The 57,671-nt window shown below is 60.5% G+C and carries 39 protein-coding genes and 2 pseudogenes (1 of these 41 running past the window's edge); 28 read left to right on the forward strand and 13 right to left on the reverse strand.

Going from position 1 to position 57,671, the window contains the following annotated elements:
* Window positions 1-863: 863 nt before the first annotated feature.
* The 13 genes and pseudogenes from dppA (at window position 864) to ABLU73_RS18990 (ending at window position 18,427) form a co-directional block, all read left to right on the forward strand.
* Window positions 864-2,471, forward strand: coding sequence for a dipeptide ABC transporter periplasmic-binding protein DppA (gene dppA, locus ABLU73_RS18930; protein ID WP_017900014.1), 1,608 nt, complete (start codon window positions 864-866; stop codon window positions 2,469-2,471).
* 134 nt (window positions 2,472-2,605) lie between these two features.
* The gene (gene dppB / locus ABLU73_RS18935; protein WP_264923671.1) at window positions 2,606-3,625 is read left to right on the forward strand and encodes a dipeptide ABC transporter permease DppB; all 1,020 of its coding nucleotides are present in this window, start codon (window positions 2,606-2,608) and stop codon (window positions 3,623-3,625) included.
* 9 nt (window positions 3,626-3,634) lie between these two features.
* Complete coding sequence (gene dppC / locus ABLU73_RS18940) at window positions 3,635-4,537, forward strand: dipeptide ABC transporter permease DppC (protein ID WP_004204988.1); 903 nt, start codon at window positions 3,635-3,637, stop codon at window positions 4,535-4,537.
* Window positions 4,538-4,547: 10 nt separating this feature from the next.
* Window positions 4,548-5,531, forward strand: coding sequence for a dipeptide ABC transporter ATP-binding protein (gene dppD / locus ABLU73_RS18945; protein ID WP_348850350.1), 984 nt, complete (start codon window positions 4,548-4,550; stop codon window positions 5,529-5,531).
* The gene (gene dppF / locus ABLU73_RS18950) at window positions 5,528-6,541 is read left to right on the forward strand and encodes a dipeptide ABC transporter ATP-binding subunit DppF (protein ID WP_004204985.1); all 1,014 of its coding nucleotides are present in this window, start codon (window positions 5,528-5,530) and stop codon (window positions 6,539-6,541) included. The genes dppD and dppF overlap by 4 nt, the downstream gene beginning before the upstream one ends.
* 18 nt (window positions 6,542-6,559) lie before the next feature.
* A pseudogene (locus ABLU73_RS18955) lies at window positions 6,560-6,739 on the forward strand (hypothetical protein).
* A 316-nt stretch (window positions 6,740-7,055) separates the two neighbouring features.
* Complete coding sequence (locus ABLU73_RS18960; protein ID WP_264923670.1) at window positions 7,056-7,532, forward strand: cellulose biosynthesis protein BcsO; 477 nt, start codon at window positions 7,056-7,058, stop codon at window positions 7,530-7,532.
* 1 nt (window position 7,533) lies between these two features.
* Window positions 7,534-8,326, forward strand: a pseudogene (locus ABLU73_RS18965) (cellulose synthase operon protein YhjQ/BcsQ).
* A 19-nt stretch (window positions 8,327-8,345) separates the two neighbouring features.
* A complete protein-coding gene (gene bcsA / locus ABLU73_RS18970; RefSeq protein ID WP_004204982.1) occupies window positions 8,346-10,457 on the forward strand; it encodes a UDP-forming cellulose synthase catalytic subunit in 2,112 nt (703 codons plus the stop codon).
* Window positions 10,454-12,889, forward strand: a complete 2,436-nt coding sequence (bcsB, locus tag ABLU73_RS18975; protein ID WP_017900012.1) for a cellulose biosynthesis cyclic di-GMP-binding regulatory protein BcsB — start codon at window positions 10,454-10,456, stop codon at window positions 12,887-12,889. Before bcsA (ABLU73_RS18970) ends, bcsB (ABLU73_RS18975) begins: the two co-directional genes overlap by 4 nt.
* Window positions 12,886-16,938 (forward strand): cellulose synthase subunit BcsC-related outer membrane protein, encoded by a 4,053-nt coding sequence (locus ABLU73_RS18980; RefSeq protein ID WP_348850353.1) that lies wholly within the window; start codon window positions 12,886-12,888, stop codon window positions 16,936-16,938. Before bcsB (ABLU73_RS18975) ends, ABLU73_RS18980 begins: the two co-directional genes overlap by 4 nt.
* Window positions 16,938-17,414, forward strand: coding sequence for a cellulose biosynthesis protein BcsD (gene bcsD / locus ABLU73_RS18985; protein ID WP_004204979.1), 477 nt, complete (start codon window positions 16,938-16,940; stop codon window positions 17,412-17,414). Before ABLU73_RS18980 ends, bcsD begins: the two co-directional genes overlap by 1 nt.
* An 11-nt stretch (window positions 17,415-17,425) precedes the next feature.
* Window positions 17,426-18,427, forward strand: a complete 1,002-nt coding sequence (locus ABLU73_RS18990) for a glycosyl hydrolase family 8 (protein ID WP_004204978.1) — start codon at window positions 17,426-17,428, stop codon at window positions 18,425-18,427.
* A gap of 106 nt (window positions 18,428-18,533) precedes the next feature.
* Here ABLU73_RS18990 and bcsG read toward each other — a convergent pair whose 3' ends face one another.
* Genes bcsG through bcsE form a run of 3 tightly spaced genes read right to left on the reverse strand, consistent with a single transcriptional unit; the run spans window position 18,534 to window position 21,957 of the window.
* Complete coding sequence (gene bcsG, locus ABLU73_RS18995) at window positions 18,534-20,210, reverse strand: cellulose biosynthesis protein BcsG (RefSeq protein ID WP_004204977.1); 1,677 nt, start codon at window positions 20,208-20,210, stop codon at window positions 18,534-18,536.
* Window positions 20,207-20,404 (reverse strand): cellulose biosynthesis protein BcsF, encoded by a 198-nt coding sequence (gene bcsF, locus ABLU73_RS19000; RefSeq protein ID WP_004204976.1) that lies wholly within the window; start codon window positions 20,402-20,404, stop codon window positions 20,207-20,209. The genes bcsG and bcsF overlap by 4 nt, the downstream gene beginning before the upstream one ends.
* Window positions 20,404-21,957 (reverse strand): cellulose biosynthesis protein BcsE, encoded by a 1,554-nt coding sequence (gene bcsE, locus ABLU73_RS19005; protein ID WP_017900009.1) that lies wholly within the window; start codon window positions 21,955-21,957, stop codon window positions 20,404-20,406. The genes bcsF and bcsE overlap by 1 nt, the downstream gene beginning before the upstream one ends.
* 169 nt (window positions 21,958-22,126) lie before the next feature.
* On the opposite strand from bcsE, the gene bcsR reads away from it, so the two are divergent.
* From bcsR to ABLU73_RS19050, 9 genes are all read left to right on the forward strand, one after another.
* The gene (bcsR, locus tag ABLU73_RS19010) at window positions 22,127-22,315 is read left to right on the forward strand and encodes a cellulose biosynthesis protein BcsR (RefSeq protein WP_002921513.1); all 189 of its coding nucleotides are present in this window, start codon (window positions 22,127-22,129) and stop codon (window positions 22,313-22,315) included.
* An 11-nt stretch (window positions 22,316-22,326) separates the two neighbouring features.
* Window positions 22,327-23,058 (forward strand): cellulose biosynthesis protein BcsQ, encoded by a 732-nt coding sequence (gene bcsQ / locus ABLU73_RS19015; protein ID WP_069135579.1) that lies wholly within the window; start codon window positions 22,327-22,329, stop codon window positions 23,056-23,058.
* Window positions 23,055-25,673, forward strand: a complete 2,619-nt coding sequence (bcsA, locus tag ABLU73_RS19020) for a UDP-forming cellulose synthase catalytic subunit (RefSeq protein ID WP_004204973.1) — start codon at window positions 23,055-23,057, stop codon at window positions 25,671-25,673. The genes bcsQ and bcsA (ABLU73_RS19020) overlap by 4 nt, the downstream gene beginning before the upstream one ends.
* 10 nt (window positions 25,674-25,683) lie before the next feature.
* Window positions 25,684-28,029, forward strand: a complete 2,346-nt coding sequence (gene bcsB / locus ABLU73_RS19025) for a cellulose biosynthesis cyclic di-GMP-binding regulatory protein BcsB (RefSeq protein ID WP_032426090.1) — start codon at window positions 25,684-25,686, stop codon at window positions 28,027-28,029.
* A 3-nt stretch (window positions 28,030-28,032) separates the two neighbouring features.
* A complete protein-coding gene (gene bcsZ / locus ABLU73_RS19030) occupies window positions 28,033-29,142 on the forward strand; it encodes a cellulose synthase complex periplasmic endoglucanase BcsZ (protein WP_064178573.1) in 1,110 nt (369 codons plus the stop codon).
* Window positions 29,124-32,603 carry a cellulose synthase complex outer membrane protein BcsC gene (gene bcsC, locus ABLU73_RS19035; RefSeq protein ID WP_348850357.1) on the forward strand — a complete coding sequence of 1,160 codons (3,480 nt, stop codon included), beginning with the start codon at window positions 29,124-29,126 and terminating at the stop codon, window positions 32,601-32,603. The genes bcsZ and bcsC overlap by 19 nt, the downstream gene beginning before the upstream one ends.
* 243 nt (window positions 32,604-32,846) lie before the next feature.
* Window positions 32,847-34,853 carry a biofilm formation regulator HmsP gene (gene hmsP / locus ABLU73_RS19040; protein WP_004204968.1) on the forward strand — a complete coding sequence of 669 codons (2,007 nt, stop codon included), beginning with the start codon at window positions 32,847-32,849 and terminating at the stop codon, window positions 34,851-34,853.
* Window positions 34,854-35,009: 156 nt separating this feature from the next.
* Window positions 35,010-36,296 (forward strand): dicarboxylate/amino acid:cation symporter, encoded by a 1,287-nt coding sequence (locus ABLU73_RS19045; RefSeq protein WP_004204966.1) that lies wholly within the window; start codon window positions 35,010-35,012, stop codon window positions 36,294-36,296.
* A gap of 219 nt (window positions 36,297-36,515) precedes the next feature.
* The gene (locus ABLU73_RS19050; RefSeq protein WP_004204964.1) at window positions 36,516-38,027 is read left to right on the forward strand and encodes a pitrilysin family protein; all 1,512 of its coding nucleotides are present in this window, start codon (window positions 36,516-36,518) and stop codon (window positions 38,025-38,027) included.
* A 54-nt stretch (window positions 38,028-38,081) separates the two neighbouring features.
* Here ABLU73_RS19050 and ABLU73_RS19055 read toward each other — a convergent pair whose 3' ends face one another.
* Window positions 38,082-39,011, reverse strand: a complete 930-nt coding sequence (locus ABLU73_RS19055; RefSeq protein WP_264923668.1) for a sugar kinase — start codon at window positions 39,009-39,011, stop codon at window positions 38,082-38,084.
* 194 nt (window positions 39,012-39,205) lie between these two features.
* Between ABLU73_RS19055 and ABLU73_RS19060 the strand changes: the two genes are divergently transcribed.
* Window positions 39,206-41,257 carry an AsmA family protein gene (locus tag ABLU73_RS19060; protein ID WP_062914622.1) on the forward strand — a complete coding sequence of 684 codons (2,052 nt, stop codon included), beginning with the start codon at window positions 39,206-39,208 and terminating at the stop codon, window positions 41,255-41,257.
* Window positions 41,258-41,294: 37 nt separating this feature from the next.
* Here the strand turns inward: ABLU73_RS19060 and ABLU73_RS19065 are convergent, their stop codons facing one another.
* The 3 genes from ABLU73_RS19065 to ABLU73_RS19075 all read right to left on the reverse strand — a co-directional run bounded on the left by ABLU73_RS19065 (window position 41,295) and on the right by ABLU73_RS19075 (window position 44,927).
* Complete coding sequence (locus ABLU73_RS19065; RefSeq protein WP_017900001.1) at window positions 41,295-42,617, reverse strand: MFS transporter; 1,323 nt, start codon at window positions 42,615-42,617, stop codon at window positions 41,295-41,297.
* A 271-nt stretch (window positions 42,618-42,888) separates the two neighbouring features.
* A complete protein-coding gene (gene yhjD, locus ABLU73_RS19070; RefSeq protein ID WP_264923667.1) occupies window positions 42,889-43,920 on the reverse strand; it encodes an inner membrane protein YhjD in 1,032 nt (343 codons plus the stop codon).
* A 107-nt stretch (window positions 43,921-44,027) separates the two neighbouring features.
* Complete coding sequence (locus ABLU73_RS19075; RefSeq protein ID WP_023319292.1) at window positions 44,028-44,927, reverse strand: LysR family transcriptional regulator; 900 nt, start codon at window positions 44,925-44,927, stop codon at window positions 44,028-44,030.
* 119 nt (window positions 44,928-45,046) lie between these two features.
* On the opposite strand from ABLU73_RS19075, the gene ABLU73_RS19080 reads away from it, so the two are divergent.
* Window positions 45,047-45,805: an SDR family oxidoreductase gene (locus tag ABLU73_RS19080; RefSeq protein ID WP_264923666.1), complete on the forward strand. Its 759-nt coding sequence runs from the start codon at window positions 45,047-45,049 to the stop codon at window positions 45,803-45,805.
* Between the two features lie 34 nt (window positions 45,806-45,839).
* Here the strand turns inward: ABLU73_RS19080 and ABLU73_RS19085 are convergent, their stop codons facing one another.
* The 3 genes from ABLU73_RS19085 to ABLU73_RS19095 form a co-directional block, all read right to left on the reverse strand.
* Entirely contained in the window at window positions 45,840-46,373 is a 534-nt protein-coding gene (locus ABLU73_RS19085) for a GNAT family protein (protein WP_017899999.1), read from the reverse strand.
* A gap of 66 nt (window positions 46,374-46,439) precedes the next feature.
* Entirely contained in the window at window positions 46,440-48,092 is a 1,653-nt protein-coding gene (locus ABLU73_RS19090; RefSeq protein ID WP_017899998.1) for an alpha,alpha-trehalase, read from the reverse strand.
* Window positions 48,093-48,331: 239 nt separating this feature from the next.
* Entirely contained in the window at window positions 48,332-49,480 is a 1,149-nt protein-coding gene (locus ABLU73_RS19095) for an iron-containing alcohol dehydrogenase (protein ID WP_264923665.1), read from the reverse strand.
* 126 nt (window positions 49,481-49,606) lie between these two features.
* Here ABLU73_RS19095 and ABLU73_RS19100 point away from each other — a divergent pair, with 126 nt between their 5' ends.
* Window positions 49,607-50,230 carry a glutathione S-transferase gene (locus ABLU73_RS19100; protein ID WP_023319290.1) on the forward strand — a complete coding sequence of 208 codons (624 nt, stop codon included), beginning with the start codon at window positions 49,607-49,609 and terminating at the stop codon, window positions 50,228-50,230.
* Between the two features lie 53 nt (window positions 50,231-50,283).
* Here the strand turns inward: ABLU73_RS19100 and gorA are convergent, their stop codons facing one another.
* Window positions 50,284-51,636 (reverse strand): glutathione-disulfide reductase, encoded by a 1,353-nt coding sequence (gene gorA / locus ABLU73_RS19105; protein ID WP_004204946.1) that lies wholly within the window; start codon window positions 51,634-51,636, stop codon window positions 50,284-50,286.
* 72 nt (window positions 51,637-51,708) lie between these two features.
* Complete coding sequence (locus ABLU73_RS19110) at window positions 51,709-52,551, reverse strand: 23S rRNA (adenine(2030)-N(6))-methyltransferase RlmJ (RefSeq protein WP_064794986.1); 843 nt, start codon at window positions 52,549-52,551, stop codon at window positions 51,709-51,711.
* Between the two features lie 193 nt (window positions 52,552-52,744).
* Between ABLU73_RS19110 and ABLU73_RS19115 the strand changes: the two genes are divergently transcribed.
* The 3 genes from ABLU73_RS19115 to rsmJ all read left to right on the forward strand — a co-directional run bounded on the left by ABLU73_RS19115 (window position 52,745) and on the right by rsmJ (window position 57,001).
* Complete coding sequence (locus tag ABLU73_RS19115; RefSeq protein ID WP_043522527.1) at window positions 52,745-54,016, forward strand: phosphatase PAP2 family protein; 1,272 nt, start codon at window positions 52,745-52,747, stop codon at window positions 54,014-54,016.
* Between the two features lie 182 nt (window positions 54,017-54,198).
* On the forward strand, window positions 54,199-56,241 hold the full coding sequence (prlC, locus tag ABLU73_RS19120) for an oligopeptidase A (protein WP_004204943.1): 2,043 nt from the start codon (window positions 54,199-54,201) through the stop codon (window positions 56,239-56,241).
* Between the two features lie 7 nt (window positions 56,242-56,248).
* Window positions 56,249-57,001, forward strand: a complete 753-nt coding sequence (gene rsmJ, locus ABLU73_RS19125) for a 16S rRNA (guanine(1516)-N(2))-methyltransferase RsmJ (RefSeq protein ID WP_004204942.1) — start codon at window positions 56,249-56,251, stop codon at window positions 56,999-57,001.
* Between the two features lie 145 nt (window positions 57,002-57,146).
* On the opposite strand, the gene dtpB is transcribed toward rsmJ, so the two are convergent.
* Window positions 57,147-57,671, reverse strand: the 3' portion of a protein-coding gene (gene dtpB / locus ABLU73_RS19130; protein ID WP_004204941.1) for a dipeptide/tripeptide permease DtpB. The gene runs 948 nt beyond the window's last position; only the last 525 of its 1,473 coding nucleotides appear in the window; its start codon lies beyond the right edge, outside the window; the stop codon is at window positions 57,147-57,149.

Raw genomic sequence — 57,671 nt, forward strand, 5'->3', positions numbered from 1 at the left:
CCACAAAGTGGCGAGTCATCCTCTATCACCGACCAAATTCCAAAAGCCTGCTCAACGAGCAGGCTTTTTTGCTTCTGCGGCCAGTGAGGATGAGAACCCCGAAGGTTCGCTTCAGATCCCGTAGGCCCGCGCAAGCGCAGCGCCGCCGGGCACCTTCTGCAGTCTCCCGGCCCAAAACCGCATCAAAATCACAAAAAACATCTTTACCCCCGTTTCCAGCCAGCTGTTCGCTATTTTGTGACATCTTCCATTGCATTTTTTTATCGATGAACAGATCTTTTTTCGCGAAGCTTATGGCTGAATACAGCATTTTCCGCTGTGCGTTTTAACGTTCACGCTATTAATCGCTCACATATTGGTCACATAGCAAGAAATTTTTCTCATTTACTGGCATTGTTTCCCACTGGGTGTCGCAAATTAATAAGGTCTTTATTCTGCATATTCGCCAGTAGCATAAATTTCTCTGCTGAAAATAGCGTCTTGAAGTTTTTTTAATCTTTGCCTGTCGTTTCTCACGCTGGATGTAAAACCCGGCTGGCTGTATTGACGTTTCCCCATTCTGTTGACAGATTGTAGGGCATGAGGGGCATTTCATGGAGAATCCGTACTGCAACTCAGTCGTTTTTGCGAAAGGAATCCCCATCTCTCTCAACGCCTTCGGGCACCACCGACTGGACCGGGTATATTCTAAATAGTTCGAATTGCGGGAAGGCGGCAAGCTTGAGCATCCCCAGAAGCATAGATGGCTATGTGACTGGCTTATTGAGCACAGCCAACGCATCCATCATTCGAATATGACGAATAAAAATAAATAAAGGTCCGGCGGATATATGCAAACAACATCACAGTTTTGGAGCAGAATAATGAGTATTTCCTTGAAGAAATCAGGGATGCTGAAGCTTGGTCTGAGCCTTGTCGCCATGACCGTCGCTGCCAGCGTGCAAGCGAAAACCCTGGTTTATTGTTCAGAAGGCTCGCCGGAAGGCTTTAACCCACAGCTCTTCACCTCTGGCACCACCTATGACGCCAGTTCCGTACCGATCTACAATCGCCTGGTCGAATTCAAAACCGGTACGACGGAAGTTATTCCTGGACTGGCTGAAAAATGGGAAGTCAGCCCGGATGGTAAAACCTATACTTTCCACCTGCGTCAGGGCGTGAAATGGCAGGATAATAAAGACTTTAAGCCAACCCGTGACCTGAACGCCGATGACGTGGTGTTCTCCTTCGATCGTCAGAAGAATACCAATAACCCGTACCATAAAGTTTCTGGCGGCAGCTATGAATACTTTGAAGGGATGGGGTTACCCGACCTGATTAGCGAAGTGAAGAAAGTGGACGATAAAACCGTCCAGTTCGTCCTGACCCGCCCGGAAGCGCCGTTCCTCGCTGACCTGGCCATGGACTTCGCCTCTATTCTCTCTAAAGAGTATGCCGACAACATGCTGAAAGCCGGCACGCCGGAAAAAGTAGACCTCAATCCTATCGGTACCGGTCCATTCCAGCTGCTGCAGTACCAGAAAGATTCCCGCATTCTGTATAAAGCCTTCCCGGGCTATTGGGGCACCAAGCCGAAGATCGATCGTCTGGTCTTCTCCATCACCCCGGATGCCTCCGTGCGCTATGCCAAGCTGCAGAAAAATGAGTGCCAGGTGATGCCGTATCCGAACCCGGCGGATATCGCGCGCATGAAGGAAGATAAGAGCATTACCCTGCTGGAACAGCCGGGCCTGAACGTCGGTTATCTCTCCTTCAACACCGAGAAGAAACCGCTGGACGACGTGAAAGTTCGTCAGGCGCTGACCTACGCGGTTAACAAAGAAGCGATCATCAAAGCCGTTTACCAGGGCGCAGGCCAGGCGGCGAAGAACCTGATCCCGCCGACCATGTGGGGCTATAACGACGACGTTAAAGACTACACCTACGATCCGGAGAAGGCGAAGCAGCTGCTGAAAGAAGCGGGCCTGGAAAAAGGCTTCACTATCGATCTGTGGGCGATGCCGGTACAGCGTCCGTATAACCCGAACGCCCGCCGTATGGCGGAGATGATCCAGGCCGACTGGGCCAAGATTGGCGTCCAGGCCAAAATCGTCACCTACGAGTGGGGCGAGTATCTGAAACGCGCGAAAGCGGGCGAGCACCAGAGCGTCATGATGGGCTGGACCGGCGACAACGGGGATCCGGATAACTTCTTCGCCACCCTGTTCAGCTGCGCCGCGGCGAAAGACGGCTCCAACTACTCGCGCTGGTGCTATAAGCCGTTTGAAGATCTGATTCAGCCGGCCCGCGCCACCGACGACCACAACAAGCGTATTGAACTGTACAAACAGGCTCAGGTAGTGATGCATGACCAGGCTCCGGCGCTGATCATCGCTCACTCCACCGTTTACGAGCCAGTGCGTAAAGAAGTCAAAGGCTATGTGGTGGATCCGCTGGGTAAACACCACTTCGATAACGTCTCTGTCGAATAATAAGCACGATGCCTGACCCCCTCTCCCCGCGTGGGAGAGGTGGGGGGCGTATTCCCGCTATTCCGGGGAATGCTTTTGTGAGCAATACAGACGCCCTGTCGCCAGGCGGGGCGTCACTAGAGAGAATCCGGGTTATGTTGCAGTTTATTCTCCGACGTCTGGGACTTGTCATCCCGACATTTATCGGTATCACCCTTCTCACCTTTGCCTTCGTCCATATGATCCCCGGCGATCCGGTGATGATTATGGCGGGCGAACGTGGTATTTCCCCCGAACGTCACGCGCAGCTGCTGTCCGAAATGGGCCTTGATAAGCCGCTGTGGCAGCAATATGCCCACTATATCTGGGGCGTGCTGCACGGCGATTTAGGCATCTCGCTGAAAAGCCGCATTCCCGTGTGGCAGGAGTTTGTCCCACGCTTTAAAGCCACCCTTGAGCTGGGCGTCTGCGCGATGATCTTCGCCGTCGCCGTCGGCATTCCGGTGGGCGTGCTGGCTGCGGTAAAACGCGGCTCCATCTTTGACCACACCGCGGTGGGCCTGGCGCTGACCGGCTACTCGATGCCTATCTTCTGGTGGGGCATGATGTTGATTATGCTGGTTTCGGTGCAGCTGAACCTGACGCCGGTCTCCGGGCGTATCAGCGATACGGTCTTCCTTGACGATACCTTGCCGCTGACCGGCTTTATGCTGATCGACACCGCCATCTGGGGCGAGCAGGGCGACTTTATTGACGCCTTAATGCATATGATCCTGCCCGCCATCGTGCTGGGCACCATTCCGCTGGCGGTGATCGTGCGTATGACCCGATCGTCGATGCTGGAAGTGCTCGGCGAAGACTACATCCGCACCGCGCGCGCCAAAGGCCTGACCCGGATGCGGGTGATTGTGATCCACGCGCTGCGTAACGCGATGCTGCCGGTGGTCACGGTGATTGGCCTGCAGGTGGGTACGCTGCTGGCGGGCGCCATCCTGACGGAAACCATTTTCTCATGGCCTGGTTTAGGCCGCTGGCTGATCGACGCGCTGCAGCGTCGCGATTATCCGGTGGTGCAGGGCGGGGTGCTGCTGGTGGCGACGATGATTATCCTCGTCAACCTGCTGGTCGACCTGCTGTACGGCGTGGTGAACCCGCGTATCCGGCATAAGAAGTAAGGGGTCATCATGTCACAAGTTACTGAAAATAAAGTTATCACTGCGCCGGTGCCCATGACCCCGCTGCAGGAGTTCTGGCACTATTTCAAACGCAATAAAGGGGCGGTGGTCGGTCTGGTGTACGTGGCGGTGATGATCGTAATCGCCGTGTTCGCCAACTTTCTCGCCCCGTATAACCCGGCGGATCAGTTCCGTGATTCGCTGCTGGCGCCGCCGTTCTGGCAGGAGGGCGGCAGCCTGGCGCATCTGCTCGGCACCGACGACGTGGGCCGCGATATTCTGTCTCGCCTGATGTATGGCGCGCGCCTGTCGCTGCTGGTGGGCTGCCTGGTGGTGGTCCTGTCGCTGATCCTCGGCGTGGTGCTCGGCCTGGTGGCGGGCTATTTCGGCGGAGTGGTGGACTCAATCATCATGCGCGTCGTTGATATTATGCTGGCGCTGCCGAGTCTGCTTCTGGCGCTGGTGCTGGTGGCTATCTTCGGACCCTCCATCGTCAACGCCTCGCTGGCGCTGACCTTCGTGGCGCTCCCGCACTATGTGCGTCTGACGCGCGCGGCGGTGCTGGTGGAGGTCAACCGCGACTACGTGACCGCCTCCCGCGTGGCGGGCGCCGGGGCGATGCGCCAGATGTTCGTCAATATTCTGCCTAACTGTCTCGCGCCGCTGATCGTTCAGGCGTCGCTGGGCTTTTCTAACGCCATTCTCGACATGGCCGCGCTGGGGTTCCTCGGCATGGGCGCGCAGCCGCCGACGCCGGAGTGGGGCACCATGCTCTCCGACGTATTGCAGTTCGCGCAGAGCGCCTGGTGGGTGGTGACCTTCCCGGGCGTGGCGATCCTGCTGACGGTGCTGGCATTTAACCTGATGGGTGACGGTCTGCGTGACGCGCTCGATCCCAAACTGAAGCAGTAAGAGGTTCGAGATGGCGTTATTGAATGTAGATAAATTATCGGTGCATTTCGGCGATGAAAACGCGCCGTTCCGCGCCGTGGACCGCATCAGCTATAGCGTGAAGCAGGGCGAAGTGGTCGGCATCGTCGGGGAGTCTGGATCCGGTAAATCCGTCAGCTCGTTGGCGATTATGGGTCTGATTGATTACCCCGGCCGGGTCATGGCGGACAAACTGGAGTTTAACGGCCGCGACCTGCAGCGCATCTCTGAAAAAGAGCGGCGCCAGCTGGTGGGGGCGGAGGTGGCGATGATCTTCCAGGATCCGATGACCAGCCTCAATCCCTGCTTTACCGTCGGCTTCCAGATTATGGAAGCGATAAAAGTCCATCAGGGCGGCAACAAGCAAACCCGCCGCCAGCGGGCCATCGACCTGCTGAACCAGGTCGGCATTCCCGATCCGACGTCGCGGCTGGACGTCTACCCGCATCAGCTTTCCGGCGGGATGAGCCAGCGCGTCATGATCGCGATGGCGATTGCCTGTCGGCCAAAATTGCTGATTGCCGATGAACCGACCACCGCGCTGGACGTGACCATTCAGGCGCAGATCATCGAGCTGCTGCTGGAACTGCAGCAGCAGGAGAATATGGCGCTAGTGTTGATCACCCACGACCTGGCGCTGGTGGCCGAGGCCGCGCATAAAATTATCGTTATGTATGCCGGTCAGGTGGTGGAGACTGGCGATGCGAAGGATATTTTCCGCGCGCCGCGCCATCCATACACCCAGGCGCTGCTGCGCGCGCTGCCGGAGTTCGCCCAGGATAAAGCGCGTCTGGCGTCGCTGCCGGGCGTAGTGCCGGGGAAATATGACCGTCCCAACGGCTGCCTGCTGAACCCGCGCTGCCCCTATGCTACGGATAAATGCCGTAGCGAAGAGCCGGCGCTCGCGGATCTCAATGGCGGTCGCCAGTCTAAATGTCACTACCCACTCGATGATGCCGGGAGGCCTGGATTATGAGTACGCAAAAGGCCGCCACGCCACAACCGCTGTTGCAGGCCATTGATCTGAAAAAACACTACCCGGTGAAGAAGGGGTTATTCGCCCCGGAACGGCTGGTGAAGGCGCTGGACGGCGTCTCCTTTACTCTTGAGCGCGGTAAAACGCTGGCGGTGGTGGGAGAGTCGGGCTGCGGTAAATCGACCCTCGGTCGTCTGCTGACGATGATTGAAATTCCCACCGGCGGCGAGCTCTATTATCAGGGGCAGGATCTGCTTAAGCACGACCCACAGGCGCAGAAGCTGCGGCGGCAAAAAATCCAGATTGTGTTCCAGAACCCCTACGGTTCTCTGAACCCGCGTAAAAAAGTGGGGCAGATTCTGGAAGAGCCGCTGCTGATTAACAGTAGCCTGAGCAAAGAGCAGCGCCGCGAAAAAGCGCTGGCGATGATGGCGAAAGTGGGCCTGAAAACAGAGCATTACGATCGCTACCCGCATATGTTCTCCGGTGGTCAGCGCCAGCGTATCGCCATTGCCCGCGGTCTGATGCTGGATCCGGACGTGGTGATCGCCGATGAGCCGGTCTCCGCGCTGGACGTTTCGGTACGCGCTCAGGTGCTGAACCTGATGATGGATCTGCAGCAGGATTTAGGTCTGTCCTACGTGTTTATCTCCCACGATCTGTCGGTCGTCGAGCATATCGCTGATGAAGTGATGGTGATGTATCTCGGCCGCTGCGTGGAGAAGGGCACCAAGGACCAGATCTTTAACAATCCGCGTCATCCGTACACCCAGGCGCTGTTGTCGGCGACGCCGCGTCTGAACCCGGACGACCGTCGCGAGCGGATTAAGCTGACCGGCGAGCTGCCGAGCCCGCTGAATCCGCCGCCGGGCTGCGCCTTCAACGCGCGCTGCCGCCGGCGCTTCGGCCCTTGCACCCAGCTTCAGCCGCAGCTGAAGGATTACGGCGGCCAGCTGGTGGCCTGCTTTGCCGTCGACCAGGATGAGAATCCGCAAAAGCCCCACGCCTGACGGCACGCTCCCGGTCCGATAACCGGGGGCTTCTCTCCCGCCGGGGATAAAACCCGGCAATATCGCCTTTTATCGCAGTGAATGCCACGTCCTCGGCGCATTCTTCGTCGATTATCCGAAAAAATAAGACTTTCAGTCCATTTTTATAGAATTAAAGAGAAATTAAAATGGTTCAGGTTTATTCTTTCGCTGATCTGACGCTATGACTCTATCATTACCTAATACATTTATATAAAAACGGACGGGAAGCGCGGTGGAAGCGTGGTTTAAGGATGGACGCATACCTAAAAAATAGGGCTATCCTTCTGAAAAGAAAATGTTAGTGTAGCGATACTTCTGCCGTGGAATCACACCGGAAATCAAATTCTAAACTATTATAACCCTGTCAACCGTATGTATTGGTACGTCTCCAACGGCGCGTTTTCTGCCATACCAGAGACGCAACGATATTTTAAATATACTTAGAAAATAACAACAAACTTAATATGAAATTTTTAAAATCATGAGGTTATCAATGAACCATTATGATGATCTGCAGCGCTTTCAGGAAAAAACGCGGACGCAAAACCTCAAATTTCAGGATCTTTCATCGCAAGCCGCCACGCGCGAGCATGGCGACTGGGCGATCCTCAATCAGCTAAATCCCGGCGCAGAGAAACCCTCTTCCCTGGCGCTGGGAGGCTCGGTTTCCGCGCCCCTGCCGCAGTCAGTGCCTGCGGATCTGTTCCACCAGATAGAAGCGGCCCCGCAGCCGGCCGTGGAGACCGCCACCGCCGCGCCGGAGCCAGTCAGGCAGCAGCCTGCGGTGACCCCTGCGCCTTCAATCCCGGCGCCTGAACCGGCAATGGCGCCGCCGAGAATGGCTCCTCGACCCGCGCCCACCGCCGAGAACTATGCCCACCTGTTCGCGGCGAAAAGCGCAGAGCCGGTGGCGAAAAATAAAGACCAGCCTTTGAAATCACTTCTGGAAAGGATCGCAACATGCCGTTGATTTGCGTCTGTTCACCGAAAGGTGGCGTAGGGAAAACGACCCTGGCGGCCAATTTAGCCTATTCGCTGGCGCGGACCGGCAGCAAAGTGCTGGCGCTGGATTTTGATGTCCAGAACGCGCTGCGTTTGCATTTTGGCGTGCCGCTGAACGATGAGCGCGGCTATGTGGCGAAGGCGCTGGAGCTGCACGACTGGAGCCAGTGCGTGCTGAGCGCCGGCAGCAACATTTTCGTCCTGCCGTATGGCGAAGTGAGCGAAGCGCAGCGTCAGGCGTTTGATGAGCAGCTGACCCACAATGACCATTTTCTCCAGCGCGGACTGTCCGCACTGCTGAATTATCCCGGACTTATCACCATCGCTGATATGCCGCCAGGGCCTTCGCCGGCGCTAAAGGCGCTGACGGGGCTGGCGGACCTGCATCTGATCCCGCTGCTGGCTGATACTGCCTCGATGTCGACCCTGGCGCACGTGGAAAAACAGCGCCTGACCGGCGCGGCGCTGAATCACAAGCATGGGCACTATTTCGTCATTAACCAAAGCGATAGCCGTCGCCAGGTCAGCCGGGACGTCACCAGCCTGATGGAAGAGAAGCTGGGCGAGCGACTGCTTGGCATCGTCCATCGTGATGAAAGCGTGGTGGAGGCCAATGCGTCGCAGAAGTCGATTCTGGACTTTAACGCTTCCTCGGCAGCGGCCTTCGATATTGAAATTATTGCTAAAAAAATATCTTCGCTGTTGGGTATCCATATTGGCGATGGCACGGTGCACAGCCAGCCACGCATGTCAGGGCTTTAACTTATTGCAGGGCTGCTGAATGAAAAAATCTCTTTTTTGGTTGCTGGCGCTGGTGCTGTCACCCGTCGCCGTGCTGGTGGTGATCACGCCGATGGACAGCCAGAAGCAGTATATTTTTGGTCTGCTGAGCATCGGTATTCTCTTTCTGATGGGGTTCAGCAAGCGCCGCAGCGTATCGGTCATTATGGTCGTCACGTCGCTGCTGATGTCTACCCGTTACATGTATTTTCGTCTCACGCAGACCCTGCACTTCAACTCAGCTATTGAAACTATCCTCGGCATGGGGCTCTTTCTGGCGGAAGTCTATATCTGGGTGATGCTGCTGCTTAACTATCTGCAGACCGTGTGGCCGCTGAAGCGCGGTATTGTTCCGCTGCCGGATGATATGAGCAAGTGGCCGACGGTGGATATCTATATTCCGAGCTATAACGAACCGCTTGAGGTGGTGCGTGACACCGTCCTCGCGGCACAATGTATTGATTATCCAAAAGATAAAATGAAAATCTATCTTCTGGATGATGGTAAACGCAGCGAGTTTGCCGTCTTCGCCGCCGACGTCGGGGTGGGCTATATCACCCGCAACGATAACAAACACGCTAAAGCGGGAAACCTCAACCACGCCCTAACCCTGACCCAGGGGGAGCTTATCTGTGTTTTCGACTGCGACCACGTTGCCACGCGCGTGTTTCTGCAGGCCACCGTCGGCGGCTTCCTGAAAGATCCGATGCTGGCTCTGGTGCAGACGCCGCACTACTTCTATTCCCCGGATCCGTTCGAGCGCAACCTCTCCGTCGGGCGCAACATCCCGAACGAAGGGATGCTGTTCTATGGCCCGATTCAGCAGGGCAACGATAACTGGAACGCCACCTTTTTCTGCGGCTCCTGCGCGGTGATCCGTCGCGAGGCGCTGGCGCAGATCGGCGGTTTCGCCGTTGAAACGGTGACCGAAGATGCCCATACGGCGCTCAAGTTCCAGCGCCTTGGTTGGAAGTCGGCCTTTCTCGATATTCCGCTGGCGGCTGGCCTCGCCACCGAACGCCTGGTGGTGCACGTTATCCAGCGTACCCGCTGGGCGCGCGGGATGACGCAGATTTTTCGCGTCGATAACCCGCTGTTTGGCCGCGGGCTGACCTTCCAGCAGCGCTTGTGCTACCTCAGCGCCATGCTCTACTACCAGTTTGCGCTCCCGAGGGTGGTGTTTGTCACCGCCCCGCTGGCTTATCTGCTGTTTAACCTCAATATCATTTACTCGTCAGCGAGCCTGATCGTCTCCTATGCGCTGCCGCACCTGTTTCTCGCCATCTACGTCGGTTCGCGAATGAACGGCCGCTATCGCTACAGCTTCTGGGGGGAAATCTACGACATTGTGCTGGCTTTCCACCTGGTGCTGCCGACCCTGGTGACGATGATTTTCCCCAAACGCGGCAAATTCAACGTCACCGATAAGGGCGGCCTGCTGGACGTCGGCTACTTCGATTTCACCGTGGTGCGTCCGCACCTGGTGGTGGCCTGTCTGTTGGCGCTGGGGGTGATTGTCGGCATCGTCCGGGCGATTGGCCATGACTACTTTGGCTCGGACCCCAACGTTATCGCTCTGAACGTCGGGTGGGGGATCTACAGCCTGATCTTCCTGCTGGCGGCGATTGCCGTGGCGCGTGAAACGCGGCAGGTGCGGAAAACCATTCGTATCGATGTCGATATCCCGGTAGTGATCCATTACGCCAGCGGCATCGTGTCCCGCAGCCACACCGAGGATCTGTCGATGGGCGGTTGCCGCGTAGTGGCGCCGGATAAGCGCCATCTGGAGGATGATATCGAAGAGGTTGAGCTGATCCTGCAGTCCGGGGCTATCTCCATCCCGGCCCAGTTGGTCACCTCTGACGAGCGCTTCCTGCGCCTCAAGTTTGATGAAGATATTCCGCTTTCGCGCCGCCGTGAGCTGGTGCGCGTGGTGCTGGCCCGTGCGGATGCGTGGATTAATCCGCCGCGCCCGCAGGATAACCCGTTCCGCTCCTTCTTCACCATTTTACGCTGCGTGTTCGAACTGTTCTGGCTGACGTGGAAAACCCGTCGCAGCCAGCGCAATCGGGCAACAGTGGCGAAAACGGCGCAGGAGGATGGCACGTTATGAAGCGATTAACGACGCTGGCGCTGCTGGCAGGGATGCTCTCTGCGCCTGCGCTGCACAGTGAAGAACCGGGCTCCGGTGCCGCCGCGCCGCTGAGCTTTCCGCAGCTCAATGGCGCGGCGGACAGCGAGCCAGGCGACGAACCCCCGGCCGCCTCGCCGGAGGAGAGCGCCTCCCCGACAGCCCCCGCCACCGCCGGCGATGCGACGGCGACGGCCCCTGCGCCGGATATGCCGGACTTGCCCCCGCCGGTGAGCGGGTCGGCCGCGCCGGAGGTCATTCCTGTCGCCCCGGTCTGGGGAGGCGATCTGAATCTGGCGCAGATGGGGATGCCGGACGGCATTATTCTCAGCGGCGGTCAGCGGCAGGGGGGCGTCAGCTTTACCCTGCCTTCCGATCAGGTGGTGATCCATTCGCAGCTTAGCCTTGCCGTTCGCGTATCGCCGGAAATGGCGAGTCGCAATGCCACCCTGCAGCTGATGCTCAACGGTCAACCGCTCGGCACCCTGCCGCTGGGGGCCGATGGCGAGGATGTCTCCCATTATCAACTGGATATCCCGCCCGCGCTGATGGTTTCCAGTAATAACCTGAGCGTGAAGATCAACGATGGCGATACCCTGCAGTGCCAGCGTGACATTCATGATTCGTCGCGGGTGACGGTGCTGCCCACGTCGCATTTCAGCTGGGAAAGCCAGCAGTTGAACATCAGCGACGATCTGAGCCACTTCCCGCGTCCATTCTTCGACAGCATGCAGATGACGCCGGCGGACATCGCCGTTTCCTATGGAGCGAAGCCGTCGGCCGACGTCTTCAGCGCCGCGGCGCTGGTCTCTTCCTGGCTGGGTATCCAGGCGGACTATCGCGGCATCGCCTTCAGCGCGCTGCGCGACCGCCTGCCGGAACGCCACGGTATCGTGATTGGCCACCCGGGCGAGCAGGTGGGCGGCATGACGCTGCCGGAAACCGATAAGCCACTGCTGCGCATCATCGCCAACCCCGCCAATCCAGCCTACAAGCTGCTGTTGATTGTCGGCAAAAACGATACCGCGCTGCGCATGGCCGCCTGGCGCCTGACCCGCGGCAACTTCGCGCCGCAAACCGCGACGCTGGATGTTGAACCACAGACCATCCCGGTTGGCAAAGCGTACGATGCGCCGCGCTGGATCCCCACCGATCGTCCAGTCAGACTCAGCGAACTGCTGCGTAAGGATCAAAGCCCGACCGTCAGCGGCGTCTGGCACGAACCTTTACGTATCGCCTTCCGCGCCGCGCCGGACCTCTATCTGTGGGATGGCGAGACGATCCCGCTGCAGGTTGGCTACCGCTTCCCGTCGGAGAGTTGGATCAATGAAGACAAGTCCCTGCTGAGCGTCACGCTCAACGGCACCTTCCTCAACAACCTGCCGATGAACAAGCAGGGGCCGCTGGAGAAAGTCTGGCGCTACCTCGGGGGCGATGCGCGCCAGGAGCGCTTTACCATCCCGCTGGCACCCTACCTGATCTATGGCGATAACCAGCTGTCGATGTACTTCAATGTGGTGCCGAAGGACGATGTTCCGTGCTCGGTTCTGCTGAATAACAATATCAAGAGCCGCATCACTGACGACTCATGGATTGATTTGAGCAAAACGCGACACTTCTCGCTGCTGCCAAACCTCTCCTATTTCGTCGGCGCCTCTTTCCCTTTCTCGCGGCTGGCGGACTATTCGCAAACGACGCTCCTGCTGCCGGCGGAACCGTCTGAGACCCAGGTGGCAACCCTGCTGAATCTGGCGGCGCGCTCCGGGAATGCGACCGGCACCGCGCTGGCGAATAACCGCGTCGTGCTCGGGATGCCCACCGGCGGCGGGGATTTGCAGTCGCTGCGCGAACGTGATGTGCTGGCGGTCACCGCTCTCGATCAGCAGGCCTTCAACCAGAGCCTGCTGGCCGACTCACCCTACCGCCCGGTGGATAATGTGCTGAGCGTCCGCGAGCCCGACCTGTGGCAAAAAGCGCAGCGCCGACTCACCGGCGACTGGACCTCCGCCAGCCTCGATGCCGATCGCTACTTCTCATCCAGCAGCGCCTGGCGCGGGTTTATCAGCTATCGTTCGCCGTGGAACCCCGCCCGCCTGGTGGTGGTGGCGATGGCCAGCAATGATGACCAGCTGGCGCGACTGAAAAACGATCTGGACTCACCGCGCATCAATGCCGGGATCCGTGGCGATACCGCGGTGATCACCAGCGATAACGGGGTGCGTAGTTTCCAGGTGAGTACGCCGTTCCCCAGCGGTCAGATGCCGTGGTACATGATGGCGGTCTGGTATGCCAGCCAGCACTCCGGTTTCCTCGCTCTGCTGGGGCTGATTGCCACCTCGATAATGGGACTGGCGCTGACCGCGATGTTTAAACGTCACGCCCGTAAGCGTCTGGGTTCGGGGGATAACCAATGAAAAGAAAGATAACGATAACGATGAAAAGATCCCGGCGGCTCACTACATTCTGCCTCACCGGCGCCCTGGCTCTCGGCGCCTCTGGCGGCGCGCTGGCGGCGGGTAACGACGCGGCGCTGCAGGCGCTGTTCGCCCAGGCCAACTACTGGCATGAGAAATCCCATGACGAGCTGGCGATGGAGTCCCTGCAGAAGGTGCTCTCGGTGGATGCCAACAACACCCAGGCGCTGTATCTGATGGCGCTCTGGTCGCAGCAGGGCGGCGATATGCAGGCGGCGGCGCAGTGGCGCGCGCGGCTGGCGAAAGCGGCGCCGGACAGCCCGGGACTGCAGGATCTGGACAACGCCAAAAAAATGTCGCAGGTGCCGCAGGGCCAGCTCAGTCTGGCTCGCCAGCAGGCGCGCGGCGGCAATATCCCCGGCGCGCTGGCGACCTGGCGCAGCATGTTCAATGGCAATACGCCGCCTGCCGGGCTGGCGGCGGAATATTACCTGACCATGGCCAGCGACAAATCGCTCTATCCGCAGGCCATTAGCGAACTGCGGCAGTACGTGGCGCAGCATCCCCAGGAGAACGCCCCGCGGGTAGCGTTGGGCAAAGCGTTAACCTGGCGGGAAGATACCCGTCGGGAAGGGATCGCCCTGCTCGAGCCGATGGCCAGCGGCAATAAAGAGGCGGACAGCGGCTTGCGTCAGGCCTTGCTCTGGCTGGGGCCGCAGGCCGGGGATGAGCAGTATTACGACACCTGGATGCAGCGTCATCCGCAGGATAGCGAAGTTCAGAACTACTTTCGTGAACGGCGCAGCGGCCAGGCGCGCGGCCAGGGCTACGCCAATCTCAACAGCGGCAATACCGCTGCCGCGAAGCAGCAGTTTGAAGAGGTATTGCAGACCAACCCGCAGGATGCCGATGCGTTGGCGGGCATGGGCTATATCGCGCAGCGCAGCGGCGACTACCAGGCCGCATCGCAATATCTGAGCCGGGCGGCGGACCTCGGCGGCGACGCCTCGGCGACCCGCCGTCAGCAGGCGGCTGATGCCCTGTTCTACGGCCAGCTGGCGCAGGCTCAGCAGGCCTATAAGCAGGGCAATATCAGCCAGGCGCTGGCGCTCTCCGCGCCGCTTGCGCAGCAGAGCGGGGCGCGGGGCGCCTCGGCGAAGCTGTTTCGTGCCGATGTGCTGCGACATAACAAAGATTTACCCCAGGCCGAGCAAACGCTGCGCTCACTGTTAAACGACGACCCGCAGAATGCGGCGGCGCGGGAAAACCTCTACTACGTGCTGCGCGAGCAGAATAAATCCGCCGAGGCGCAGGCGATGCTGCAGACGCTGCCGCAGAGCCTACAGCAAAAACTGCAGCCGCGAGTGGTGGCCGGCATGCCAGGCGACGCCCTGCGTCGTCAGGCCCAGGCGCAGGTCAGCAGCGGTAACCCAGCCGGCGCAATAGCCACCCTGCGCGAAGGCGTTGCCCGCTATCCGGACGATCCCTGGCTGCGTCTCGATCTGGCCCGACTGCTGCAAAAATCGGGTAACGCCAGCGAGGCCTCTTCGCTGATGTCGGCGGCCTATCGCCCCGGCGCCAGCAACAGCGCGTTGTATGCCGCCGCGCTGTTCGCCAGCGAAAACGGCGCCTGGCAACAGGCGCAGACGCTGCTGGCGCGCATTCCCGGCGGCAGCAAGACCAGCGACATGCGCGATTTACGTCAGCGGGTGAACTACAACCTGCAGCTGGTGACCGCCGAAAACTACCTGGCGCAGGGCAATACCATCGCCGCCAGCAATACCCTGCGGGCGATGGCCTCTACGCCGCCGAAAGCCCCGGCGGACGCCGGCAAGCTGGCGCGGCTGCTGGCCGAGAGCGGCGACCTGACCACCGCGGTATCGCTGGTGCGCAACAATATCAGCGGCGGGGTGTCCGGCAACGCCGGGGATTACGCCGATCAGATCGCCGTCCTGAACCAGGCCGGGCTGACCGGCGAGGCGCAGAACCTGATCAGCAATCCGCAGCTGCAGGCCAGCAGTACGCCGACGCAGCTGGCGAGCATTCGCAATGGCTATGTGATCAACGAGGCCGACCGCCTGCGCGAGCAGGGCAATTATGCCGCGGCGTATGACAAGCTGATCCGCGCCATGCAAAGCGATCCGCAGAATACCGATCTGATGTTCGCCATGGCGCGGCTGTACCAGAGCGGCAAAATGAACAAAGAGGCCGGGGTGGTCTATGACTATCTGATGACGCGCGATACGCCGAACCAGGATGCGCGCGCCGGGGCCATTGACGTCGCGCTGTCGGCGGGGAACAACGATCGCGCGGAACAGCTGGCCGGCGGCTTGCGTCAGGATAACTCCCCGGATCGCCTGCTGCTGCTGGCGAGAGTGGCGGAGGCCCAGGGTCATCATCAGCAGGCGATGACCTACCTGCGCAGCGCCCGCGGCAAACTGCTGGGCATGCAAAGCACCAACAGCAGCGAAACGCCGACCGTCGGCGGGGTGCTGGCGGCGGATAACCCCTTCATCGGCGTGTCGCAAACGTCGGCGCCGACGCGGACGGCTTCCGCCTACGGGCAGTATATGCCGTGGCAGGTTGCCCAGTCGGCCGCCGCGCCCGGCTCCTCGCTGCCGGGGATCCAGCGCACCGATCTGCCGGTGGACACCGCCCAGACGCGGATGCTGCGTCAGGTGGACACCATGATGGAGTCGCTGCAGGAGAAAACCGGCAGCTGGCTGCAGGGGGGAATGGACGTGCGCGGACGCGACGGCGAATCGGGCACCAGCAAGCTGACGGAGCTCAGAACGCCGCTGACCTGGTCCTCCTCGCCGTTTGGCGACTCGCGCTTTGACTTTACCGTCACCCCGGTGTCGTTAAACGCCGGGACCGCCAGCGGCGACGCCTGGCGTCGCTACGGCGCCAACCCGCTGGCCAACGCGGTCTCCAATATGGTGAGTACCGCCACCAGCGAGCAGGCGGCGATCGCCTCGATGACCGAGGCGGAGCGGACGGCCTATTTTGCCAGCAATCCGGGGGCAGAGGCGTTAAGCGGCCTGGGCACCCTGAACGCGGCGGACTTCAATCCGACCACCAGCAGCGGGATGGAAAACCTGGCGAAGCTCGGGAGCTATGATTCGGGGCAGGTGGCCAGCTATCTTTCCTCGTCCAGCCGTAAGCCGAACGTTGACCAGACCAGCGGCTCGACCGATTCGCAGAAGGCCAACGGCGTCGAACTGGCGCTGGCGCTAAGCGGTGACGATTACCGGGTCGATATCGGCAGCACGCCGCTGGGCCAGGATCTGAATACCGTTGTCGGCGGGGTGAAATGGTCGCCCAAGCTGACCAACTATCTGTCGCTGATCCTCACCGGCGAACGCCGCTCGCTCACCGACAGCCTGCTTTCGTATGTCGGTCTGAAGGATGCCTATTCCGGTAAAACCTGGGGGCAGGTGACGAAAAACGGCGGCACCCTGCAGCTGAGTTATGACGACGGTGACGCGGGCTTCTACGTTGGCGGCGGCGGTTACAGCTACCTGGGGCAGAACGTCGCCAGCAACACCAGCATCAACGCCAATGCCGGGGTCTATCTGCGGCCCTATCATGACGAATACCGCCAGCTGCAGGCCGGGTTGAGCATGAGCTATATGGATTACTCCAAAAACCTCAGCTACTTCACCTATGGCCAGGGGGGCTACTTTAGTCCGCAAAACTACGTCAGCGTGTCGCTGCCGGTCAGTCTGACGGAAAAATATGATAACTGGACCATGAAGCTCGGCGGCTCGGTGGGCTACCAGTCTTACAGCCAGGATAAGAGCGCCTATTTCCCGACCAATTCGGAGTGGCAGCAGACCCTGGAGACGGCGGTGAGCAATGGGTTTGCCAAGGAAGCCTACTATTCCGCGACCTCGAAGAGCGGCATCGGCTATACCCTGCGCGCCGGGGCGGATTACAAGGTCAACAAACAGATGACGCTGGGGGGCCAGATTGGCTATGACACCTTCGGGGATTATAACGAAAGCACCGCCGGGCTCTATATTCGCTATATGTTAGGAGATCATTGATGATGACGGAGAACAATAACCCGGTGGTGATGACCTGGTTTCAGCAGCAGCAAACGCCTGCCGGATGGTTCGATCTGTTGATTATTATGGTCGAAGGTATGTTAAATAATGCCGGCGAGCTGGAAAGTCAGCCCTTCCTGCGTCAGATGGGCGCCTCGTTGGCGGAGACCCATCCGTTGCCGGCGTCGGAGACCGTAGGGGAGCTGGAGGCGAATATCAACCGGCTGCTGACCCATTTTCACTGGGGGGTGGTGACCATCGACGTCGGTGAGGATGGCCTGCGCTTGCGCCATCAGGCGTTGCCGGTCAGCCGCGATGATGCGGGGCGCGTGCGCTGGTGCAACGCGTTCTGTGCCATACTCGAGGGGTTATATTCTCGCTGGCTGCAGAGTCAGGGAGGCAGCGCTCACGTAATATTGCAGCGTGAGCGGGTGTTCTCTGTCTCTGACGTTCAGTTTCTTTACTACCATCCATAATGAGTGAATTTATGCCCCTGCGTGCTTTAGTGGCGGTGATAGTGACAACGGCAGTAATGCTGGTGCCCCGGGCGTGGGCGGATACGGCCTGGGAGCGTTATAAGGCCCGTTTTATGATGCCGGACGGCCGTATCATTGATACCGCCAATGGCAATGTGTCGCATACGGAAGGCCAGGGCTTCGCCATGCTCCTGGCGGTGGCGAATAACGATCGCCCGGCGTTCGACAAGCTGTGGCAGTGGACGGACAGCACCCTGCGCGACAAGTCTAACGGGCTGTTTTACTGGCGCTATAACCCGGTGGCGCCGGACCCGATCGCCGATAAAAACAACGCCACCGATGGCGATACCCTGATCGCCTGGGCGCTGCTGCGCGCGCAAAAGCAGTGGCAGGACAAGCGCTACGCCACGGCCTCCGATGCCATCACCGCCTCCCTGCTGAAATATACGGTGGTGACTTTCGCCGGTCGCCAGGTGATGCTCCCGGGCGTGAAGGGGTTTAACCGCAACGACCACCTGAACCTTAACCCCTCCTATTTCATCTTCCCGGCCTGGCGCGCCTTTGCGGAGCGGACGCACCTGACCGCCTGGCGGACATTGCAGAGTGACGGGCAGGCGCTGCTGGGGCAGATGGGCTGGGGGAAATCGCATCTGCCCAGCGACTGGGTGGCGCTGCGGGCGGATGGCAAGATGCTGCCGGCCAAAGAGTGGCCGCCGCGGATGAGTTTCGATGCGATCCGTATCCCGCTGTATATCTCGTGGGTCGATCCGCACAGCGCCTTGCTCGCACCGTGGAAAGCCTGGATGCAGAGTTACCCGCGCCTGCAAACTCCGGCGTGGATCAACGTTAGCACCAACGAGGTCGCCCCGTGGAATATGGCCGGCGGCCTGCTGGCGGTGCGTGATTTAACGCTTGGCGAACCGCTGGAAGCGCCGCAGATTGACGACAAGGATGATTATTACTCCGCCAGCCTCAAGCTGCTGGTCTGGCTGGCGAAACAGGATCAGCGCTAGCGCTGTGATGGCTTTGCAGGTTTCTCAGCCCGTATGCCTGCGGGCTGAGAGAAAAGAGCAGGAACGTCTCACGATGTAAGGCCGCCAGAATAGGCGGCCTTGTCGCTTATTGCGGATAAGGCACCCAACTGCCGCCATTCAGCTGGACATAAGGCTTGCCCTGATACTGGATAACGATGGCGTTGGCGTTTTCGGACACCGCCGCGCTCTGCGGCAGGTTGGCGACATACTGCTGCCAGTTGACGCTGTCTTCGCTGAACATTTTGCCGTCGAGGGCGCGCACCACCAGCTCCGACACCGCCAGGTAGCTGCTGGGCTGATCGATGATAATTGGCGCGCCTTCATGTGGCGCCTTCATGCCGAAGAATTTCACCGCCGTCGGGACGTTAGTGATCGACGGGCTCGGGATATCCCGCAGGCCAGACACCTGCATCTTATCGCCCTTCAGCGCGCCGCCGTGTTCCGGCACCACCACCACCATCACCTTACGCCCCGATTTTTCCAGTTCGGTGAAGAAGTTATCCAGGTCGTCAAACAGCTTCTGCGCCCGCACTTTGTAGTCCGCGGTTTTGCTTTGCCCCGGGAAGTGATTGCCGTCATGCAGCGGCAGGGTGTTATAGAACGTGGCGCTCCGCGGATTGCTGCTGGCCTCTTCGGTCTTCAGCCAGCGGTTGAGAACCGCGAGATCCTCATACACTGGCGAACCATCAAATGCCTGCAGGCTGACCGGCAGACCGCTCTGGTCCATCAGCGGGCTCTGCATGCCGCCCAGCGAACGCAGCTCTTTTAGGAAGTCGCCGAACAGGCCGTTGTGGCCGAGCATCAACTGCTGGTTGAAGCCGAGTTTCGCCAGGTTTTCAAACAGGTAGCAATCGGCGCCGGATGGCTGATACAGGTTGGTATGCGACAGTTGGCCGCAGCTGGCGCGCAGCAGACGCACCGCCGCAGGTCCGCTGTAGGAGGTCGCTGAGTTAAAGTTTTTGAAGACGATATCGAAATGCTTCCACAGCGGGTGGTCCATCAGCCCGGCGGCTTCAATATCCGACCAGGAGAGCGAGCAGATATTGATCACCAGCAGGTCAAACGGCTGCGCATCCGCCGGCAGCTGGTCCGGGAACGGTGTCTTGCGCTTCTGCTCGGCGGCATAGAAACCGTTCAGCCAGTTGGTGAGGTTGGCCGAGGTCGGCGGTTCGGTCTGCGGCGGAATATCGCTGCTGGCCGGGCTGGACGCGGCGCCAGCGGCAGCGTTGGTCCCGACGTTGGCCGGCGCGGTGGCGGCGGCAGTGGTGGGCTGACCGGCAGGCCAAATGGTAAAGGCCGGCAGCAGCGGACTGACCGCCTGCCAGACGACCATCGCGGAGACAAACACGGTAACGCGCAGCCACTGGCTGATAAACAGCCACAGCACCAGTAAAACAAAGAAGGCGCCGACCATGCTCCAGTTGATAAAGCGGACAATCAGATCCCAGATATAGCTGGCGCTGAAGCCGGCGATTTGCGATCCCTGGCTAAAAATCGACTCTGGCCCGGGCAGCCAGGTATCGTGCCAGAACAGCGCGAATCCCAGCGGAATGGCGATCCAGTGGCGGATGCGGTGCAGCTTTTCGCGCGGGATCGGCACCAGCAGAAAGGCGAGAAACACCAGGTTAAGCATCGGGTGAAAATTGAGATACCCGGCCCACAGCAGGGCAAACTTGACCAGAAAGTAGAAGTTCCAGCCGCCAAGGCCGCGCCAGTACTGCCAGAGCGGAAGCGGTGCCGCGGTCGTTTTTTTATTTGTCATTTGTTCGCTTTGCCTTGCTTAACCGTTGTTCCCCGGCGTAATACCCCTGCCGGTTTCACGTAACGGGGTTTAAAGAACATCAGTCTTAACGTCGTGCGGATCCGGCGCTGATAGTGGCGCGTCAGGTAGCCCAGCGGAAAAAACAGCAGGGCGCAGAGCACCACCAGTTGCAGAATATCGGCGATAGACATCATCAGGCTTGCTCCTCACGGGTGGTTAACCGGTGTGGTTCGGGGTAGCGTCGCCAGTGGCGTCCATCATGGGTGGCGTTGATGGTCTCGTTTTTACCGACCGTGAGAGGCAGCGGCGTATTCCAGCGCGCCGGCTCGATGCCGCGCATGATCACAATTTCCGAGAGAATCTGTTTGTCTTCAAACCACACCATGCGGTTAGAAAAAATATCGCCGGTCGGCAGCGGGAAAATGTGGTTTAGCGCGGTATCGAGGTCATTGATCCGGCAAAACGACAAGAACAGCACCAGCCGGTTATTGCCGATGGTCATGATGTCGCCCATCCGGTTGGGTTTGCATAACGTCAGCGCCTGCTCAACGCGCAGCCCCGGCGCCGGGCGCAGGGCCACCATCACGCCTTTGCTGTCGGCCGGCAGCAGGGTATTGGTCATCACGTTGTGCACCGCTTCGCAAAAGGCGTCCCATTTCTGATAGCCGCGCAGTTTTAACGGCTGGCTCCAGGTGAGCAGGGTGGCAAAATCTTCCGGGATATGGCGGGAGAACTTTTGGTTCTGAACGCTTTCAATCAGCGTCAGGCAGCGGGAAAGCGACGCGCTGTTAGGGATCACCAGGCTGGCGCCGCTGCTCAGCAGCAGCCGCTCATCAGTCGCGCGCAGGCTGGGGGTTTGTTCGCGGACAATAATTTTCAGCGCCGTGCCGCGCTGACGGCGCAGGGTATGAATATAGCGGCCCAGCTGTTCAATTTGCGTATTTTGGGTAATGGAGAAGAGGATCGTCGCCGCTTGCGCGGTGCGCCCGGCGTTGAAGACCTCGTCGTTGGTGTCAAACAGCGTCCAGTATTCCGACAGCGGCGGGGCACCTTCCAGCACGCGCACATTGCTGAGGATCGCTTTTTCATCGCTGCGCGGCTGCACGCTGGTTTCAGCGTCCTGCGCTAATCGCCAGCCGGCGTCATCATGTTGCACCATCAGCTGCTGCTGGGCGCTGATGCCCTTATCGCTTCCCCACCAGGCAATATCAAAGATATGCCGGTCGCCCTGGTAACGAATACTTGCCAGTCCGGAAAGGGAGCGGTACTCACGTAATAAGGGAGTCAGCTGCCGATCAATATCCTGCGCGGAATTGATCGCTAAGAATGCGCAGCGATGATATTGCGCCCAGCGGCTGGTCTTTTCCACCCAGGCGCATAACTTTTCGTTATTTATATTTTGCCAGGCATTTTCAGCACATAGCAGAATAAATAAATAATTGCCAGGTTCGAGGGAGCAGACCAAGTCGCGATGTATTTCTTCCAGCGCCTCCGGACGATTCGGCAGGGTAAACAGTGCAATATTATCCGGGCCGTGAATGTGTTCTAATGAAATGATATCATTTGGTTTATTCCCCATCACCAGCGCGGCAACCTTGCTGTTTTTCGCCTGCGTGGCCAGCGTCTGATTAAATAGACTGACGGCATCGGCATAACGGTCAACGTTGAGCCACCATACCCCGCCGACCGGCATATGGCACACTTCATCCCATAATGATGAAATACCCAAAGTAAATACACTATCCACGGCATCCCTCGTGCGCCCTGATTCACACTGGATAAGTTTACTAGCGAAACTGACAGAGTAAACCTAACATTGAAATTAAAGGTCATCAGTTTTAGCATGTACACCTGCTTTTTAAGGATGCGCTGTATACGTCCTCTGGTTTAATAATAAATTTCGAACGGACAGAGATATGCCAGCAAAAGATCCTGCGGTACCCACGGACGCCACGCTGGGGTACACCTTTCAAAATGATTTTCTGGCGCTTAGCCGGGCATTTTCCCTGCCGGATATTGATTATCATGATATTTCCAGGCGCGAACAGCTGAACGCGGCGCTGAAGCGCTGGCCGCTGCTGGCAGAGTTTGCAGAGAAAAAATAAGGAAGCCGGAGATGGCTATTCTGGGATTACAGGGCGTGCGAGGGGGGACTGGCGTCACGTCCATTACGGCTGCACTCGCCTGGGCGCTGCAATTGCTCGGTGAAACGGTGCTGGCGATCGACGCCAGCCCGGATAATATGCTGCGTTTTTTCTTCAATACCGACATCCATCATCAGGACGGCTGGGCGCGGGCGCTGCTCGATGGCCGGGACTGGCGCGACGCGGGTCTGCGCTATACGCAGCATATCGATCTGTTGCCGTTTGGCCAGCTCAGCGCGGGCGAAAGAGAAAACGTCGACCAGCTGCAGTCCACCCTGGGGGCGATGACGGAGGCCGTACTGCAGCTGCAGGGGCAGTACCGCTGGCTACTGCTGGATCTGCCGGCGGGCTATTCGCCGTTGACCCGCGAGCTGCTGACGCTCTGCGACCGCTCGCTGGTGGTGGTCCATCCCGACGCCAACAGCCATATCCGTTTGCACCAGCAGCCCTTTCCGGCCAACAGCGATATTCTGATTAACGATCTGCGGGTCGGCAGCCAGCTGCAGGAAGATCTCTACCAGCTGTGGCTCGAGAGCCAGCCGCGCATCCTGCCGGTGACCATTCATCGCGACGAGGCGATGGCCGAGTGCCTGGCGGCGAAGCAGCCCCTTGGGGAGTATCGCCAGGACTCTCTGGCGGCGGAAGAGGTACTGACCCTGGCGAACTGGTGTCTGATCCACTATGCCGGCGGGAGGCCGGCATGATCCGCCTCAGCACACTGCTGCTGGCCCCGCCGGTGGGGGAACGGCTGCGCGCGCGCTATGACGACTACCGGCAGCATGGCGCCTCATGGCTGTCGGCGTCGCTTGGCTGCCTGTGGGCATCGCTGGTCTGGGCGCTAATGCCGCTGGAGACGCCGCGATGGCAGGCGATTCTGGCGCACCATGACACCTATTTCCCCCATATTAATCCGCATCGGCCACGTCCGCTGGATCCGCTGCGCTACCTGCTGCAATCCCTGTGGTTACTGACAACGCGCGTGCCGGAGCCGGAGAAAAAGGTCAACTGGCGTTCGCTGGCGGCGCTGGAAGGGGTGCACGGTCGCTATACGCAGTGGCTGGAAAAATTGCCTGAGCAGGTCAACGCCCGCACCGGTCATCTGGATAAACAGAAAGAGCTGGCGCACCTCAATCCCAAACTGCGCCGGGCGATCCTTGGGGGGGTGACCTGCTGCTCGCTGGTGCTGGCGCTGATGTGTATTACGCAGCCTTTTAACCCGCTGTCGCAGTTTATCTTCCTGATGCTGCTGTGGGGCGTGGCGCTGCTGGTGCGGCGCATCCCCGGCCGCTTCTCGGCGCTGATGCTGATCGTGCTGTCGCTGACGGTCTCGTGCCGCTATATCTGGTGGCGCTATACCTCGACGCTGAACTGGAACGACCCGGTAAGCCTGGTGTGCGGGATTATTTTGCTGTTCGCTGAGACCTACGCCTGGGTGGTGCTGGTGCTGGGCTACTTCCAGGTGGTCTGGCCGTTGAACCGCCAACCGGTGCCGCTGCCGGAGGATATGGATCTGTGGCCGACGGTGGACATCTTCGTCCCCACCTACAACGAAGATCTCAACGTGGTGAAAAACACCATCTACGCCTCGCAGGGCATCGACTGGCCGAAGGACAAGCTGAACATCTGGATCCTCGACGACGGCGGACGGGAAGCGTTTCGCCAGTTTGCCAAAGATGTCGGGGTGCACTATATCGCCCGTACCAGCCATGAGCACGCCAAAGCCGGCAACATCAACAATGCGCTGAAATACGCCAAAGGGGAGTTCGTCTCGATCTTTGACTGCGACCATGTGCCGACGCGCTCGTTTCTGCAGATGACCATGGGCTGGTTCCTGAAAGAGAAAGAGCTAGCGATGATGCAGACCCCGCACCACTTCTTCTCGCCCGATCCCTTCGAGCGCAACCTTGGTCGTTTTCGCAAAACGCCGAACGAAGGGACGCTATTCTACGGCCTGGTGCAGGACGGGAACGATATGTGGGACGCCACCTTCTTCTGCGGCTCCTGCGCCGTGATTCGCCGTGGCCCGCTGGATGAGATCGGCGGAATCGCCGTCGAAACGGTGACCGAAGATGCCCACACCTCGCTGCGCCTGCACCGGCGGGGTTACACCTCCGCCTATATGCGTATTCCGCAGGCGGCGGGGCTGGCGACGGAGAGTTTATCCGCGCATATCGGCCAGCGCATCCGCTGGGCGCGCGGGATGGTGCAGATATTCCGCCTCGATAATCCGCTGTTTGGCAAAGGCCTGAAGCTGGTACAGCGCGTCTGCTACGCCAACGCCATGCTTCACTTTCTCTCCGGTATTCCGCGCCTCATCTTCCTCACGGCGCCGCTGGCCTTTTTGCTGCTCCATGCCTATATCATTTATGCGCCAGCGCTGATGATTGCGCTATTCGTGTTGCCGCATATGATCCACGCCAGCCTGACCAACTCGAAGATTCAGGGCAAATATCGCCATTCGTTCTGGAGTGAAATCTACGAGACGGTGCTCGCCTGGTATATCGCGCCGCCCACCTTTGTGGCGCTGATTAATCCGCATAAAGGCAAATTCAACGTCACCGCGAAGGGCGGACTGGTGGAAGAGGAGTATGTCGACTGGGTGATCTCCCGGCCCTATATCTACCTTGTGCTGCTCAACCTGGTCGGCGTCGCGGTGGGGATCTGGCGCTTTATGTACGGCCCGGAAAACGAAATTCTCACCGTCTGGGTGAGTATTGTCTGGGTGTTCTACAACCTGATTATTCTTGGCGGCGCGGTGGCGGTCTCGGTCGAAAGCAAGCAGGTCCGCCGGTCGCATCGTGTCGAAATGAGCATGCCGGCGGCAATTGCCCGCGAAGATGGCCATCTGTTCTCCTGCACCGTTCACGACTATTCCGACGGTGGGCTGGGGATCAAAATTCACGGCGACGCTCAGGTGTTGGAGGGGCAGAACGCCAGGCTGCTGCTCAAACGGGGACAGCAGGAGTATGCCTTCCCGGTGCGGGTCGCGCGGGTCAACGGCAGCGAAGTGGGATTGCAGCTGCTGCCGTTGACCAACCAGCAGCATATCGATTTTGTGCAGTGTACGTTTGCCCGCGCCGATACGTGGGCGCTTTGGCAGGATAGCTTCCCGGAAGACAAGCCGATGGAAAGCCTGCTGGATATCCTCAAGCTGGGGTTCCGTGGCTATCGTCACCTGGCGGAGTTTTCGCCGCCGTCGGTGAAGGTGGTTTTCCGCGCGCTCACCTCGCTGGTGGCATGGATAGTGTCGTTTGTACCCCGACGCCCTGAACGCGCCGCGCCGACGCTCTCCGCAGACCCGGCAATGGCTCAACAATGATGATAATGCGATGAAAAGAAAACTTTCCTGGATGTGTGCAGTAGCGGTGGGCATGTGCAGCTGGTATCCGCTGGCCTCTTACGCGGCGCCGGCCACCGTGGTGAATCCGGCCCCTGGCGTTCAGCCGCAGGCGGCCTCCCCGCTCGCGCCGGTGACGACAGGCGAGCCGACGGCGACCCTCGCCGAACCGACCGCTCCGGCGGTGGTCGCCGAGAACGTCCCGCAGCGGGAGGTGAAGCTGACCTTTGCCACCATCGCGCCGCCTCCGGGCAGCATTGTGCTGCGCGGCTCACGGCCTGACGCCTCGGTTGAATTCGGCATGCGCAGCGATGAGCTGGTCGCTAACGCGCTGCTCAATCTGGAATACACCCCGTCGCCCTCGCTGCTGCCCGTGCAGTCGCAGCTGAAAGTCTATCTCAACGATGAGCTGATGGGCGTCCTGCCCGTCACCAAAGAGCAGCTGGGGAAAAAGATCCGCGCACAGCTGCCGATTGACCCGCTGTATATCACCGACTTCAACCGTATACGGCTGGAGTTTGTCGGCCACTACCGCGATGTCTGCGAAAACCCGGCCAGCAGCACGCTGTGGCTGGACGTCGGGCGCGAAAGCTATCTGGATCTCACCTACCAGTCGCTGAAGGTGCATAACGATCTGTCGCACTTCCCGGTACCGTTCTACGATCCGCGCGACAACCGCCCGCTGACGCTGCCGATGATTTTCCCGGGCTCGCCGGCGGTGGCCCAGCAGCAGGCGGCGGCGATTATCGCTTCATGGTTCGGCAGCAAGGCCGGCTGGCGCGGCCAGCAGTTCCCGGTCTATTTCAACGAACTGCCGGATCGTAACGCCATTGTCTTCGCCACCAACGACAAGCGTCCGGATTTCCTGCGCGATCATCCGCCGGTCAACGCGCCGACCATCGAAATGATCGACAACCCGAACGATCCTTACGTCAAGCTGCTGGTTATTTTCGGCCGCGATGATAAAGACCTGCTGCTGGCGGCGAAGGGGATTGCCCAGGGCAATATTCTGTTCCGCGGCAGCAGCGTCACCGTGGACGGCATCAAAACCCTGCAGCCGCGGCAGCCATACGATGCGCCAAACTGGGTGCGCACCGACCGCTCGGTCACCTTTGCTGAGCTGAAAACCTATGAGCAACAGCTGCAGTCCAGCGGGCTGGTGCCGGATGCCATCACCGTGGCGCTTAACCTGCCGCCGGATCTCTATCTGCTGCGGGCCAACGGCATCGATATGGATCTGAAATATCGCTATACCATGCCGCCGGTGAAGGATAGCTCGCGGATGGATATCAGCCTTAACGACCAGTTCTTGCAGTCGTTCAGCCTTAACAGCTCGCAGGACGTGAACAAACTGATCCTGCGCCTGCCGGTGCTGCAGGGGCTGCTGGACGGCAAATCGGAGGTTACCATACCCGCGCTGCGTCTTGGGGCGGTGAACCAGCTGCGCTTTGACTTCCAGTACATGAACCCGATGCCCGGCGGCTCTATCGACAACTGTATTACCTTCCAGCCGGTGCAGAACCATGTGGTGATCGGCGACGATTCGACCATCGACTTCTCGAAGTATTATCACTTTATTGCTCTACCGGACCTGCGCGTCTTCGCCAATGCTGGCTTCCCTTACAGCCGTATGGCGGACCTCGCCGACACCCTGGTGGTGGTGCCGAAGGCGCCGACCCAGGGCCAGGTGGCGACGCTGCTGCAGGCGCTGGGCGGCATCGGTTCGCAGACCGGCCTGGCGGCGATTAATCTGCAAATGACTGACGATGGCAACCAGATCAAGAATAAAGATGCGGATCTGCTGCTGATCGGCGCGATCCCCTCTTCCCTCAAGGACGATACCAAAATCAACCTGCTGGTCGAGGCGACCAAAAGCTGGGTGAAAATGCCGATGCGTCATTACGACCTGGCGAGCATTTATCCCGATGATGAGGCCCGCACGCCCAACACCCGCACCGACATCACTTCTTCCGGACCGATGGCGGCGGTGATTGGCTTCCAGTCGCCCTACAACGATCAACGCAGCGTGGTGGCCCTGCTGGCCGACAGCCCACGCGGTAATGAACTGCTAACCAACGCCCTCAACGACAGTGGTAAGCGGGCGGCGATGTTTGGCTCGGTGGCGGTGATCCGCGAATCCGGCGTCAACAGCCTGCGGGTGGGCGATGTTTACTATGTCGGCCATCTGCCCTGGTTCGAGCGCATCTGGTTCGCGCTCTCTAACCACCCGATACTGCTGGCGATCTTCGCCGCGGTCAGTATCGTGCTGCTGGCGTGGGTGCTGTGGCGCATGCTGCGCATTATCAGCCGCCGCCGCCTTAGCCTGGATGATGAGTAAACGATGATGAAAGTACTTTGCGGCGCGGTGCTCTCCGCGCTGGTGCTGGCGGCGGGCCAGGCGAGCGCCGCCTGCCAGTGGCCCGCCTGGGAGCAGTTTAAGCAAGCCTACGTCAGCCCCGAGGGGCGGGTGATCGACCCCAGCGATGCGCGCAAAATTTCCACTTCCGAAGGACAGAGCTATGGCCTGTTCTTTGCCCTGGCGGCCAACGATCGCGCGGGGTTCGACAAGCTGCTGACCTGGACGCAGAACAACCTGGCGGAGGGCGACCTGCGGCAGCATCTGCCGGGCTGGCTGTGGGGGAAAAAGGACGACGAGCAGTGGACGCTGCTGGACAGCAATTCGGCATCCGACTCAGATCTGTGGATAGCCTGGGCGCTGCTGGAGGCGGGGCGCCTGTGGCAGCAGCCGCAGTACACCGAGACCGGGAAAGCGCTGTTGGCGCGGATTGTCGATGAAGAGACGGTGGCGGTGCCGGGCCTTGGCACGATGCTGCTGCCGGGAAAAGTCGGTTTTGCCGATGACAGCGGCTGGCGGTTTAACCCCAGCTATCTTCCACCGCAGCTGGCCACCTATTTTGTGCGTTTTGGCGCGCCGTGGCCTGCCCTGCGCGATACTAACCTGCGTCTGCTGCTGGAGACCGCACCGAAAGGCTTTGCCCCGGACTGGGTGCGCTATGAGAAAGGGAAAGGCTGGCAGCTGAAAACGGAGAAGCCGCCGATCGGCAGCTATGACGCGATTCGCGTCTACCTGTGGGTGGGTATGCTTCATGACGGCGATAAGCAGAAAGCGCGTCTGCTGGCCCGCTTTGCGCCGATGGCGGCGCAGACCACGGAGCAGGGGGTACCGCCGGAGAAAGTGAATATCGCCACCGGCAAAACCAGCGGCCAGGGGCCGGTGGGCTTTTCCGCGGTGATGCTGCCGTTTTTACAGAACGACGAGGCCCGGTCGGTGCAACGGCAGCGCGTCGCCGATAACTATCCCGGCGCGGATGCCTACTACAGCGCGGTCCTGACGCTGTTTGGCCAGGGTTGGGATCAACACCGTTTTCGTTTCACTGCGGGTGGCGAATTACAACCTGACTGGAACCAGGAATGCGCAAGCTCTCACTAAGTTTACTCACGCTGTCCCTCGGCGTTGCGCTGCTGCCGTTAGCGCAGGCGGCGACGACGCCCGCCCAGGAACATCTGCTGGAGCAGGTGCGCCTCGGCGAGGCCAGCAATCGTGAAGACCTGGTGCGCCAGTCGCTGTACCGTCTGGAGCTGATTGACCCCAACAACCCGGACCTGATTGCCGCGCGGATGCGCTATCTGCTGCGCCAGGGGGATGCCGCCGGGGCGCAAAAAGAGCTGGAGCGACTGACGAAGCTGGCGCCGGACTCCCCGGAGCTGAAGGCGTCGCGCAATGAGATGAAAAGCAACACCGGCGAGGGTCGTCAGGCGCTGCAGCAGGCGCGACTGCTGGGCGTGGCCGGGAAGGTCGATGAAGCCATCGCCGCCTACGAAAAGCTGTTCGGCGGCGTGCCGGATGATGTTGATGCCGCGATTGAATACTGGACGCTGGTGGCGCGCCTGCCGGCCCGTCATAGCGAAGGCGTCAGCCAGCTGAAAAAACTGAACGCCAGCGCGCCGGGCAACGTCAGCCTGCTCACGGCGCTGGCGAAGCAGATGTTTGCCGATAACAAACCGCAGGAAGGGTTCGCCTATCTGGCGGAAATGGCCCGCTCGGCCTCAGGACGCGGTATCGCCGCCGATATGTGGTACAGCGAGGTGAAAAGCATGCCGGTGAGCAAGGCCAGCGTGCAGGCGTTGCAGCAATTCCTGCTGCAGTTTCCTACCGGCTCGGTGGCGGCGAACGCCCGCGTCCTGCTCGACCAGCAGCAGGCGCAGCTGCAGGATCCGACGTTCCGCGCCCGCTCGGAAGGGCTGGCGGCGGTCAAATCCGGAAATACCTCGCAGGCGGTGGCGGATCTGCAGAAAGCCGTTCAGGCCGACAGCCGCGACAGCGATGCGGTGGGCGCCCTCGGCCAGGCCTATTCCCAGCGCGGCGACCGCGCGCGGGCGGTGGCCCAGCTCAATAAAGCGATTGCCATGGATCCCGACAGCCCGAATCGCGGCAAATGGGACAGCCTGCTGCAAACCAACCGCTACTGGCTGCTGATCAAGCAGGGGGATAACGCCCTGAAGGCCGGTCAGCTTGCGCAGGCGCAGAATTATTATGCCCAGGCGCAGCGGGTCGATCGGACCGACAGCTATGCCGTGCTGGGGCTGGGCGACGTCGCGGCGGCGCGCAAAGAGTCGGCGGCGGCGGAGCGCTATTATCAGCAGGCGTTGCGCCTGGATCGCGGCAATAACCTGGCGGTGCGCGGCCTGGCCAACCTCTATCGCGCCGAATCGCCCGAGAAAGCCAGCGCCTGGATCGCCGGCCTTCCTGCTGCCCAGCGGCGCAGTATTGATGATATCGAGCGCAGCCTGACCAACGACCGGCTGGAGAAACAGGCGCAGGCCCTGGAGAGCCAGGGCAACTGGGCGCAGGCGGCGGAAGTCCAGCGTCGGCGCCTGGCGCTCGATCCGGACAGCGTGTGGATCACCTATCGTCTGGCGCGGGATCTGGTCAGCGCCGGCGAACGCCAGCAAGCCGATGCGCTGATGCGGGCGATGGTCAACCGCCAGCCGCAGGATGCTGAACGGATATACGCCTCGGGGCTGTACCTGTCGGGGAACGACCAGGACGATCTGGCGCTGGCGCAAATCGCCACCCTGCCGCGCAACGCGTGGACAGATAACATCCGTGAACTGGAGGCGCGTCTGCAAAGCGACCGGGTGCTGCGCCAGGCGAACCAATTGCGCGACAGCGGCGAGGAAGCGCAGGCGATCGCCCTCATCAAACAGCAGCCGGCCTCGGTACGCTATGACCTGACGCTGGCCGACTGGGCGCAGCAGCGCGGCGACAACCAGACGGCGATTGCCGACTATCAGCGGGTGCTGCGTCAGGAAGCCGACAACGGCGATGCGCGCCTCGGCCTTGCGGAAGTCTACCTGGCCGAGGGGGATAAACCGGCCGCCCGGGCGCAGGTCATGCAGCTGAAAGGCGCAGAGGCCGAATCCATGAATATGCAGCGGCGGGTCGCCCTGGCGCGAGCTGGCCTTGGCGATACCGCTGACGCCCAACGGATTTTTAACCAGATTGTGCCGCAGGCGAAGGCGCAGCCGCCCTCGATGGAGAGCGCGCTGGTGCTGCGCGATGCCGCGCGCTTTGCCACCCGGAACGGGGAGCCGCAGCAGGCGCTGACTCACTACCGGGAGGCGATGGTGGCCTCCGGCATCACCCCCGCGCAGCCGCAGGATAACGATACCTTTACCCGGCTGACGCGCAACGACAGCCGGGATGACTGGCTGAAGCGCGGGATCCGCAGCGATGCCGCCGATCTTTATCGCCAGCAGGATCTGAACGTCATCCTGGAACATGACTTCTGGGGATCCAGCGGCACCGGCGGCTATTCCGATCTGAAGGCGCATACCACCATGCTGCAGGTGGATGCCCCGCTAGCGGATGGCCGGATGTTCTTTCGCACCGACCTGGTCAATATGGATGCCGGCAGCTTTTCCACCCACAGCGACGGGAGCTACTCGCCCAGCTGGGGCACCTGCGGGGAGATCGCCTGCACCAGCGGTAGTAAAAATCAGACCGACAGCGGGGCCAGCGTGGCGGTCGGCTGGCAGAACGACACCTGGAGCGGGGATATCGGCACCACGCCGATGGGCTTCAATGTCGTCGATGTGGTCGGCGGCCTGAGCTACAGCAGCGACGTCGGGCCAGTGGGGTACACGGTCAACGTCCACCGGCGGCCCATCTCCAGCTCGCTGCTCTCCTTCGGCGGGCAGAAAGACAGCAACAGCCATACCGGCACCACCTGGGGCGGTGTTCGCGCCGACGGCGGCGGTGTGAGCCTCAGCTATGACCGGGGCGAAGCGCACGGGATCTGGTCCTCGCTGGGGGCCGACTCGTTGACCGGTAAAAACGTGGCGGATAACTGGCGCGTGCGCTGGATGACCGGCTACTACTACAAGGTGATTAACGAGAATAATCGTCGCGTCACCGTCGGCCTCAACAATATGATCTGGCACTACGACAAAGATCTCAGCGGCTACACCCTCGGCCAGGGCGGCTATTACAGCCCGCAGGAGTACCTCTCTTTCGCCGTGCCGGTGACCTGGCGTCAGCGCACGGAGAACTGGTCCTGGGAACTCGGCGGGTCGGTGTCATGGTCCCATTCGCGTACCCAAACGCAGGCCCGCTATCCGCTGCTGAACCTGATCCCGTCCGACTACCGGCAGCGCGCCAGCGAACTGACGGAGCAGGGCAGCAGCAGCCAGGGATTCGGTTACACCGCCAGAGCGCTGGTGGAGCGGCGGGTGACCAGCAACTGGTTCGTTGGCGCCGCGGTCGATATTCAGCAGGCGAAGGATTATACCCCAAGCCATGCGCTGCTTTACGTCCGCTACTCGGCGGCAGGCTGGCAGGGGGATCTGGATATGCCGCCCCAGCCGCTGGTGCCTTACGCCGACTGGTAGCAGAATAGGCTGAATTACGTCACAGAGCGCCACTCCACGGCGCGCTTCGCGTATACTCGTGAGGCGTTGCCCACCGTCGGCCGCCGGGGAGGTCTCTCCGGCGTCTGCGTCACCGCGCGGAAATATCCCGTCACTTCATCCCTCGCGGGCGTGGGCGAAGGATTTGAGTATATAATCAGCCTGAAACGACCGGGATTGAAGGATTGATACCGGGTATGCATTCAGTATCAGTGGAGAACACCGTTGCGCGTCAGCCGTTCACTTACAATCAAACAGATGGCGATGGTCGCGAGCGTGTCCATGGCCTTTGTATTGGTTTTTTGCACTATTTTGCTGTTTCACTTTGTGCAACAGAGTCGCTTTACCACGGCCACGCAGTTAGAAAGTATCGCGCGATCCGTTCGCGAACCGCTGTCGGCGGCTATTCTGAAAGCCGATATTCCGGAAGCGGAAGCTATTTTAAGCCGTATCCAGCCTGCTGGCATCGTCAGCCGGGCGGATGTGGTCTTGCCCAACCAGTTCCAGGCGTTACGGATGCGGTTTATCCCCGAGCGGTCGGTGCCGGTGACCATCACCCGGCTATTTGAGCTGCCGGTGCAGATTTCGCTGCCCATTTATTCGCTGGAGCGGCCGGCCAACCCGCAGCCGCTGGCCTATCTGGTGCTGCAGGCCGATTCCTATCGCATGTATAAATTCGTCATGAGCGCCCTTGCCACGTTAGTGACTGCTTACTTACTTCTGGTGCTGATGTTGACGGTGGCGCTCACCTGGTGCATCAACCGGCTGATGGTTCGCCCTCTGCGGCGTATCGCCCGCGAGCTGAACGATCTCTCCCAGCAGGAGCGTCTTGGGCATCAGCTGACCCTCCCGCGCCTGCACCATGACGACGAGATCGGCATGCTGGTGCGTAGCTATAACCGCAACCAGCAGAGCCTGGTGCGCCAGCATGATGAGCTGTCCATCCAGTCGACCCGCTTCCCGGTCTCCGAGCTGCCGAATAAAGCCTTTTTGCTGGCGATGCTGGAGCAGACGGTGGCCCGCCCGCAGAGCGCCGCGCTGATCGTCGTCGCCTGTGAAACCCTGCAGGACGCCGCCGGCGTGCTCAAGGAGAGCCAGCGCGAAATGCTGCTCCTGACGCTGGTGGAGAAGCTGCGCGCCGCGATCCCGCCGCAGATGGTGCTGGCTCAGGTGAGCGGCTATGACTTCGCCATTCTCGCCGATGGCCTCGCCGAATCCTGGCAGGCGGTGACGTTAAGTAAGCAAGTGCTCACTATTATTAATGAACGTTTGCCGCTGCATGGTCTGCAGCTGCGACCCTACGCCAGCGTCGGGATCGCTATGTTCCACCCCGGCCTCAGCGCCGAACAGTTTTACCGGCGCGCGGTGTCAGCCGCCGTCACCGCAAGACGCAAAGGTAAAAACCAGATTGAGTTCTTCGATCCCGAGCAGATGGAAAAGGCTCAGCGTCGCTTGATGGAAGAGCACGATATAATGACCGCCCTCGACAACCAGCAGTTCGCTATCTGGCTGCAGCCGCAGGTGGCCTGCGCCAGCGGCGAGATCTGCGGCGCCGAGGTGCTGCTGCGTCAGCGGCAGGCGGATGGCAGCTGGTCGCTACCGCCGGCGCTGATTGAACGCATTGAGTCCTGCGGGCTGATTATCCCGGTCGGCTACTGGGTGATGGAAGAGGCCTGCCGCCAGCTGGCGGCCTGGCAAAGCCAGGGGATTATGCTGCCGCTGTCGGTCAATGTTTCGCTGCTTCAGCTGCTGGAGCACGATCGCGGCGAGGAGATGCTGAAGCTGATCGCCCGCTACCGCATCGCGCCGGGTACCTTAATCCTCGAGGTGACGGAGAGCTGCCGGATGGACGATCCGCAGGACGTGATGGCGCGGTTGCGGCCTCTGCGCGAGGCCGGGGTACGTATTGCGCTGGATGATTTTGGCATGGGTTACGCCGGGTTGCACCAGCTGCAGCAGATGAAGGCCCTGCCGGTGGATATCCTGAAAATCGATAAGGTATTCATCGATATGCTGCCGGAGGATGTCAGCATGGTGCCGGCGATGATCCAGCTCGCGCGCGGCCTGTCGCTACGTATCGTGGCGGAAGGGGTGGAGAACGAGGCCCAGTTCCGCTGGTTGCAAGCCGCCGGCGTCGAGGTGCTCCAGGGCCATCTGTTCGGTTGCGCTTTACCGCAGGAGGCGTTCAGCGCGCGCTATCTCTCCCCGGTCCGGGAGGATGCAAATTTGTAAATGTTTTGTTGACTTGTGCGAGTCAGCTCAAAGATTTTAACAATTGCTTTGCACTTTCGGCGTTAGTTATTTCTGAAATGTTTCCAGGGTGTTATTTTTAAGCCACAGACGTCAAATATCCCTTCTTGCTCTGTGGTTATTCCCAAAGGACACCCTATGAAAACCTCTATCTTTAAAAGCCTCTATGTCCAGGTTCTGACGGCCATAGCGATCGGTATTCTGCTGGGCCATTTTTACCCGGAACTGGGCGCGCAAATGAAACCCTTCGGCGACGCCTTCGTTAAGCTGATTAAAATGGTGATTGCTCCGGTTATCTTCTGTACCGTCGTGACGGGGATCGCCGGGATGGAGAGCATGAAAGCCGTTGGCCGTACCGGGGCGGTAGCGCTACTCTATTTCGAAGTGGTCAGCACCATCGCGCTGATTATCGGTCTGATTATCGTCAACGTGGTGCAGCCGGGGGCCGGGATGAACGTCGACCCGTCGACGCTCGATGCGAAAGCGGTGGCGGTGTACGCTGAGCAGGCGAAAGACCAGGGGGTGGTGGCCTTTTTACTGGATGTGATCCCGGGCAGCGTCATTGGCGCCTTCGCCAGCGGCAACATCCTGCAGGTTCTGCTGTTCGCCGTTCTGTTTGGCTTTGCCCTGCATCGTCTGGGCAGCAAGGGCCAGCTGATTTTCAACGTCATTGAAAGTTTCTCGCAGGTCATCTTCGGCATCATCAATATGATCATGCGCCTGGCGCCGATCGGCGCCTTCGGGGCCATGGCCTTCACCATCGGTAAATATGGCGTCGGCACCCTGGTGCAGCTGGGGCAGCTGATCATCTGCTTCTATATCACCTGTATCCTGTTCGTGGTGCTGGTGCTGGGGAGCATCGCCCGGGCCACCGGCTTCAGCATCTTTAAGTTTATCCGCTATATCCGTGAAGAGCTGCTGATCGTGCTGGGGACCTCCTCATCCGAATCGGCGCTGCCGCGCATGCTCGACAAGATGGAGAAGCTCGGCTGTCGTAAGTCGGTGGTGGGCCTGGTGATCCCGACCGGCTATTCGTTTAACCTCGACGGCACCTCTATCTATCTGACGATGGCGGCGGTGTTTATCGCCCAGGCGACCAACAGCCATATGGATATTTTCCATCAAATCACCCTGCTGGTGGTGCTGCTGCTCTCCTCGAAAGGGGCGGCGGGAGTGACCGGCAGCGGCTTCATCGTGCTGGCGGCGACCATCTCGGCGGTTGGGCATTTACCGGTCGCTGGCCTGGCGCTGATCCTCGGTATCGACCGCTTTATGTCCGAAGCCCGCGCTTTGACTAACCTGGTCGGTAACGGCGTCGCCACGGTGGTGGTGGCAAAATGGGTGAAAGAACTCGATGCCAAACAGATGGATGATGTGCTGAATAACCGTGTTCCCGCGAACAAAACGCACGAATTATCCTCTTAAATCCTCCTCTTAGGCCCGTACTCCCTTGCTGGAGTACGGGCTCCTGCGCATAATTAGAGGTCATTTCCGCCCTGCGGGAATGACACGAAATGATTATTTTACGTTGTCATGCGACATTTTCGTCTCCGTGTGGTCTAACCGACGTATTTCACTCTCACTTTTTTCGGCAGCCCGTCAGTGGGATGCTGTTGTAACCAGGAATGTTCATCAGGGGTTCACATGCAGGGCACAACAATTAAACTCTTAACGGGCGGTTTGCTGATGGTAGCGGCGGCCGGTTATGTGCAGGCAGAAGCGCTCCAGCCTGATCCGGCCTGGCAACAAGGGACCTTAGCGAATGGGTTGTCGTGGCAGGTGCTGGCCACGCCGCAGCGTCCCAGCGACCGTATCGAAGTCCGTCTGTCCGTGAATATTGGCTCGCTGAGCGAAAGCACTCAGCAGAGCGGTTTCAGCCGTTTTATTCCCCGTCTGGCGTTGACGCAAAGCGGCAGCCTGCCGACGATGCAGGCGCGCTCGCTGTGGCAGCAGAGTATTGACCCGAAGCGTCCTCTGCCGCCGGCCATCGTCTCCTACGATTACACGATGTTTAATCTCAGCCTGCCGAATAACCGCAACGATCTGCTGAAAGAGGCGCTGAGCTGGCTGGCGGACGCCAGCGGTAAACTGACCATTACGCCTGAATCGATCAATCACGCGCTGCAGGGCAGCGACATGGTGGCGACCTGGCCGCTGGATACCAAAGAGGGCTGGTGGCGCTATCGCCTGAAGGGCTCCACCATGCTGGGCCACGATCCCGCCGCGCCGCTGAAGCAGCCGATCGACGTGGCGCAGCTGAAAGACTTTTATCAAAAATGGTACACCCCCGACGCCATGACGCTGATCGTGGTGGGTAACGTCGACAGCCGCAGCGTCGCTGAGCAAATCAGCAAGACCTTTGGCGATCTGAAGGGTAAGCGGGAAACGCCGGCGGCGGTGCCGACCTTATCGCCGCTGCCCACCGTGCCGGTCAGCATCATGACCAGCGCCGTGCGCCAGGACAAACTGTCCATCATGTGGGACGCCCCCTGGCAGCCGATCCGCGACTCCGCAGCGCTGCAGCGCTACTGGCGCGACGACCTCGCCCGCGAAGCGCTGTTCTGGCACGTGCAGCAGAGCCTGAGCAAAAATAACGTCAAGGATATTGGGCTTGGTTTCGACTGCCGGGTGCTCTATCAGCGCGCGCAGTGCGCCATCAACATCGAATCGCCGGGCGAGCGCCTGAATAACAACCTGAGCGTGGTTTCGCGCGAATTGGCGAAAGTGCGCGACAACGGCCTGCCGCAGGAGGAGTTTGACGCGCTTATCGCCCAGAAAAGCCTCGAGCTGCAGAAGCTGTTTGCCACCTATGCGCGCACCGATACCGACATTCTGATGAGCCAGCGCATGCGCTCCCTGCAAAATCAGGTGGTGGATATCGCGCCGGAGCAGTACCAGAAGCTGCGTCAGGAGTTCCTCAACTCCCTGACGGTGGACATGCTGAACCAGTACCTGCGTCAGCAACTCTCTCAGGATATGGCGCTGGTGTTACAGCAGCCGAAAGGCGAACCGGAATACAACATGAAGGAGCTGCAGGCCACGTGGGAAAAACTGATGGCGCCGAGTCCGGCGAGTCCGGCGGCCGCAGCGACCAGCGGCAGCGCCGATACGGTTGACGCCCACAGCGAGGCCAGCGACATCCCGTCGGGGCAGTAACCTGACGCCTCTCCGGCGCGCCAGCGGCGGCCGGAGAGCGCTTACAGGTGAGGATTATTGCGGCATCGCTTCCCGCGGGATGATCGCCCCGCGATACTGGATCACCGTGCTGGCGGTCAGATGTCCGCGTCTGGCGGCGGATTCAGCATCGCCGCCGGTCAGGCGAACGGCCAGATAGCCGGCGCTGAAGGAGTCGCCGGCGGCGGTGGTATCCACCACCTTCTCTTTGGCCAGTTTGACGGCCGGCACTTCCCGCAGCGGTTGCCCGCTAACCGAGGCCAGGCAGGCATCCGCTCCGCGCTTCACCACCACCTCTTCCACGCCGGCGGCGTGGGTGCGGGCGATCACCTCGGCGACCGGTTTTTCCCCCCACAGCGCGTCTTCATCGTCGAGGGTCAGAAACGCGATATCGGTGCAGGCGAGCATCTCCTGATAAACCTGCTGCGTCTCCGCCTGGCTGGCCCACAGGCGCGGGCGATAGTTGTTGTCGAAGATCACCTTGCCGCCGTTGGCGCGGCACTCACGCAGCAGCGTGAACAACGTTGCACGACTGACCGGGCTGAGAATGGCGAGGCTGATACCGCTCAGATAGAGATAGTCGAAAGTGGCCAGCTCTTCGCAAATCGCCGCTGCGCGATCGCTCTCCAGCCAGAATTTTGCCGCCGCCTCGTTGCGCCAGTAGTAGAAGGTGCGCTCGCCGGCGTCATCGGTTTCAATGTAATACAGCCCCGGCAGGCGGTCGGCCATCCGCTGGATAAGATTGATGTTGACGTTTTCCTGCTGCCAGCTGTCGAGCATCTGCTGGCTGAACGCATCGGTTCCCAGTGCGGTGACGTAGTGGACGCTCAGCGCGCTGGCATCTGTCTGCCGAGCGATATAGACCGAAGTGTTTAAGGTATCGCCGCCAAAGCCGCGGTTAACGGCCCCGTTCTTCTCTGACAGCTCAATCATGCATTCGCCAATGACGGCAATTTTTTTAGACATAGCCAGAACCTGCAATGGAATCGATATAAGCGCTAGTGTGCGCTGCGCTGTTTTGCTGGTCAATCATATTAAAACATCGTTCCATTATTTTTTTGACCTGACGCGCGTAATGTGACGAAAAGCGCATTTCCAGGAGAAACGCCGCTTTTTGACTATATTCAGGACTGACGTGATGCAAAAGGAGCGGAGTAGGGATGAGCAGAACCCGTAAAACGTTGGTAATCATCACAGGAACGATACTGTTGCTGATCGTTCTCTTCTTTATCGTGCTGGCCACCTTTGACTGGAACCGGCTGAAGCCGACGATCAATCAGAAAGTGTCTGCCGAGCTGAACCGCCCGTTCGCCATCCGCGGCGATCTCGGCGTGGTCTGGGAGCGTCAGCCGGAGGAGCGCGGCTGGCGCAGCTGGATCCCGTGGCCCCATGTGCACGCGGAGGATATCGTGCTGGGCAATCCGCCGGCCATTCCCCAGGTGACCATGATCCACCTGCCGCGGGTGGAGGCGACCCTCGCCCCGCTGGCGCTGCTGAGCAAAACGGTGTATCTGCCGTGGATCAAGCTGGAACGGCCCGACGTGCGGCTGATCCGCCTGGCGGAAGACAACAATAACTGGACCTTTCAGCTGGCTGGCGATCGGCGTGCCGCGGGGGACAGCGCCCCCGCCAGCTGGTCTTTCCGCCTTGATAATATTCTTTTCGACCGCGGGACTATCGCCATCGATGACAAGGTTACCCGCAGCGATATCACCATCCTCGTCGATCCTCTCGGCAAACCGCTGCCGTTCAGCGAAGTCACCGGCACGCAGGATCGGCAGAGCGCGGCGAAACCAGGCGACTATGTCTTTGGTCTTTCGCTGAAGGGCCGCTACAAGGGCCAGCCGGTCACCGGCAACGGTAAAATCGGCGGCATGCTGGCCCTGCGCAGCGCAAGCACGCCTTTCCCGCTGCAGGGCGACTTCCGCTCCGGCAATACGCGGGTGGCGTTTAGCGGCACGGTCAGCGACCCGCTCAACGTCGGTGGCATTGACCTGCGGCTGAAATTCGCCGGCGATTCGCTGCGCGACCTCTACGACCTGACCGGCGTGCTGCTGCCGGAGACGCCGTCGTTCTCCACCGACGGCCACCTGCGCGCCGACTTTAAGCAGAAAAACCGCATGCGCTTTGACTATCAGGATTTTAACGGCCGGATCGGCGATAGCGACATTCATGGCTCCCTGACCTATACCACTGGCAAACCGCGACCGAAGCTCAGCGGCGACATGGAGTCGAAGCAGCTGCGGCTGGCGGATCTCGGGCCGTTAATCGGCGTCGACTCCGGCAAAGGGACGAAGAAAGGCGCTGCGCGCCAGGCGGGCGACCGACCGCAGCCGGCGGGTAAAGTGTTGCCGGCGGACCGCTTTGAAACCGATAAATGGCAGGTGATGGATGCCGATGTGCGCTTTAAGGGCCGGAGAATCGAGCACGGCGGCACGCTGCCGATCAGCGATCTGGCGACCCACGTGATCCTGGAGGATGGCGACCTCCGCCTGCAGCCGGTGCGTTTTGGCCTGGCCAACGGGTCGATTGCCGGCAGCGTGCACCTGCAGGGCGATAAAAAGCCGCTGCAGGGTGAGGCCAATCTGCAGGCGCGGCGCCTGAAGCTGAAGGCGCTGATGCCGAACGTCGAGATGATGCAGAAAACCCTCGGCGAGATGAATGGCGACGTTCAGCTGCGCGGCAGCGGCAACTCGGTGGCGGCCCTGCTCGGCAACAGCAACGGCAACCTGAAGCTGCTGATGAACGACGGCCTGATCAGTCGCAACCTGATGGAAATTCTCGGCCTTAACGTTGGCAACTACCTGATCGGCCAGATTTTTGGCGATGAGGAGGTTCGGGTGAACTGCGCGGCGGCCAATATCGACGTGACCAACGGCGTCGCCCGGCCGCAGATTTTTGCCTTCGATACGGAAAACGCGCTGATCAATGTAACCGGGACCGCCAGCTTCGCCTCCGAGCAGCTGGACCTGACCATCGATCCGGAAAGCAAAGGCTTCCGGGTGATCACCCTGCGTTCCCCGCTGTATGTTCGCGGCACCTTTAAATCGCCGCAGGCGGGGGTGAAGGCCGGGCCGCTGATTGTCCGCGGCGCGGTAGCGGCGGCGCTGGCCACCCTGGTGACCCCGGCTGCCGCGCTGCTGGCGCTGGTTTCTCCGGCGGAGGGCGATAGCAACCAGTGCCGGACCATTTTGTCGCAGATGAAAAAGTAGGAGAGCGCCCTGACGCCAGCGGCGTCAGGGCGAAGGATCATAACGACTGGTGGCGGGTCTCGTGGGTCAGCAGCAGGGCGATCAGCGTCAGCGCCGCCATCGCCGCCAGATAGGTGCCGACCGCCGCGAGGCCATAGTTGCCCTGCAGCCAGGCGGCAATGTACGGCGCCACCGAGGCGCCGAGGATCGACGACACGTTATAGGAGAACGATGCCCCGGTGTAACGCACTTCCGTCGGGAACAGCTCCGGCAGCAGCGCGCCCATCGGGCCAAAGGTCAGTCCCATCAGGCTTAAGCCCAGCAGCAGGAAGGCGAAGACCAGCAGCGGATTGCCGGAGCCCAGCAGCGGTTTAAAGGCGAACAGGGCGAACAAAATAATCATCGTGGTGATGATAATCATGCTCTTACGACGACCAAAGGCATCCGCCAGCAGGCCGGCGATCGGCACCATCACGCCAAAGCCAATCACTGCCATCATCAGCATCCACAGCACTTCGTTACGCGGCAGGCCCAGGCCATTCGGCGCCGCGCCGGTGCTGAAGGTCATCGAGTAGACGGTCATGATGTAGAACAGGGTATAGGTTGCCAGCATGATGAAGGTGCCCAGCACCGTCACGCGAACGTGTTTGGTCAACAGGGTACCCAGCGGGATTTTGACCTGTTTTTTCGCCGCCGCCACTTTGGCGAAGACCGGGGTCTCATGCAGCGAAACGCGAACATAAAGACCGATGATCACCAGAACCGCGGAGAAGATAAACGGCACACGCCAGCCCCACTCCATAAACTGCTGATCGGTTAACAGCCAGGAGAGCAGCAGGAAGGTGCCGTTGGCGAAGAAGAAGCCGATCGGCGCGCCCAGCTGCGGGAAGGAGCCGTACAGGGCGCGCTTGCGCGCCGGGGCGTTTTCCGTAGCCAGCAGCGCCGCGCCGCCCCATTCCCCTCCGAGGCCAAGTCCCTGACCGAAGCGCGCCAGCGCCAGCAGCATCGGCGCGACAATGCCAATGCTTTCATAGCCGGGCAGCAGGCCGATCACCACGGTGGAGATCCCCATGGTTAACAGCGAAGCCACCAGGGTAACCTTGCGGCCGACGCGATCGCCGAAGTGGCCAAACAGCGCGGAGCCGATTGGCCGGGCGACGAAGGCGATGGCGAAGGTGGCCAGCGATTGCAGGGTGGCCGCGGCGGCATCGCCCTGCGGGAAGAAGATATGCGGGAAGACGATGACCGCGGCAGTGGCATAAATGTAGAAGTCGAAAAACTCAATGGCGGTGCCAATGAGCGAGGCGACAACGACTTTATTGCGTGAGTTGACCGGGGCGGTTTCCTGCGTGTTTTCGAGTGTGGTGGCTGTGGCTTGCATAGATCTTTCTTATTTTTGCGCGAACGAAAAGCCATATAGCCACAGCCACAGGGACATTTCAATCTGTAACAAACGAGGGGAATGCGCAAAAAAGCGGCAAAAAGCGGATAATTTTTACGCCAGAAAAAATAGTTCTATGAAATGCTTCACACAATTAAAAGGATAGAGAATAAAACCAGTTTTTCGTTAAATAAAAGTTACGCGCTGGATTTATCTGCTGAAATCAAGCGCGAGGATGAATTTTGCCTCTTTTATTCATCCTCGCAATACGTCAGCGGTGGGTTTTGCCCGGCATCCGTCGGTCGTCTTTATACTCCGCGGTGGCGATCCACGCGGCGCAGAACAGCGTCAGGCGGGCAAAGAAATAGAAAAAGGCCATCAGCCCGAGCACCGATCCGAACGCCGCCCCGGAGGGGGATTTCACCAGCGCCGGCAGCGTCCAGGTCATGACGATTTTGATGATTTCAAAGCCAATCGCCGCGATAAGCGTGCCGCGAAACAGGGCCTTGCGCCGCGGACGATGGCGCGGCAGCCGCCAGAAGATCCAGAAAAAGAGCAGATAGTTGGCAAAAATAGAGATGGCGAGACCGATCAGCCGCCAGGCGGGTTTCAGCCATTCAATATTGTCCAGATACAGCGCGGAGATAATCAACTGCTGGGCGGAACCGGCGACAGAGGTGATCGACAGCGTAATAATCAGCGCCACCAGCAGACCGATCAGCGAGATAAGATCGCGGAAGTATTTTATCCAGATTTTCTCCTCGTCCTGCGGCCGGCGCTCCCAGACGTCGCGTGACTGAGCGCGGATCGCTTCGCGCAGGTTGCCCATCCAGTTAATACCGGAATAGAGCGCCACCAGCAGGCCGACCACACCGACGGCGGTGCGCTGCTGCACCGCGGTGTTGATGGTGTTTTTCAGCGTCGCCGCCAGCGTCGGGTCGCTGACGTTTTGCAGAATTTTGTCGAAAATGTCCTGCAGCAGGGTCGGATGCCAGGCCAGAACGAAGCCGGCGGCGGCAAATGAGACCATCAGGATCGGGATCATCGACAGGAACGAGAAATAGGTGATGGCCGCGCCGAACTGATTTCCCAGCCGGTCGTTGAAGCGCTCTGCGGCGCGTAGCAGGTGGGCGATCACCGGGTTGCGCTGCACTTTAGCCGCCGTTCCGGTGACGGTCTTCAGCGCCTGGCTGGCTTTTTGGCCGACGGCCATGTCATTGAGGGCGTCGAGGGGGCTTTTGCTTTTCTCCGGCTGCGTGTCCGGTTCCTGTGGTGGGCGTCGATCGTCGTTTTCCGGCGTCATACGTAATTTCTTCCTTTTTTACCGCGAGATTCAGCAAAAAGTATACCTTAAATGCCGTATCCTGCAGGAACGCATCTGCCCGCCCCCCCGTTCATCCTTCGCGCGGATCAATCGACGTAATCTTTCATCAGGCTACCCAGCCACTCCATAAACAGATGCACGCGGCGGGAGAGGTTGCGCCGGTGCGGGTAGATAAGCGAGACCGGCAGCGGCTCAGCGCGGTACTGGGGCAGGATCTCGATCAGTTCGCCGGCGCGTAACGCCTCGCGCACGCCGGTGCGCGGCACCTGAATAATTCCCAGCCCGGCGATACAGGCCGCCTGATAGGTTTCCGTGCTGTTGACCGTCAATATGCCGCCGCTTTTTACCCAGCGCACGGCGCCGTCGATCACCACCTCGAAGCCGGAAGGACGGACCCCGAGAGTGCTGGCGTAGTGGATCAGGGCATGATCCGCCAGATCCTCCAGGGATTGCGGGTAGCCAAAACGGGCCAGGTAGTCCGGACTGGCGCAGTTAATTTGCGTCAGCTTGCCCAGCGGGCGGGCGATAAGCCCGGAGTCTTTGAGCGCGCCGACGCGCACCACGCAGTCAAACCCCTCGCGGATCACGTCCACCAGCCGGTCGCTGCTGCTCAGCTCCAGTTCGATGCCCGGATACTGCTGCAAAAAAGTCGGCAGATGCGGGATCACCAGCTTTTTGGCAAAACCGACCGGCATATCCACCCGCAGCCGGCCGCTGATGCTCGCCGGATCGTGCTGGAACATCCCGTCCAGTTCGTCGAGATTGCTCAGCAGATCCTTCGCCCGCTCGTAGTAGACCATCCCATCCTGGGTGAGCTGAACCCGACGGGTGGTACGGTGCAGGAGCCGCACGCCAAGATGGCTTTCCAGGGCCTGAATCTGCCGCGAGACGCTGCCTTTCGGCAGCGCCAGGGTCTCGGCGGCGCGGGAGAAGCTCTCCAGATCCGCTACGCGAATGAATAACTGCATTGCATGAATTTTATCCATGCCGATGGCCTATTGTTGTTGTGAATGAAACAGTAAAACGTAATGTAGCGTATTTATTGTTTTACTGGCAGTTAATAAGCTAGAACACAATCACAACGCAACCTGAAAGGGGTCTTCTGATGACACAACGTATCGCTTTAGTGACCGGCGGCAGCCGTGGCCTGGGTAAAAACGCCGCGTTGAAGCTGGCGGCGAAGGGAACCGACATTCTTCTGACCTATCACAGCAACCGCCAGGCGGCTCTCGATGTGGTGGCGGAGATTGAGCAAAAAGGGGTCAAGGCGGCAGCGTTGGCGCTGAACGTCGGCGATTCCTCAACATTCGACGCCTTTGCCAGCGAGGTGGCGCTGGTGCTGGCGCAGAAGTGGGGACGCACTACCTTTGACTATTTACTGAACAACGCCGGGATCGGCCTCAACGTCCCCTTCGCCGAGACCAGTGAAGCGCAGTTTGACGAGCTGATGAACATCCAGTTCAAAGGGCCGTTTTTTCTGACCCAGCGGCTGCTGCCCCTCCTGCAGGACGGGGGGCGGATCCTGAATGTCTCCAGCGGCCTGGCGCGCTTTGCCCTGCCGGGCTATGCGGCCTACGCCGCGATGAAGGGGGCGATGGAGGTCCTGACCCGCTATCAGGCGAAAGAGCTGGGCGGACGGGGGATATCGGTGAACATCATCGCGCCGGGGGCCATTGAGACCGATTTTGGCGGCGGGGAGGTGCGTGATAACGCCGAGGTGAATCGGCATATCGCCGCCCAGACCGCGCTGGGGCGCGTCGGGCTACCGGATGATATCGGCGACGCCATCGCCGCCCTGCTCAGCGATGAGCTGGCGTGGATGAACGCGCAGCGTGTGGAAGTCTCGGGAGGGATGTTCCTCTGAACCCCGCTGTCATCAGACCGTGAGCGGCGGCGCGCTAGGGCGCATCGCCCTCCGCGCGCAGCCGACCGAACAGCCAGTCGTTGTGCCAGCGTCCGTTGAGCCAGTAGTTCTCCCGCAGCTCCCCCTCCAGCCGGAACCCGGCTTTGAGCAGTAACTGCTTAGACGCCTCGTTGCCGGCGGTGACGGTGGCGGTCAGGCGGCGGACGCCGCCGGTGGTGAAGGCGTAGTCGCACAGCGCGCGCAGCGATTCGTAGCCGTAGCCCCGGCCCTGCGCCGCCGGGGCGAAGAGAAAGCCGACCTCGGCTATGTCGCGCTGATGATGTAGGTAACCGGTGAGGCCGAGCGGGGTATGGGTCAGCCTGTCGCGCACCACCAGGCACAGCCAGTGTGCATCCCCGGGCGTCCACGGCGGCAGCCGCGAATCGAACGCCTCGCGGATGGCCGCCTGCGGCCGGGGGTCGGCCACGTAGAGCATGACCTGCGGATCCTGCTGCAGGGAAAGAAAAAACGACCAGTCGTCCAGCTGCAGCGGTGAGCAGCGCAGGCGCGGCGTCAGAAGTTCAGGCATAAGCGTCATTCCGGGCAGGGCGAATCTCCTGAACATAGCAGGAGAAGGCCGCCGGGAACAGCCCGACTAGGTTGGCTCACCGTACAGGCCAATCAGCCGGCGCACCACGCCGTTGGTCCAGCCGAAGCCATCCTGCAGGGGATACTCCCCGCCGCCGCCCTCATGCGGCACGCCGGTGGCGATGTGGTATTTCTCAATCAGCTTGTGGTGCTGCTTGTAGAAGTGGTTGACCGTCTGCAGCCAGCTCCAGGCGATCTCATCTCCCAACGGATCCTGACCGTAGCGTTTAAATCCCTGCACCGCCATCCACTGCAGCGGCGCCCAGCCGTTGGGTTTATCCCACTGCTCGCCGCTTTCGTATTCGGTGGCCATGATCCCTCCGGGGGTGAGCAGGCGGGCCCGCACCGCATCGGCAAGGCGTTCCGCCTGTTCGTGGGTCGCCAGGCCGACGTAAAGGGTGACAATGCTGGCGGCGGAAAACAGCGCCAGCTGTTCGCGGCGCCAGTCATAATCGCGAAAACAGCCGTTCTCATCGTCCCACAGGTAGCGGTTAACCGCCGCCCGCCGATCCTGAGCCTTCTGGCGAAAGGCTGCTTCCGTCTCGCGATCGCCCTTCAGCCCGGAGAGGTTGGCGATGGTCGTCTCCAGCTTGAACAGGAAGGCGTTCAGGTCGATGGGGATAAACTGCGTGGTACGGATACTGGCCAGCCGCGTGATATCCCGCAGCCAGCGGCTGGAGTAGTCCCAGCCGGACGCGGCGCCCGCCCGCAGATCGCGGTAGACTTCATTAGCCGGCCGTCCCGAGTGGCGGGCGGTCTCCACGTCCTCGCGCCACGATTCATCCCGCGGCGTGTCCCGATCGTCCCAGTAGCGATTGAGCAAGGAGCCATCCGGCATACGCACCACGTGCCGATACGCCTGATGCGGGATCAGCGACTCGGCGCCGTCCATCCAGAAGGCGTGCTCCATCTTCAGATGATCCAGATAGCGCTTCGCGCCGCGCACGCCGTCCTCTTCAAAAAGTTCGACCATCAGGGCGAACACCGGTGGCTGCGAGCGGCTGAGGTAGTAGGTGCGGTTGCCGTTCGGAATATGACCGTAGGTTTCAATCAGCCAGGCGAAGTTATCGGCCATGCATTTCAGCAGATCTTCCCGGCCGCTCTCCGCCAGCCCCAGCATGGTGAAATAAGAGTCCCAGTAATAGGTTTCGCTAAAGCGGCCGCCGGGGACGATATAGGCCTGCGGCAGCGCCAGCAGCGACGACCAGGGGATATGATCCTGAGGCTCGCGGGTCAGCACCGGCCACAGCTTATCGATGTGCTCTTTCAGCGTCAGGTTGGGGTCGGAGGTGTAAACGTCGGTCTGGCTCTCCGGCAGCCAGAAGTTGTCCTCAACGAACTGCCGTAGATCGAAATCGGGCTGACGTTTGACCTTCCGGTAGTTCCGCAGGATGTCCAGCGGGTCGTGCTTCGGCGCGCAGTCGGGAAACGTTTTGCTGTCGGCAAAAATGCGTGATTTCTGCACGTTGGTAAACAGCTCAAGATAGCGATCCGCCGGGGTGAGGGCGTCAGACGCCGGAAGCCCCTCGATCACCTCAGGCTCCGGTTCAGCGTCAATCATCTCATCCAGCTTTAATTCGTACGGATCGGCTTCGTAGCAGGGATCGATGTCGATCCTTAACTCGTCGTCTTCAACGTGGCGTAATTTCTGGCTGAACATAGCGATACGGACCTCCGGATAGCGTGAGTTCGCGGCCGGGCGTACCCGGCCTTGTCTTTTAAGCGTAGACAGTCGCTTCGGTGAGTGTGAAGCAAACTGTGCGTTAGATCACGCTTTTTCGCCTGCAGGGGACGCCGTGGTTTTTAAGTAACGCCTTGATAAATCATTAATAAGTCCGCGCTTGGGCGAAGATAAAATTCGGAGCATTCATTATGCAACAAAATTTTATCCCGGGGCGCTCACTCCCACGCCGCCTCCAGCATCTCCAGCAGCTGTTCGCTGCTCAGGCTGACCGGATTGGCCTTCATCGATGAGGAGGTGCTGGCGGCCAGCGCCGCCGGCTCCAGCGCGTCGCGCGCCACGCCGAGGTCGCGTAGGGTGCCGAGACCGGCGCGAAGGCTCCATTCCCGCAGACTGTCCCAGACCCGATCCGCCGGAACCTCCAGCCCGTCGGCCAGCCAGCGGCGAACATCGTTGAAGCGCTGGCGCAGGGCGGGGTCGTTTATCTGCGACTCATTCAGCGCCAGCCCAAACGGCAGCAGGCTGCCGCACAGGGCACCATGCGAGGCGCGGCTCAGGCCGCCCAGCGGGCCGGCGAGGCCATGGATCACCCCCAGCCCGGCGTTCGCCAGCGCCAGTCCGCTGCACAGGCTGACCCAGGCCATCTCGTCGCGGCTGGCCGGGCACTCTTTTTCCATCAGAACCTTCAGCGCGCGGATACCCCGCGGGATCGCCTGTTGACAGAGGGCGTCGGTGAAAGGGGTGGCCCGGCTGCAGAGCCACGGCTCTATCACCTGGGTCAGGGCGTCAAGGCCGGAGCTCAGGGTGATACTCCGCGGCGCGTTGTCGGTTAGCGCCGGGTCGACAATCGCCAGGTCAGGCAGCATCCGGTCGTCGCGCAGGCTCACCTTCCGCTGCTGTTCCGGAACGTTGATCACCGCATTTTTGGTAACCTCCGCGCCCGTCCCGGCGGTGGTGGGGATCGCCACGAACGGCAGGGGACTGGCTTCCAGCTGACGGCCCGTTCCCACCACCTCCAGATAGTCGATCACCGGGCCGGTGGCGGGCGCCAGCGCCGCAATCGCCTTACCGGCGTCAATCACCGCGCCGCCGCCGAGGCTGACCACCGCCCTGATCCCTTTCTCGCGCGCCAGCTGGACGCCCTGCTCAATATCGCTAAGCCAGGGTTCGCGACTTATCGCCAGCGTCGTGACTGCAAGCTGCAGCGCCTCCAGCTGCTGGCGGAGAAACGCCGCCCGCTGCGGGCTGGCACCATGCACCAGCAGAATGGGACCACCCTGCTGCGCCAGCCAGGGGGCGGCGCTCTGGGCCTGACCGCGGCCAAAACGAATATTGGCGGGCATCAAAACGGTAAAAGGGGTCAACATGTCGGGTTCCTTTTCGGCAAACAGGCTGGAATCAACTATACACATTATCCAGCGCTCTGCCTTGTTGCTGGCTGGCAATAGAGTAGAGTGAATGAACTGTCTTTTATGGCTGAGGAATCGCTGACGATGCTAACAATTCTGGGCAAACGCTCTTCAATCAATGTACGGAAAGTGCTGTGGACCTGCGAGGAGATCGGGCTGGCGTACCAGCAGGAGGATTACGGCAGCGGGTTTAAGCCCCTGGACACCCCTGAATTTCAGCGCCTGAATCCTAACAGCCTGGTGCCGGTGCTGCTGGACGATGACTTTGTGCTCTGGGAGTCGAACAGCATCTGCCGCTATCTGGCGCGGAAAGCGGAGCGCTGGGATCTGCTGCCCGCTGAGCCGCAGCCCGCCGCCGAGGTGGAGCACTGGATGGACTGGCAGGCGACCGAGTTCAATAATGCCTGGCGCCATGCCTTTATGGGGCTGGTGCGTAAAGATCCTCGCTTTCAGGATCCGGCGGCGATTAAAGAGAGCATTGCCACCTGGACCCACTGTGTGCGCATTGTCGAGGCGCAGTTGCAGCGTACCGGGGCGTGGATAGCCGGCGAGCGCTTCACCCTGGCCGATATCGTGCTGGGGCTGTCGGTGCATCGCTGGAAGATGACGCCCTTTGCGCATCCGGAAATGCCGGCCGTGGAGCGCTGGTATATGGCGCTCAATCAGCGCCCGGCGTTTATGCGCCATGGCAATAACGGCGTGGCCTGAGCATAAAAAAAGAAGCCCCTCAGGGCTTCTTTTTATCATCCGGCGCTCGCGTGTTAGCGCATGGTGACGAACTCTTCTGCCGCCGTCGGGTGAATAGCGACGGTATTGTCGAAGTCTTTTTTGGTAGCGCCCATCTTCAACGCCACCGCAAAGCCCTGCAGCATCTCATCCATTCCGAAGCCGATGCCGTGGATGCCGACAATCTTCTCTTCTGGGCCAACGCACACCAGCTTCATGCGGCACGGCTGGCGGTGCGAGGTGACGGCGGTGTACATCGCGGTGAAGGAGGATTTGTAGACCTTCACCGCGTCGTCGCCATACTGCTCGCGCGCCTGCGGCTCGGTTAAGCCGACGGTGCCGATAGGCGGGTGGCTGAAGACCACGGTCGGAATATTGTTGTAGTCCAGATGCTCTTCCGGCTTGTTGTTAAACAAGCGTTCGGAGAGGCGACGGCCTGCGGCCACGGCCACCGGGGTCAGTTCGACGGCGCCAGTGTTATCGCCCACGGCGTAGATGCCCGGCACGCTGGTGTTCTGGAACTTATCGACGATGATGTAGCCTTTATCGTCGGTTTTCACGCCGGTAGCCGCCAGGTTGAAGTTATCGGTCGCCGGTTCGCGGCCAATCGCCCAGATCAGGCAGTCAACGGTCTGGCTGCGGCCATCTTCCAGCTCAAGGGTCAGGCTACCGTCGGCATGCTTCACCACCGCTTTCGGGATGGCGTTGGTATGCAGCTGCGGACCTTCGGCGTTCATCACTTCCACCAGCGTGTCGACGATCAGCGGATCGAAGCTGCGCAGCGGCGCGTGCTTACGCACGAACAGGTGGGTCTCAGCGCCGAGGCCGTTAATCACCCCCGCCAGTTCAACGGCGATGTAGCCCGCGCCGACCACCGCCACGCGCTTCGGCAGCGCCGGCAGTTCGAAGAAACCGTCGGAATCAATACCGTATTCCACGCCCGGAATGTTCGGGTGGCTCGGACGGCCGCCGGTGGCGATCAGGATATGATCGGCGGTAATGGTCTCGCCGTTCACTTCCACGGTGTGGGCATCGACAAAGCGCGCAAACCCTTTGATCACGTCGACGTTATTCTTACCCAGCACGTTGTCGTAGGAGGTATGAATGCGGTCGATATAGGCGCTGCGGCTGGCGACCAGCTTCTCCCAGTCGAAATGGTTGATGGTGGTATCGAAACCGTAGTCCGGGCCGTAAAGATGAATCGCTTCGCGGATCTGCGCCGCATGCCACATCACTTTTTTCGGCACGCAGCCGACGTTGACGCAGGTGCCGCCCAGCGCTTTGGCTTCAATCAGCGCGCACTTCTGGCCGTACATGGCCGCACGGTTAATCGAGGCGATACCGCCGCTACCGCCGCCGATGGCGAGGTAATCATAATGTTTGCTCATGCCCATATGTCCTTAATCGTTGATTGCCGCGATTGTAGCGCGAGGCGTAAAAGGTTCCACCGATGGTTGCGATTACTCCGGCACGATCCAGCTGACGTTCGTGTGACCGGTACCGGCCGGCACCAGCTTGCTGTGTAGCCACGGCAGCACATTGTTCATCTGCTGCTCCAGCTTCCACGGCGGGTTGATGACGATCATCCCGGAGGCGGTCATGCCGCGCTGGTCGCTGTCCGGACGCACCGCCAGCTCGATTTGCAGAATTTTGCGGATACCTGTGGCTTCTAAATCTTTGATCATGCGTTTTATTTGCGCGCGCAGCACCACCGGATACCACAGCGCGTAGGTGCCGGTGGCGAAGCGTTTATAGCCTTCGTTAATCCCGGTCACCACCGCCTGATAGTCGGTTTTAATTTCGTACGGCGGGTCGATCAGAATCAGACCGCGGCGCGAGACCGGCGGCAGCTTAGCTTTCAGCTGCTGGTAGCCATCGGCTTTATCGACGCGCGCGCGGCTGTCTTTCTGGAACTCGGCGCGCAGCAGCGGGAAGTCGCTCGGGTGCAGCTCGGTCATCTGCAGGCTGTCCTGCTCGCGGAGCAGCTGGCGGGCGATCAGCGGGGAGCCCGGGTAGTAGCGCAGCTGGCCGTTACGGTTGAAGTGTTCGACCACCGAAATATAGGGCTCAAGCTCTGCCGGCAGGTCGTCCTGCTGCCAGATCCGGGCGATGCCTTCGAGATACTCGCCGGTACGCTCGGCGTGCTCGCCGCTCAGCTGATAGCGGCCCGCGCCGGCGTGGGTGTCCAGGTAGAGAAACGGTTTTTCTTTCTCTTTCAGCGCTTCGATGATCAGGCTCTGAACGGTGTGTTTGAGGACGTCGGCGTGGTTGCCTGCGTGAAAGCTGTGGCGATAACTGAGCATGGATGCAGAGATTCCGGGAAATAAACAAGTTAACCGATAGTTTACCGCAGATCGGCCGAGATTACCGCTGCGCCGCCGCGCTGTTTCATTTCTGCCAAAAGCGTTGCAAAACATAACGCTGTCATAAAAGCGTCAAACGGCCGCGCTAGCGTCGGATACAGGCAAGGTAATTGTTTGAATAAAAGGAAAAATAATGAAAAATCAACTCTCGCTGCTGGCCGTGGCGCTGCTGCTGGCGCAACCGGTTCTGGCTAAAGACATCCCGCTGAACAGGGCGGCGGCCCTCGCCAATAGCGTGACGCCGGCTGCCTCCAGCCAGGCGTATGACGATCTTGAGCAACAGGCACTGGCGCAGCTGCGCCACGCTCTGCAGGGGGATGCCGCCGCGCTGACACGCGATCGGCTGGCGCACGCGAAACAAAACAAAACCCAGGCCGATACCGCCTGGCTGAAGGCCAGCGGCTATGACTTCCAGACCCGGGCCAATCAGCAGGCGGGCATTGCGCTGCTGTCGGCGTTCAGCAGCCTGCCGGAGACCGTCGTGCAGCAGAATCTGGCGACGGTCACCGCCATTAACCGCGACGCCGTACAGACCACCCGCCGTCAGGCGCTGGCCGATGCGGAAGGGATTAGCTACCTCTACTTCCTCAGCGACGCGCTGGGGCCGCGGCTGGGTAACGCGTTTCTGACCGCCTATGACCAGGGCGCGCTAGGGAAAGCGGCGGCGCTGATCAAAGCCTCGGAGGTCAGCACCGGCGAGGCGAAAAAGCACTACAACAATCCGCGGCCGTTTCTGGTGCAGGGCAACACCATTCACCTGGTGCCGGACGACGTGGTGGTGAAGGATAACCAGCCCTATACCGCCGACGGCGGCTCGTTCCCCAGCGGTCACACCAACACTGGCTATACTGATGCGCTGCTGCTGGCGGCGATGATCCCGGAGCGCTACGACGCGCTGGTGGCGCGCGGCGCACGCTATGGCTATTCGCGCATCGTGCTGGGTGTCCACTATCCCCTGGATGTGATCGGCTCGCGGATGGTGGCCGAGCGCAACGTGGCCCATTATCTTAACGATCCGCGCTACCGGGTATTATTTAACGAAGCCCGCGATCAGCTGCGCGCCGCGCTGGCGAAAGCCTGCGGCACATCGCTTGCCGAGTGCGCGAAGAGCAGCGTGAAAGACGATCCCTGGCGCGATCCGGCGATGCGTGATTTCACTCGTTTCACCATGACCTACGACCTGCCGCGGCAGACGGGGCCGCAGCCGCGCCTGCAGGTGCCGGAGGGGGCGGAAGTGCTGCTGGAGGCTGCCCTGCCGCAGCTGTCTGCGGCCCAGCGCCGGGCGCTGATGGTCAATACCGCGCTGCCGGCGGGCTACCCGCTGTCCGGCGCCACCCCCGAGCAGCAGTTCTGGCAGCGGGTAAATCTGTCGGCGGCCTGGGAAATGGCGCAAAAAGGGCATTAATGCGGTTTCCGGCACGCTGCACCGCGTGCCGCGTTTTTCCGGCAATGGGCGGACTTATCGCAGCAATACCCAGGCTGACGCACCGCCCGTCATTGAAATTCCCCCAACTATCCCCCATTCTAGATCTCATGCATAAGCGCCGGACGCGCGCTTCATTCACCCCTTTCAACAGGACAGCGCATATGACCAATCCATTACTGACGCCTTTTTCCCTGCCGCCTTTTTCTGCGATCAAACCAGAGCACGTGGTCCCCGCGGTCACCAAAGCGCTGGAGGATTGCCGGGCCGCAGTGGAAAGCGCGGTGGCGCACGGCGCGCCGTATAGCTGGGAAAATCTTTGCCAGCCGCTGGCGGAAGTGGACGATGTGCTGGGACGCATCTTCTCGCCTGTCAGCCATCTCAATTCGGTAAAAAACAGCCCGGAACTGCGCGAGGCCTACGAACAGACGCTGCCGCTGCTCTCCGAGTACAGCACCTGGGTCGGCCAGCATGAAGGCCTGTATAAAGCCTACCGCGACCTGCGCGATGGCGATAACTACGCCACGCTGAATACCGCGCAGAAAAAAGCGGTTGATAACGCGCTGCGCGATTTCGAATTATCCGGTATTGGCCTGCCGCCGGAGGCGCAGAAACGTTACGGTGAAATCGCCGCGCGCCTCTCTGAGCTGGGCAACCAGTACAGCAACAACGTCCTTGACGCCACTATGGGCTGGAACAAGCTGGTGACCGACGTCGCCGATCTGGCCGGTATGCCGGAAAGCGCGCTGGCCGCCGCTCAGGCGCAGGCCCAGGCCAAAGAGCAGGAAGGGTATCTACTGACTCTGGATATCCCGAGCTACCTGCCGGTGATGACCTACTGCGACAATCAGGCGCTGCGCGAAGAGATGTACCGCGCCTATTCCACCCGCGCCTCCGATCAGGGGCCGAACGCCGGGAAATGGGATAACAGCCCGGTGATGGCGGAGATCCTCGCTCTGCGCCACGAGCTGGCGCAGCTGCTGGGCTTTGACAGCTACGCCTTTAAATCCCTCGCCACCAAAATGGCGGAGGATCCGCAGCAGGTGCTCGACTTCCTCACCGACCTGGCAAAACGCGCCCGTCCACAGGGCGAAAAAGAGCTGGCCCAGCTGCGCGCTTTCGCTAAAACCGAGTTCGGCGTCGAAGAGCTGCAGCCGTGGGACATCGCTTACTACAGCGAAAAACAGAAACAGCATCTCTACAGCATCAGCGATGAGCAGCTGCGCCCCTATTTCCCTGAAAACAAAGCCGTTAACGGTCTGTTCGAAGTGGTGAAGCGCATTTACGGCATTACCGCCAAAGAGCGTACCGATGTCGATGTGTGGCATCCGGAAGTGCGCTTCTTCGAGCTGTATGACGAACACAACGAGCTGCGCGGCAGCTTCTATCTCGACCTGTATGCCCGCGAGCACAAGCGCGGCGGGGCGTGGATGGACGACTGCGTCGGCCAGATGCGTAAGCTGGATGGCTCCCTGCAGAAGCCGGTCGCCTACCTGACCTGTAACTTCAACCGTCCGGTCAACGGCAAACCGGCGCTGTTCACCCACGACGAAGTGATCACCCTGTTCCACGAGTTCGGCCACGGTCTGCATCATATGCTGACCCGCATCGATACCGCCGGGGTTTCCGGCATCAGCGGGGTGCCGTGGGACGCGGTCGAGCTGCCGAGCCAGTTTATGGAAAACTGGTGCTGGGAGCCGGAAGCGCTGGCCTTTATCTCCGGTCATTATGAAACCGGTGAACCGCTGCCGCAGGCGCTGCTGGAGAAAATGCTGGCGGCGAAAAACTACCAGGCGGCGATGTTTATTCTGCGCCAGCTGGAGTTCGGCCTGTTCGATTTCCGCCTGCATGCGGAGTACAAACCGGAGCAGGGAGCGAAAATCCTTGAGACCCTGGCCGAGATTAAAAAGCAGGTCGCCGTGGTGCCGGGGCCGACCTGGGGCCGCTTCCCGCACGCCTTCAGCCACATCTTCGCTGGCGGCTATGCGGCAGGTTACTACAGCTACCTGTGGGCCGACGTGCTGGCGGCAGACGCCTTCTCACGCTTCGAAGAAGAGGGGATTTTCAACCGTGAAACCGGTCAGTCGTTCCTCGACAATATCCTGAGCCGCGGCGGTTCCGAAGAGCCGATGGAGCTGTTCAAACGCTTCCGCGGGCGCGAGCCGCAGCTGGATGCGATGCTTGAGCATTACGGGATCAAAGGCTGATTGCTACGTGAAGATCTGCTTAATTGATGAAACGGGCGCCGGAGACGGCGCCTTATCTGTTTTAGCCGCCCGCTGGGGGCTGGAGCAGGATGACGATAACCTAATGGCGCTGGTGTTGACCGCTGAGCATCTGGAGCTGCGTAAGCGCGATGAGCCTAAGCTTGGCGGTATCTTCGTCGATTTCGTCGGCGGGGCGATGGCCCACCGGCGCAAGTTTGGCGGCGGCCGCGGTGAAGCGGTAGCCAAAGCGGTGGGCATTAAAGGCGATTATCTGCCGGATGTGGTTGACGCCACCGCCGGCCTGGGGCGCGATGCCTTCGTGCTGGCGTCGGTCGGCTGCCGCGTGCGGATGCTGGAGCGCAATCCGGTGGTCGCCGCGCTGCTCGACGATGGTCTGGCCCGCGGCTATGCCGATGCGGAAATCGGCGGCTGGCTGCAGGAGCGGCTGCAGCTGATCCACGCCTCCAGCCTGACGGCGCTGACCGATATCACCCCGCGTCCGCAGGTGGTCTACCTCGACCCGATGTTCCCGCATAAGCAGAAAAGCGCGCTGGTGAAGAAAGAGATGCGCGTTTTTCAGTCGCTGGTGGGGCCTGATTTAGACGCCGATGGCCTGCTGGCCCCGGCGCGCCAGCTGGCGACCAAACGGGTGGTGGTAAAGCGCCCGGATTACGCGCCGCCGCTGGCGGAAGTCGCCACGCCGAACGCGGTGGTGACCAAAGGGCATCGGTTTGATATCTACGCCGGCACACCGGAGTAATATTACGCCGTGGTGGTATCTCCCGGATAGCGGCGCAACGCGCCTTATCCGGGCTACCGCATTGTAGCCCGGCTCAGCGTAGCGCAAGCCGGGAACCGTAATATTTAAACAAACGGCGCCAGTGCGGATCGGCCATCTTAAACGGTTACTCGGCGCTGGCCGGGGTATTAATCATCCGGTTCAGCCAAGGCACCATCAGCGCCATCACCACCGTGACCCCCAGGGTCACCAGGCCAATTTTACTGAACACGCTGGTGTAAACCGGCAGCGTCTGCAGCGGGTCGGTGATATTTTCCGGCACCGCGGTGAAGGTCGCCACATAGCCGCCGAGCAGGAACGCGGCGGCCTGGGTCAGGAACCACATCCCCAGAATAAAGCCCATCAGATGCTGCGGCACCAGCGCGGCGACCATCGCCAGCCCCAGGGCGCTGATCAGCAGCTCGCCCAGGCTCTGGAACAGATAAACCAGCACAATAAACCACGGCGAGGTTAATCCCTGGGCGTCGGCGAACCACATCCCGGCGGCCGCGGCGGTCAGGAAGCCCAGCGCGCAGAGGAACATCCCGAGGGTAAATTTCACCGGCATGGTCAGGTCTTTACCCTTATGACCGAGATGGGTGTAAATCGCCGCCAGCACCGGGCTGGCCACCACCACCCAGAAGGGGTTCAG

Origin of the sequence: Klebsiella sp. GG_Kp175, assembly GCF_040062325.1 — a bacterium.
In the GTDB taxonomy this organism is placed as follows: domain Bacteria; phylum Pseudomonadota; class Gammaproteobacteria; order Enterobacterales; family Enterobacteriaceae; genus Klebsiella; species Klebsiella quasipneumoniae.

Coding starts and splice junctions, on each gene's coding strand:
- bcsF (WP_004204976.1), bottom strand. CDS start 20,404: ATGATGTCTATCGCCGATATTCTGCAACTGGTGGTGCTCTGCGCCCTG.
- ABLU73_RS19055 (WP_264923668.1), bottom strand. CDS start 39,011: ATGTCTAAAAAAATTGCCGTCATTGGCGAATGCATGATTGAGCTGTCA.
- ABLU73_RS19100 (WP_023319290.1), top strand. CDS start 49,607: ATGCTAACAATTCTGGGCAAACGCTCTTCAATCAATGTACGGAAAGTG.
- bcsR (WP_002921513.1), top strand. CDS start 22,127: ATGCCAGCAAAAGATCCTGCGGTACCCACGGACGCCACGCTGGGGTAC.
- dppC (WP_004204988.1), top strand. CDS start 3,635: ATGTCACAAGTTACTGAAAATAAAGTTATCACTGCGCCGGTGCCCATG.
- dppD (WP_348850350.1), top strand. CDS start 4,548: ATGGCGTTATTGAATGTAGATAAATTATCGGTGCATTTCGGCGATGAA.
- ABLU73_RS19085 (WP_017899999.1), bottom strand. CDS start 46,373: ATGCCTGAACTTCTGACGCCGCGCCTGCGCTGCTCACCGCTGCAGCTG.
- ABLU73_RS18990 (WP_004204978.1), top strand. CDS start 17,426: ATGCCCCTGCGTGCTTTAGTGGCGGTGATAGTGACAACGGCAGTAATG.
- ABLU73_RS19065 (WP_017900001.1), bottom strand. CDS start 42,617: ATGCAAGCCACAGCCACCACACTCGAAAACACGCAGGAAACCGCCCCG.
- gorA (WP_004204946.1), bottom strand. CDS start 51,636: ATGAGCAAACATTATGATTACCTCGCCATCGGCGGCGGTAGCGGCGGT.
- bcsG (WP_004204977.1), bottom strand. CDS start 20,210: ATGACAAATAAAAAAACGACCGCGGCACCGCTTCCGCTCTGGCAGTAC.
- ABLU73_RS19050 (WP_004204964.1), top strand. CDS start 36,516: ATGCAGGGCACAACAATTAAACTCTTAACGGGCGGTTTGCTGATGGTA.
- bcsB (WP_017900012.1), top strand. CDS start 10,454: ATGAAGCGATTAACGACGCTGGCGCTGCTGGCAGGGATGCTCTCTGCG.
- ABLU73_RS19060 (WP_062914622.1), top strand. CDS start 39,206: ATGAGCAGAACCCGTAAAACGTTGGTAATCATCACAGGAACGATACTG.
- dppF (WP_004204985.1), top strand. CDS start 5,528: ATGAGTACGCAAAAGGCCGCCACGCCACAACCGCTGTTGCAGGCCATT.
- yhjD (WP_264923667.1), bottom strand. CDS start 43,920: ATGACGCCGGAAAACGACGATCGACGCCCACCACAGGAACCGGACACG.
- ABLU73_RS18980 (WP_348850353.1), top strand. CDS start 12,886: ATGAAAAGAAAGATAACGATAACGATGAAAAGATCCCGGCGGCTCACT.
- ABLU73_RS19110 (WP_064794986.1), bottom strand. CDS start 52,551: ATGCTCAGTTATCGCCACAGCTTTCACGCAGGCAACCACGCCGACGTC.
- dppA (WP_017900014.1), top strand. CDS start 864: ATGAGTATTTCCTTGAAGAAATCAGGGATGCTGAAGCTTGGTCTGAGC.
- ABLU73_RS19075 (WP_023319292.1), bottom strand. CDS start 44,927: ATGGATAAAATTCATGCAATGCAGTTATTCATTCGCGTAGCGGATCTG.
- bcsD (WP_004204979.1), top strand. CDS start 16,938: ATGATGACGGAGAACAATAACCCGGTGGTGATGACCTGGTTTCAGCAG.
- bcsA (WP_004204973.1), top strand. CDS start 23,055: ATGATCCGCCTCAGCACACTGCTGCTGGCCCCGCCGGTGGGGGAACGG.
- bcsQ (WP_069135579.1), top strand. CDS start 22,327: ATGGCTATTCTGGGATTACAGGGCGTGCGAGGGGGGACTGGCGTCACG.
- ABLU73_RS18960 (WP_264923670.1), top strand. CDS start 7,056: ATGAACCATTATGATGATCTGCAGCGCTTTCAGGAAAAAACGCGGACG.
- bcsB (WP_032426090.1), top strand. CDS start 25,684: ATGAAAAGAAAACTTTCCTGGATGTGTGCAGTAGCGGTGGGCATGTGC.
- ABLU73_RS19090 (WP_017899998.1), bottom strand. CDS start 48,092: ATGTTCAGCCAGAAATTACGCCACGTTGAAGACGACGAGTTAAGGATC.
- bcsZ (WP_064178573.1), top strand. CDS start 28,033: ATGATGAAAGTACTTTGCGGCGCGGTGCTCTCCGCGCTGGTGCTGGCG.
- ABLU73_RS19095 (WP_264923665.1), bottom strand. CDS start 49,480: ATGTTGACCCCTTTTACCGTTTTGATGCCCGCCAATATTCGTTTTGGC.
- bcsA (WP_004204982.1), top strand. CDS start 8,346: ATGAAAAAATCTCTTTTTTGGTTGCTGGCGCTGGTGCTGTCACCCGTC.
- prlC (WP_004204943.1), top strand. CDS start 54,199: ATGACCAATCCATTACTGACGCCTTTTTCCCTGCCGCCTTTTTCTGCG.
- dppB (WP_264923671.1), top strand. CDS start 2,606: ATGTTGCAGTTTATTCTCCGACGTCTGGGACTTGTCATCCCGACATTT.
- bcsC (WP_348850357.1), top strand. CDS start 29,124: ATGCGCAAGCTCTCACTAAGTTTACTCACGCTGTCCCTCGGCGTTGCG.
- ABLU73_RS19045 (WP_004204966.1), top strand. CDS start 35,010: ATGAAAACCTCTATCTTTAAAAGCCTCTATGTCCAGGTTCTGACGGCC.
- ABLU73_RS19115 (WP_043522527.1), top strand. CDS start 52,745: ATGAAAAATCAACTCTCGCTGCTGGCCGTGGCGCTGCTGCTGGCGCAA.
- ABLU73_RS19080 (WP_264923666.1), top strand. CDS start 45,047: ATGACACAACGTATCGCTTTAGTGACCGGCGGCAGCCGTGGCCTGGGT.